We start from the raw sequence: 47,982 nt of genomic DNA on the forward strand, positions 1-47,982 counted from the left end.
TTTGTCTATCTTCTGAAGATGTTTACCTTCTTCCTCACATTTGTAGGCCAGCATACTGGTAAACATGCCCCAGCCATTGTCATGTACGCTTTTACCAAAGTTCAGACATTGTGACATGGCTTTCATATCGACATCTTCAATGCAGATATAGTCATATGTATCCACAAGATGTCGTGATAGCTTATGTAGAAAATCCTTTCTTTGATTAGCTATCTTCTCATATAATTTGTTGACTTTCATTTTTTGTCTGTAGTATCTGTTGGACTGTGGTAATCCTTTTCTGTACATCTTTGACAGCTTTCTCTGCTCTCTGGCAAGCCTTCTTTCCTTCTTTCTGTAGAAGTGTGGATAACTTGGCTCATTGCCAGAGCTATCGACATAAAGTTCCTTCATGGAGAAGTCCAGTCCAACAGATTTGGCTGTATCATTCTTTTCCTGTACTTGGTTTTCATACTCGAAAAGAATGGATACAAAATACTTTCCTGTTGATGTCTGAGATACTGTCACCGACTTAAGTACACCATATGGTTCTCTATGTTTCTTTATTCTGACTATACCAACTTTAGGCAACTTGATATATCTGTCATTGATATCAATATTGTTGCCTACCTTGTTTGTTGTATAGGATTTCCTTGTCTTCTTCTTGCTATGAAAATGAGGAAATCCTGCTTTCTTTTCCTTGAAGAACTTCTGAAATGCACTTTGCAGGTTCAATTGAACATTTGCCAGAGCTAGAGAGTCGACCTCTCTTAGAAAATCATATTTTTTCTTGTACTGTGCTGGTGTGCATTTCAGCATCATCTTTTCTTTATTGTAATAATCTATCTTATCTGAAAGCATCATATTCCAAATAAAACGACAACAGCCAAAAGTTTTCTGAAATAATTGAGCTTGTTCATCCGTAGGATAGATTCTATATTTATAGGCTTTATAGGCTGTTGCCATGTTGTCTCCTCCTGTTTACTGATTATTGATATATTTTCTGATGTTTTCTTCACTTGTTGAACCAATCGTCTCAATGTAGAAGCTATGGTTCCATATTGTTCCATTATATAGCTTCGTAGCAATATCGGGGTGATTCATGAACAGTTTTCTGCCACTGATACCTTTTAGCATTTTAACTATATAGGACGGAGCAAGCTTTGGTGGTGCAGAAACAAACAGATGAACATGATTTCCATCTCCAACAGCACATTCATGAATAATGAACCCTTTATCCTGTGCTGTCTGTTGTAAAATATCTTTCAGTTCCTTGGCTATGTCATCTGTGAGTATGCCCTTTCTATATTTGACACACCAGACAATATGATAATTGATGTTGTAGACGCAAGTTCTTGTTTTTGTATATTTATCTTTCATACATATAGTATATCATATTTACGGATATATTTGTAAAATATCTAAATATATTTGTACAAATAACAAATATACACTTAAACATATAGTCAATTCATCTCGGCACATCGCTACGCTATGAACCGAGAATTCTTGACTGGTTTCTTAAAAATCTTGAAGCACCTTATAAATCAAAATATAAATTATACCCGTTATCCATTGAGTTGCTATAAATTCTTCATTTCCTAGGTTGCAAAGGCTATAAATAAAAATGGACATAAATAATGCAACATAACAAATAGGAATAACTTGCTCACATCGTTCTTTATTATAAAAATTCCATATATCAATCTCTTTTTGGAACTCTTCTTTTGCTGTGTTTTCAATATCATGAATAGCTCTTTCTAAAGGTTTATAATAGAACATATTATAAATAACATTTCTATATTGCTTACAAGTTTTTATTTGATTGCTAACTAATTCCTCATGAGTTAATGGTATATAAAGATGATTTCTTAGCCACTTTATATTAGTAAAAAGAATTATAACTGCATAAATTGTTGTAACGGTTACAGGTGTATATCTCATTAAAATCTCTAATATCAACTGATAATCCATTAAAAACACACTTATCGCAATACCAAAAACTAATATACCCAATAAGGACATCAATATATACATCTTAAAATATGAAAAGAATCCGTGTTTCTTTTTAATCTGTATTCTTTGATTATCCACATAAATATTTGTCGTTTTCTCTTTTCTCATAATTGAACTCCTTTCTTTTTTCTTCTATAATCATCCATCATAGCCTCTGCCATTCTTGCTGCCGGACAGAACATATACATCAAACAATTGATTTCACAGTTTCTATACATCTGTTTACAACTGCTAATCCATTCCATTCTGACATCTCTGCCATCTGATGTTATGGACTTAGCTAACAATTCATTGTCAAATTCCATACCATCGGGAATAACAATCTGATGATTTTCTGTTTCGTTTCTTCTTTTGAATCTTTCAAACATCTTTTCGCGCCTCCTTTTCAATAAAAAAAGACACGCAATGCGTGTCCTGTTTCGTTTAGTATTTACATGAATATTATATCATATATTATTGATATCGTTTTATTTACAGAATTATTTTATCCAATTCTTTTGACTCCTTCATATCTATCACTTGCTAAATACACGATGCTTCCTGATTCGTCAAATTCACCAAAGCTGGCGATAAAAGCATATTGCCCTGTTGGACGCTCAAAATCCCATTCTTCTTCATAAGATGATATATAAAAAACATCGCGTGTATAAAGACCATAATCAGGTATATAATATTTCAAAACATGATAAGGTACATATCCTCTTGAAATGGTTTTTTCTATCCCTCTGATGGCTTCTGAATCTAAATCAACAATCTGACCATCAAAATCAGACATCATAATATTTCCATTATTTATGAATTCGTCTATAACTCTTTGTGAAAGTTGCAATAGTTCCATTCTTTTCTTTGCTTCATTTTTAATTTTGTCCGTCATGAGTGACTTGTCTAACGTGAATGTTTTTTGATGTTCCATTATATTTTCCCTTTCTGTCTATCTATTTTTAGAAATGTACAATTCATCATTATCTAATGAATAATCTGTCTGATAAAGAAGATTTGAGAAGAATTTGACAAGGTATTCATCTGTTTCGCTTATTCCTTTTGTGATGTTTGTATAGTTAGCTCGAACAAGAGCATTTCTGAAATACTTTGAATAATCCTTAAACAACTCATTATTCATATCCTTGAGTCCTAGATACATGATGTATTTTTGAATAAATAGTGCTGTTGTTCTTGTATTTCCTTCTCCAAAAGGATGAACCTGCCAAATGCGAGATGTAAACGTAGCTAAACGTTTGACAATCTGTTCCCTGTTCATCTTCGTATAATTCTGATTTTTTTCTTCGTTAAAGTCATATTTCAATGTATCTTCTATCATCATATAATCGGCGTACATGACTGTATCGCCTTCCAAGATAGGCTCTTTTTTCGTGATATTATAATCCCTAAATTGACCTACATATTTATGTGATATAGAAATATCAACATCACTGAAAAGATATTTATGATACATTTTCAATGTATTGTAATCAAATCTGAATGTAGGACTACTCAACATCTGAACAATTCTTGCTGAAACAATGTCGGCTTCCTGTTCATCCTTATTGATATGACTGTCAGTATGTGAATGGTAATAAGTGTTGATATCCTTATAAACCTCATCATAGCTTTTTTTTCCTTCAACATTTTCCCTAGCCAGCTGAATCATATATTTAGAAGGCTTAATGTTGTCTACATCCTGAAGACCAAAGGCAATATTCCAATATAACTGTCGTGTCTTTCCCTCTTCTGTTTCAGAAATGACCGTATATTTAAATTCGTCGTATTGGTTCACAATATCAACTCCTTTCAAACTCTATCAACATTCTACCATGTTTTGGGTTTGTAACCAATTCTTTTTATAATAATAAACAAGTTTATAAATATGACTATATGAAGTACGATTATCAACAAGTCTTTTAAATTCTCTAAAAAATCCTTGACATTCATAGGATAATTGAATCATATTCTCTGTTAATTGCTTCAATTGTTCATCTGTTTGATAATAGCCTCTTAACCATTCTTTGATTTCAATCACCTGAAGATTGTTTGGAAGATGATTCATTTCATATACTGTTGATAATTCAATATATGCCTGGTGAACTCTTTCCTTTTCTCCATGTGTTAATATGATACCTCTATCATTATCACATAAAATAGCTTCTACTTTTTCCATAATTTCCCCCTTTATAAATGAGAGTTATGATATTCAACGACCATTCCTGTTTGACTGTCATTAAACGTGACAGATGTATAGGGTTTGTTTGTTCTAAGGTTTATTTTTTCTTTTCTTTTCACCTTTTCAAACAACATATCTGCATATTTCAATGCAAGATTTTCCTTATCTGTATGAATCATTTCGACAGATTTATTTGATTCTCTATCATATAAACTTACTGAATATCTCATATTTTTCCTTCTTTCTTTTTTATTTTTCAACTTCATCAATCTGCGATGCTTTCATATCTGCTACATGCAGTAACATTCCTAAAGGATACTGCTGCCAGATGTTGACAATCGAATAATCTCCACCTTTCACTCTGGAATCTGTAAATCCCATGTGAGTATTGATACAGGCAATCTCTTCATCTGTTAATGACATATGCTTCATGATAAGAATGATGGATTTTTCAGAGTGTCCGATTGGGAATTTCTCATCAAATGTATAGCATGGTACTTTTGTCCACACCCCATCAACCTTGACATTTCTTGTATCTTGCTTGTAAAAGTCGGCTTTGCACAAATCATGAAACAATGACACAATGGTTAACGTTTCTTTCTTGTCATCAGGAATCTCTCCATATTCTTCTCTATATTCTCTAATCAATCTGTAATAGACGTTCAAGCTATGCTGACATAATCCCCCAGGTACAGCCAAATGATAACGACTGCTGGCTGGAGCTTCAAAAAAGTCAGTATTTTCAATGTATTTGAGAAGGTTTTCAATCCCTTCTCGTTTAATGTATTTTTTAGCAATTCCAATAAATGTGATTCTGTTTTCAGTTTTCTTCATTAAATCCATTCTATTTATCCTCTCTTTCCTTTACTAAAAATCCCGAAATATTTCCTGCATTATCCACTGTTGTTTCCAATATCTCATATTGATTGAAATTGATATGTTTCAGTGCTTCTGGCAGGGTCGTCATCGGGATGACTTCTTGTGTTCTTTTGTTGCGTGGTGTTTTAGGTGCTATTTTAATGTATTTGTACATATGTCCTCCTGAGTTTTTCTAAGCAAACTCTTCCTCAATCCATTGTTTAAAATCATCTATTAAGTAATAGTGATATAAGCCTTTCCCTTCGCCTACAATGAAATGTGGGAAGGATTTTCTTAGTTTGCGACATTTCTTTTCATATTCATATGTATCAATAACGCAGCAATCTACCAACTCCCTGTAAATCTCATCACAGGCTTTGATACCACTGATAAATGGGTATATTGATGGTGCATTCTGGAATTTTGGTAGATAACTTTCTAACTTATCCTTGGCTTGCTGGTCTAATTCAACAGGTGCCCAAAGGTAGACAGATTGTTCTTTGATTTTGTATGGTGTTTTTATTTTTTCGCTCATATCCATTCCTCCGGTTGAAAGTATTTTTTGAGAATTTGGAGAGTATTAACTAACTCCTTTTCATTCTCATGATGATAATGAATCTCATGAAGATAGTTTTCTACTTGGTTTGGTGTCAGTTTTGTCAATTCTAATAAACGTTCAATCCATTCATCTTTAGAAATAATCTGACTTTCCAATTGTGCAATCTTCTGATTCAGTTCCATAATCGTTTTGTTTTGATTTCTCACTTCATTTTCAAGTTGATTGAGCCAATGACGATACTTCGCTTTTTCTTTGAGATAAGCTTTGTCTTTTGCTGTTAGTTTTCTTTGCATACTACTCCTCCATTACGATTTGATAAATATGAAAACATCCATTGTCTGTTTTGACATTCGATACTGGGATTGGTATTTTCGCATCCTCTATTCTTATTGACTGTTTCATGAGCTGAACTATTTTTGATGGAACTCATCATAATTCTGGATGTATTTCTGTAATCATCATTTCTGTTCATAATTCTTAAATACCTCCTTCAACTTATCCTCTTCTTTTTGCCAGATAGATTGTTTTCTAGCTTCCACTTTCTTTTTTTCAGCATTGAGTTGCTGATGTTTTTTATCGACCAAAGAAAATGAATAATCATTAATTCTTTTAATAATAGAATCAGGCAGAGGGTGATAAATATCCTTACTAGATAATTTCCATTCTTGCCAAAAATCTGAACCGTAGTTTTTACTATCTAGAGTAAAAAAATAAGAATTGACTCTAATGTCATTGATATATGTATCTACATGAAATGAATAACTATATTTTTTATCAAAGTTGCTTAATTCAAATCTAATATGCTCATCTATACGGATATTTGGATTGTAATGCCATGGATTTTCAATAAATTGTTTAGTTTTTCTTTCAAAATCGTACCAGTTTTTAACAGTTAAACTCATTAAAGCTTCTGCCAATAATCCATGATTTAAAAGAACTTCTTTCTTTTTCTTGAAAAGCATGAGTAATCATCTCCTTTCTGTATTCTTTCTATCATCTTTATGACGTTGTTTTCTCTATCAGAATTCTTATATGAAACTCTCCTTCTATAATCTTGGATTTGGTTATTTTGAAAATCTATATGGTTATATTTCATCTTTTCTCCTTACAGTAAGTTGCAGTATTTTACGTCAAATTGTCCGATTTCTTTAATTTCATTAGTGTTATGAATTTTGATAGTTTTTGTAACATATGGAATAAAATGTACAGACAAGCTTTGGTTTCCATATTCTTTATAAAACTCGCCGTATTTTAGAAGCCTTGAAATATTATGCTCATCTTTAAATTCTTGAACATATTTATCTTTAAGGTCTATATAATATTCTTTTCCATCAAATGACTCTGCAAATTCATCAGCAATCTGAAACAAAATTTTTCTTATATCACCTTCAGTTGGATTTTTAAGATATATACAGACTTCATCCATTCTATATCCATGCTCATCCTTTTCTTCTGGAAATGTTTTCAACTTCCAATAGAAATCTCCATCGCTATGTATCTGTAGTAATAACAGAAACAACTTATCTTCTTTTTGCATATAAGCGTCCTCCTTTAGCATGTTGGTAAATGGTTCTTTTCAAATAATTTTTTGATTTCAGTATTGTAAATAGGCATTAGGTTTGGGAAATTCCCTCCATTTTTATACATCTCTGTTAAATACAATAAGGCTGTATCTACATCGCTTTGAGATAATTTGCATCCTTGAATCTTTGTCATTCCATATTCCGGATGTCTTTTTGTTTGTAACTGATTGATAAGATTAACTATTCTATTCATTGTAGTGGTTCCTTTCTTAACTTTTGTTTGATAATTTCAAAACTTCTTTTTCTATCACATATAACACAAGTATGTGAAGGACAGATTTTTTTGTATTTTTCTTTGTTAGCTTCACAAACTTCGATAGGAGTTTGCAAAGCACATTCTATAATTTCTAATGCTTCTTGAATTTCTTGTCTCATCATCATTTTCTCCTTTCTCCAAACAAAAAAGACGTGCATTGCACGTCTCAATTTCGTTTATATTTTACTCTTTCATTATATCATAAATATTGGATACATGCCGAAACAATCTGGCCTTTTGTATTTTTATGGATAAACAATGGATAGCTTCCATCACCATCTCCACTTGAGGATACACAACACTTCTTATCTTTAGTTCCACCCGTTAGTTCAGAACTGTCTGAATGATAAGTTAAACTACATATTTCCTTGTACCATTTCCATTCCTCATCATCTTTTCCTCTTGTTTTTATGAAATAGTCACTATCATAAAATCCTGCTTGTCCCGAATCTACTGAGACAAAATCTATCATTGTTTTAGGTTCTCTTATATATTTTTCATGATAAATATATAATGTTGAAACAAGTCCATCATTATTTTTCTTGATAAAACAATGATAATTACCTGGTAACATATCCTTCAACTTACACATGCACCATGTTTCCATATTGTAGCATGGGTCAGATACAGTACACTCTTTATCTAATTCAATATCTCCAATATACTCTACATTATCTCTTTTTGTTATTTTTTCAATATTGTTCATATATATTTCTCACTACTCCTCATCATCAAAATACCAGAATTCTTTGAGGTATTGGAGAGTTTCTTCTACTGTTGCTTGACCATTATTTCCATCATCAATCTGGTATGAATCATCAATATACTTTGGTTCTGTTCCTAATGGAATTTCGTTAATATGTTCTTTAAAATACTTGATAGCCTCTTTTAATGATGTCGCTTCAATTTTGACTTCATCCCTAACTTCCCATGTAACTGGAATATAATAATCTTTTAACAATTCAAATCCTTTATGACAGAAACCTGTCTTATTAGTAATATAGTCAGAAATTGCATCTTCGTCTTCTTTAATAAACGATGGAATCTCAATCTCTTTTGGAAGTTCCAATAATTCTTTATCTGAGTCAGTGTCCCATTGAATGTTAATTGCTTTCATATGTTTTCCTCCTAATTTACCATCCACAAAAATCCAAGAGCAGCAGCAATTGCTCTTACATATATTTCATCACAGTTGTATAGTCCCCAATCCCAATCTTCATTAGAATCAGTTAACTGCTGGTTATACAATGACTGTGTTTCAGTAATGATGAAGGCCTTATAATCCATAATATGTTCTTTTATGTATTTTTCGATTCTTGGATAGTATTTTTCTTTATTTTTATTTATCAATTCAACAAGCTCTTCACTTATTTCGTTTTCACACATATTACTAAACTTATCTACTAAATCAATATCATCTGATGATAAATTTTCATACCATTTTTTAAAATTGTCCTCATTTTCTACACTCATAGTTTTCCTCCTTCATTTTTGTTAATTTAAACATCCTTTATTAATAATTCATATCTTATGTTCTTCTCCTTTTTCGCTTTCTTTTTTACGTATATCATTGTATAAGTCTTGAACTTTTTTCTTTAACATTTTAATTTCATCTGCTTCTTCTTGATTGTCGTACCAATCATAGCAATATGTATTGATATACTCGTCAGTCAATTGCTCCATCACTTCATTCATGAGCTCTTCCCAGTCTATTAAGAAAGAATGGGACTGATAAACATTATCCTTAATGACATTAACAATGGTTTCGCAGTCTCCAAGCGTTACATATGTGTCGACGCCTTCTCCTTCAAAATATAAAGAAGGGAATGGACCCCACTCATATTCGCCGGTTATTAAGTATTTTCTTTCTTTTGTTAATAGCATGACGAATGTATTCAACAGCATATAGATAGGGTCACATAAATAACTTACAGGAAACTTGATAGTTGTTTGTTCATCACGAATAGTGATATCTAACCAGCCTCCTTTTGACTTTGATAATTCAAATGTATATTGAATCATTGATTTTCACCCTGTTTTTTTAGATTTTGCATTATTCTTTGCATATCACTCAAATGATACTTTCTACAAATTTTTATACTTCCATCACATTCACTATCTTTATGACAAAGCGGGCAACACTCTGGCGAACATTCTATGATTGCTTTTACAGATTCTTGTGATGAAAATATTTTATTGATGATTCGAGTTAAGTTATTTGCATATCTAGCAAGATTATCAAAATCTTGATTATCTGCTACAAAAGAATCATCCTTCAATTCAAGATTACCAACACTATCAATTGCTTTTCTTATATCCTTTATATCCATTATTTTTCCTCCTATTTACTTTCAGTTTGGCCTGTTGTTTCATCCAAAGGAATCACATCAAGTCCTACTTTATGTTTATGGACAACTAAATATTCCTTATTTGTCTTATTATCCTTTATAATTTGATACTCTAGATAATTGTTATCCATTTGTGAAGATACAACACTTAATCTTTCTTGTTTATCTGCACTTTCCTGTGTCTTTTGTGTAGGTTCAGAATCTGATTCTTCATAGCTATAATAGCTATTTTCCATCACATCAGAACTACATCCAGTCAATAATAACGCTACTAAACTTCCTACAATAATCTTTTTCATTTCTTTTATCCTCCTAATAAAAAAGAGATTCCTTAGAACCTCTATATACTTTCAATTTCTACATATCCTCCTATTGTTTGATTATAGTTTGGATTCAATGAATGTATGTATTCATCAACTAGAATTTCATTTTGAACTAGCTCTTTTACTGTCTGTTTTAATTCTTCTTTCCCCTTTCCATATATCATTTGTATATCAAGGTTTTGAACCATATAGTTATGCGCCCCTGAACTATACAAATGAATACCATTGTCTAAGGTTTTGATATGACTTTTTCCATCAATCAAATCGACAACACATGCAATATGAGGAGTTGCAATAAAGATGTTGATAGTTTTTCTTGTATTTTGAGCAATATAGTCTAGTTTTTGTAAAGATAATTCCATACTATTGTTATTCAATATATTAATAATCTTTTTCAATAGACGTTCATCTTCTCCATAGTAGCCTGTTATCCCAACAATCATATCCTTCATTTTAAATACTTTTTGAAAACTATCATCATAAACAATTCCATCTTTTGTATGTCTTGTAAGTCTTGAATCAGAAGCTATAACAGTACACTTTTGATTCTTTATCATAACCATGAAACTTATTTGATTTTCTCCTTTACATTTCTTGACTTCTGTTGAATAAGTATAATTCAAAATATCCCTCCTAGATTTATTCCTGTTTATATTCTATCATAGCCATACTTATCTATTCTCTTTTTCGTATGAAATCTGTTCTAATACAGACGTATCAATATCACTTAGCAAATCAATAAAACTTCTAGAATTATAAAAATCATGATTCTTTCCAAAATCATAGTTTCTAAAATCATAAATTTCCTTTTTTGCCACATTGAATTGTGGAGTATAGAGGATAGAATCTTGAATGTATTGTTTCCATCCATATTCAGCTGAATGTCCTTTAACATAAGGTAAAGCTAACATATACCCCGCTCCACCTGATTTATAAGTTAAAAATGCCAATTCATTATGAGATAATGTGTCAATAAAATCTCTTACTTCATTTTTATCAACTTTTAAACTTTCTATACCTTCCTTATAATAATGATAGTATCCATTTATATCCTGAACAGTATTCTTTGATAAATCAATATCAAATTCTTTAACATAATCTGCACTCTCTTTTGAATAATTGTCCTTGATATAAGCGATAAGAACATCTCCTTGTTTCTAGTAACTAAATTTGCTGTTTTGCTTTGATTCAAATGTTTATTCATTTGTATTCTCCTTTCTCCTTAACAAAAAAGATGTGCAAAAATGCACACCCCATTCGTTTATATGTTACATATATATTATACTATATTATTGTATTATATACATTTTTCATAAAATAAAAAAGAGGCATTGCTGCCCCTATCGTACTACATTTGCGTGAGATTATGATTGTCTACATCTTCATTTGTTTGAACATATGAGTAAGTATGCTTTTGTACATTATATTCATTAATGATTTCTGCCAACCAAAAAATTTTCTACCCCATTTTTCAAAAACCGGTTTAGGGAAAAACATGTTAACTATGGTAAAAAAGGCTTGTAACAAGCATACTACACATAGTACATACCCTATAAAGATTAGGTAGTACATAATCGTCACTCCTTTCAGTGTTTTTCCATCTTTATTATACTAAAATTCGCTTTTTTATTCTAGACTTGTGTCCTCTTGCTTTTGAAGGTTATTCAAGATTCTAGACATATCTTCCAAATGATACTTCTTACAATAATCTACACTTCCATCACATGAACTGCCTTCATAACATAATGGACAGCACTCAGGCGAACACTCCATCATTTCTGCACTGAATATGTGCTTAATAAGCATTTTTAAGCGAGAGTTTTCTTCAACAAGATTTTCATATTTTTTATTTTTTAAAACTTCTTTTTTTCCATTCATTCTTGTATCGCTCCTTTTTAAGAATTATATCATAGTCTTCTCATTTAAATAATCATTAATTTTTAACGATGATATATATCAGTCCTTTCTATCAAAACTGCTCTTTTGAGATTTCAATTTTGAAACGTCCGTTGAGCAAGTTTGCTAGCTTGTGATTGTCATGAACATGAGAACCGTTAACCAATCCGTCAATAGTGAAATAGTATGGATTGCGAATCTTTCCATCAATATTATCTCTCAAAGCATTTGGATATATTGCGATGATATTGAATTTTTCGTATGGTTCTACACCTAGTAAAGCACAAACTTTATCCATTTTATTAGAGGATTCAGATACGATTTCATTATCATCTTCCTCGTCTTCTTCAAGAGCTTCATTATTAGCCCATTCGTCCTGGCAAGGCCAGATTTCCGCCCCTTTAAAACCAATTTCTTCAAAATCTTCATAAGCCCAGCTAGGTAAAGGTCGGTCAGTTGAAGGATAAGATTCTTGAACAATTTCGTCCAATCTTGAAAATAAATCCTCCAACGAATAACCATGTTCAATCATCCATTGTAATTGATATCTTTCATAACCTGTCAATTCTTCCATATTTATCTACTCCTTTTTACTATTTATTTCATTTCTATTAATCAAACAAAATCAAAACCAGTAATCCCAGAAACCACACGTTATATGTTATTCCTAAATGAACTGAAACCAGAAATACAATTGTCTTATACATATATTTCCATAAGTCTTTCGATAATGCTCGCATAATTCCACTCCTTCTATAAATAATTGATTCATATACACTGTGTTTTTTAGGAAATTTTAACCTTCATAAACTTTCAAATTATCTATTGGTACTTCATCCCTATCAAATTTAATCCATTCACAGTCATTTTCTTTTGCTAGTTGCAAACAATTAGATAAATCGCAAGGTATATTCTTAGGTTCTTCTGCATCTACATAAACGAAAAAACCATATTCATTGGTATAGACACTTAATCCATAATATCCTTTGATAGATTCCAAAACAAGAAAATCCCTTGTCACAGGCTTTAAATGAGCCGTTGATAAAGTTAACAATTTAGATATATTCATAATATTCTCCTCCATTTCTAATAATCCTCATGATATATTTCTTGAACACTTGCTTCCTGAAGCTGTTGATACATATCCATAAATAAATCTTGATTGAAATAACTCAGAACAATTGCATCTTCAGATACGTTCGATTCTCTGATTAGTCTTTCCAAACCCTTTTTATCTTCCATATTTACACTATATTGTTGAAGATAGGATTCACCAGGTCCTTCTACAAAACCATAAATCCTCTTTCCAATTCTTACGAGACTGACAACCTCCTCAACTTCATGTCTCATTCCTATAATTTCCATATTCATTTTAAGAATTACCTCCTAATATATAATTATAATCCTCATTATTTGCAAACTTAGAAATTGACTGAAGCTTGGAATCGTTGTTTTCAGCATTGTATTGCTTCATTGCACAATATAATTTTAAGAACATATCTTCCTGAAATGCATCATCTATACATTCTCGACACTTTAGTCTGCATTCTTTTTTTCTCAACTCCCAAACTTCTTTTGCTCGATATATATCAAGTATATAAGAACTATTCACATGATTTTCAGTGAAGACAAAGTATTCTCCTTCATAGAGAACATAATACTGAATTTTCTGACCTGATATCGTCGCGCCTAATAATTTGTTTTTATTTTCTCTATGTAAGAAATTGCTCAAAAATTTTAGCACTATTCATTCATCTCCTTTCAAAAATAAAGAGCATAGCATATGCTATACTCCCTCGTTTATGTTTACAGTATTATTATACTACAAATAGAAAAAGATAGCATGACTGCTATCTAAATTGGTCCATGAGTGAAGTTGTAAAGATTTCATCATCTTCAGACAATTCTACAGATTCACTTGTTTCTTTTGCTTGTGCATCATCTTGAGGTTCAGTTGTTGAGTCTTCTATAGCATCAAGAGCATCACTTTGGCCTTGAGTAATATCATCAATGACACTTTTTGACTCTTCAACTTTTTCTTGTGTTTCTTGAGCCTGTTTTTGGACATCTTTTACAGACTGCGAATGTTCCTCACTTAAGCCTTGAGACATTTTCTCCTCAGTTTTCTTCACATCTTCTTCAATTTTTTTAGATTCAGCTTCAATTTGAGCTTTTTGTTTCTCATAATCTGACTGAGCTTTTTCAAAAGCTTTTTGATTTTCTTTGATTTTTGATTGAGTATCACCTGAACTGCTAGGAACTATTTGCGTAACAGGTTTGTTTACAGGTACTTGCTGAGGCACTAAAGCATTTGCAAAGATAAATGTAATAATAAAACCAATAATAGCAATCACAAGCAGTATGATACCTAAAATTCCACATCTTTTAGCCCACTTCTTTTTGTTATCCTTTTTTGTTTCTTGTGTTTGAGTATTTGTTGTTTCTGCCATAATTTTCTCCCTTCCGATATAGTCTCATCTATATCTCGTCATGGCTTGACGGCCTTTACAAAGGACTTAAGATAGTTGATATTTAAATCAAAAAAAGAGATGCAAAATAGCATCTCTCATCGGTTAAATATACACTATTATTTTATCATATTTTAATAAATATAATTATTCTTTGCTTTTCTTTGCAATCCTTAACATGGCACTTTTGACTTCCATTTCCAATTCCTTGCGATTCTTCTGTAGCATCTCATTGCAATCTCCTTCAACACTCAAAGAATAAACTGGGATATTCTCTTTTTTGAAGGCTGTCTTTGCTTTTTCAATACTTTCCTGTCCAGCTTCATCATCGTCAAAACAAAACACTACATTTTTAACAATGTCTTCTTTCTTCATGATACGAAGTAATTGCTTATATTTCCCTACACCAGGGAGTGCAATCACAGAAGCTTCCGGGCAGACTTCCTTTATGGATAAAGCGTCATATACTCCTTCCGTCACAAAAACAGTTGAATTATCCCCGAATAAATCCTGCAAATTCCATATCTCTACACCACGTCTGACCAGCATAACCTGTATCTCTTTTTTATAGTTATCTTCTTTTCTGTATGAGCTTCTTAGCAGGAGTCTTTCGGGAATGCCTTCTTTGTTTAAAATAGGTATAATGATATCTCTATCTTCATAGCTTTTATGACGATATTTATCTCCAAAATACTTCTTTGTATTTTCCTGATTAATTAAGCTTTGAAAAGTCTTCTGATTATAGATGATTCCATGTTTTTTCATAGTTTCATTGGAGATTCCTCTTAAATCAAAATCAAACCCATGAGTATTCCCATGTAATGTATGAGTAACATATCGGCAATAGCTTTGAAGAAGTTCAACGCCCTCCTTATTCATTTTGACTGGATTTCTTTCTTTAATCTTGATTTCCTCTTGGGTAACCTTCCCTTCAAGGAAATCATTAAGGTAACTCACCTCCCCACATTTATTTAATCTATTGCATCTAATAGGAATACGATGACTGTGGTCCTTATTCCACTTATTGATATCGTCAATGTAGCAAAAGGCTTCTTTTTTGCCACACTTTGGACAATACATAATGAAGTAATCTCCACGATTGCTTGCTCCCATTTGCTTTAAGACATTATTCAAACTCATAATACTTATTCCCTTCATCAAAAAAGGAGATATCTGTCACATCTGTATCTGACTGATTATCCCCATATAAAGTTCTCGTATATCTTTCTGTATCCTGTTCTCTCTTTAAATCAGATAAATATTCTACTGAATACATCATATCACCTCGCTAATTGACGTTCAACTTCTAATTCTCTGATTTTTGCTTTCAGCATGAGATTCTCTTCTTCAATGGTACGAATATAATTATCCTTATATTCTAATTCAATTCTTAACTGTTCTAAGAATTCCTGTTGCTCTTTATTTTCAATGATGAGTTCTTCGTAGATTTGAAGTAACTTCTTTTTTGTCTTTTTTCTATTCATAAGCTAATATCTCCTTTTCTAATTCTTCAATATCATAGATGTTAGTGACATTTCCTTCTTCATCGCTGACACTAAAAAGATATTTCTTAGGTTGCTGTGAAAAAAATAAACTTGTCACATTCTCCATTAATTCCTTTGTTTCTTTTTCCATCTCTGGCGTTATTATGTCTTTATTTTGTTTATTAACAATTTCCTTGTATTGGCTCAGCTGTTGAGAAAGTTCAACTATCTCCTGAGTCTGCTTCTTATATTCCTGTAATATCTTTAAGACTTTTTTCCCTGTATTTGTTTTAAAAAAAGCTATCTTTAATTCATTTTCAGTCATCATTATCATCCTTCCTTACATATGTTCCCAAGTTATTTCATCATCAATGCTCTTCTTTTCATAAGAATAGCATTGAATTCTTTTAGGATTATATTTAAATGGAAAACCGAATGGTCTTTTTTCAATACTTGGTTTTTTATGAATACACATAGACTGGCAATAAAAATGACATTCTTGACATCTAGATGTATGATTTTCTCTCATTGTTTGCCTCCTTTTTTCATTAAAAAAAGACATATCAGTGATATGCCTTCATTCGTATTATATTACATACTTATTCTATCATATTTCTCATCATTTTGATGAAAAGAATTTATTTTTTCTATTTTTACAACTGACTTCAAAGTTGTGTTACAATATAAGAGTCGGTAAGTGGGGCATGTCAATAACATGCCTTTTTCTACGATGTAAACATAGACGTATCGGAGGTGTACACATTGTCAAATACAAGAGAATCATATCAAAAGATTTGGCCTGTATATTTACTTACTATATGTTTTGTGTTTATCTTTACGTTATTATTAAATGCAAAACCTATTTATGCCCTGGAAAATGAAATACCCCAACACTCTCCTGCAACGATTCCAACACAATCAGAAATTATTGAAGAAAATGAAGAGACAGTTTCAATCGATGATATTACAAAATCGTATCAATTATTACAGAACAAATTAAAAACAAATGAAACCAAAAAAGAAAAAGCGATTATTCAATACAAAAAAGAACAGGAAGAGAAAAGAAAAACCAAATTACGAGAAGATGTTTTAGAAAAAGCTATGTCAAGAAGAGGAAAACCTTATGTTTGGGGTGCAACAGGGCCTAATCGATTTGACTGTTCTGGACTCACTCAATGGTCTTATAAGCAAATGGGAATTTCTATTCCTCGTGTTGCAGCAGCTCAAGCTCAAAGTGGGAAAAGAGTCAAACGTTCTGAACTGAAAAAAGGAGACTTAATCTTTTTTAGAACAGATAGTTCTTCGCCTAACAGAATTTCACACGTTGGAATGTATGTAGGTGACGGAAAGTTTGTTCATGCTCCACACTCTGGAGATGTTGTCAGAGTCTCATCATTAAGTGGATATTACTTAACACATTATGCTTGGTCATGTCGATATATCAATTAGATTGCCTATTACGGCAATCTTTTTTTATACTAAAATTTGCTTCGAACAAATATGTGATAAAATAAATATGTAAGCTTACACGATTCTATATGACAGAAAGGAGAATATATGGACTTATCTAAGAAAATAAAGGAAATTAGGAAATTCTCTCAGTTTGGTCTTGTTACCCTGTCGCCACATGCATTGAAAAGAGCAAAAGAAAGAGGAATTGAAATCAATGATATCTATTCAATGCTATGCTCCTCTTCCTCAACTATCTGTCAGTTTCACCATAAATATAAAAATCACATTGGGCCAACTTATGTTATCTGGTCCAAATTACATAAAAAATATTATCATATTGTCGTTGGTGAAGAAAAGAGCGTTTCTGGAGCGCCCATCTTCATAGTATTGACAGTATACGTTCCATCACCTAAGTTCTTTACCAAAAATGGGAGATTTTTAAAACCTCTCAAAGAAAGAATGTCCTAATATAAGACGAAAGGTGCCTTTTAGGCACCTCTTTTTTATCCCAAAAATTCGTTTATCTTATCTTCATCGTCTAAAATGATAATATCTGCACCATCTTCTATTAATTTTCTTGCTTTCGTCTCTTTACTTCCGGCGTTTTCTCCGATAAGAATAGCATAGGTCTTCTTTGACACACTACCCACAACCTTGCCACCTCTCTCCTCAATCATTTTCTGATAATATTGACGAGGATTTTTTAAGGTTCCTGTTATAACAAAAGACTTTCCAGCAAGTTCATTGGTAGATTTTGTTTCTTCCTTTATCTGAATATATTGCATTAAATCTTGAATCATTCTTTTATGATTCTCATCTTCAAGCCATTCCATGATGCTACTTGCTGTAACAGAATTGATGTCATCTATTTCGATAAGACTTTGATAAGATGCTAAAAGGAATTTATCAAGAGTCCCATATGCCCTTGCAAGGTCCTTCGCTGTCTTCTTCCCTACTAACGGAATTCCTAATGCGTATAGAAACTGAGACAGGGTTGGATTTGTCGAGTTCTTGACGGATTTTTGAAGGTTTTGATACTTGCGTGTACCAAACTTATCCAAACTCAATATATCCTTTTCATATCTGTCCAAGCGATAGATATCTGCATAGCTTTGAATATATCCTTTTTCAAGGAATACCTCTAAAATACTGCCTCCAAGCCCGACAATATTCATGCCATCTCTTGATACGAACTGAATCATCTTGCCTAGAATCTGACCGTTACAGTCGGAATTTTGGCAGAATAATTGAGGTCCGTTTTGTACCAATACATGTCCACATACTGGGCATGTTGATGGGATTTTGATAGGATTGTCGGTATTGTGATGATGAATGGCTACAATTCTAGGAATGACATCATTGCTTCTTTCAACAATGATGGTATCACCTTCATGAAGACCATATTCTTTATCAGCAAAATAATATCTATCTTTTTCAAAAGGATACCACTCTCCATCATATTCACAGTCAGAAATATAAAATCCTGCTCTTTCACTATCAATCTTCTTGACTGTGATAGAATCCATTTCACTTGATGTTTTTTCAGGGTGGGTATCAATAAGGACATCTCCAGGCATTATATAATCTATATCGCTAATGGCTTCTTGATAAGGAATATGGACTAATTCACCCCATGTATCATATGATTTGTCACGCCATACAGTTCTTTCCTTGTATAAGGTTGGCAAAGTCTGAATATAATCAGGATTGTTGAGAGTTGCCTTTGTAATTTTTACGCCTCCTAATGATATTTCATCAAAGACAGCGACTGGCACAACCTTTCCTGATTTGCCTACTTGCCATTCAATATCCTTTAATGTTGTTAAAGCATAAAGAGGCTTAAACTTATAGGCAAATGCCCATCTTGGCCCTTTTTCTGTCATCCCTAATTCTTCTCTTTTTTGAATACTATTGACCTTGATGACAAGTCCATCACATACAGCTTGAGGATATCCATCAGCTACAAGGACATTGAACCCATCAACTTCTTGAATCATTCCATTCAGCCTTGATTCAATAACTTCCCTTAATTCCTGCCATGTATCCACAAGATATACTGGAACGCTTCCAAAACCAAGCACTTTCACGTGCTCAACATTTTGAGAATCCTTATCACTGAGTTCTATATTATCATGCTGCCCAATGTCATAGAACATGACTTGAATTCCCTTACCTTTCACATCCTGACTATCTTGACTTCTCATGATGCCTGCTACACCATTTCTTGGATTGGAATAGTCTTTTTGTAAAGATTCCTTAAAGATGTCATAAGGAATGATGGCTTCCCCTCTTACCTCCAATGATGCATTATCACTTAAAGTTTTAGGATAGAGAGTGTCAGTATTTTGAAAGTTTTCAGTAATCAAATCACCTGTATAACCATTCCCTCTTGTCGCAGCATTGACAAAAAATCCGTTTTCGTAATTGATATTACATGTGATGCCATCCAATTTAGGTTCAATAATCACTTCAGTTCCATCTCCACCAACAAACTCATAGAAATCCTTTAAATCTTCCAACTCTCTTGATTTCTGATTAATGGATAATAAAGGAGATTTATGAGTATATTTAGGGAATAAAGTTGTGCTTCCAGCATCCTTCCCAGCCCCAATTCTTCTCGTTGGTGCATCTTCCATATTCTTTAACTCTGGATATTTTTCTTCATACTGTAAATATTCTTCATATAATCTATCATATTCAGCATCAGATATATCTGATTGTCCTAATTCATAGTATTGTCTGTCATATTTAGCTATTAAGTTCTTAATTTCTTGTACTCTTTCTATTTCTTTCATTTGTTTCCTCCTAAAATAAAAAGAGATATGCTTTCACAAACATATCTCTTGTATATATTGACATTTATATTATAGCATATCTATCGAGAATTGAAATCTTCAAGCGATTCAGTAATACTTCATGAATACATATATGTCCACAGTTTATACACATAAATTTGCTATATTACATATATGGCGAGAAAATTCAAAAAAGAAAGGAAGATATTTTTGAAAAAATTAAAAATTATATTTTTGACATTGGCAATTGGATTTTTTATGATTCCAACAGATGTTTCCGCTCATGGGAACTATTTAACTTGGAAAAACGATGCAAAATTAATAAATGGTGTAGGTAGTTATGGAAAACATGTTAGGTACTTTTGGGTTGATTCTTCAGCTTCTGGCCAAACGAGTATGATTAATCAGGTAAGAAATGAATGGGTTAACACATCAAATATCCAGAGAACATCTATCTTAATCAAGAAGATTTCTACTCAAAAAAGTTCAGTATTTGATATCTATAAAAAACAGATATACCCAACATCTACTGGTATCATAGGGCAAAGTTATTTTTATAACAGTTCCAATAAAGACATGGAAACACCTACATACAATTATAAGTGGACAAAAATAGTTCTTAACACTTCTGTGTTCAATAAACAATCTGCTTTCAATCAAAGAGGAACTATAGCTCACGAATTTGGTCATTGTATGGGATTGGCTCATTCTACTGATAAAAATAGAGTGATGACACAACTTGGAAGTGGAAGAAAAGTTGCAAAAGCAAGTAAAGTCGATTTACAGACAATTAATCATTTATATGGATAATGGAGGCATTATATGAAAAAAATTACTATATTAATAGCACTATTTACTTTAAGTTTATCTCTTGTAGGGTGCTCTTTTACAAAAGATAAGAATAGTAATACAGTGATGAATGATAAAAGTGTATCTATAAACAGTTTTAATCCTAAAGATTTTTCAAATAAATTAGAAGTCAAATCAACACTGGATTTTGATAAGATTTATGAAAACATGGAACAGCTTGAACCAGACGCTCCTAATATTGTTTATGGAACAGTTAAGGAAGTCAAAAATTTTGATGAATCAGGAACAGCTATGACTTGTTATAATTTATTGGTTGAGGAATCTTATAAAGGAAACCTCAATGAAAATGATTTAATATCAGTCTTAGCTATAGGTGGATATGTTCGTTTAGATAAATATATTGAAGTATTTGGAGATGGTAAGTTCTCTGATTATTCAACAAATGAAAGACAATCTACTGTCATTGAAGAAAGTCCAATGGATGCACCTATACCTAAAACGGGAGATAAATATTTGGTCTTTTTATCTGAGCCCATCAATAATGAATCACCTTTCCCAGATGGTGCATATAGCGAAATTGGTTCATTTATGGGAAGATATTATGATAACAATAAATTAAGAAGTTCAAAAGAACATTATTTTGCAAGATATACACCTAATGACGAGCCAAATTTCTATGGAAAAAAAGATAAGGCTTATTCTATGTCAGAAGTTAAAGATATTATAAAATAAAAAAATAAAAGAAGTGGTAGATTTAATAAAAAATTCTACCACTTTGTCAACAGTCTAAAATGTGACACAGTTGTGTCACATTTTTTATTTAAGTAAACTACGCGGCATTGAAATACCGGGACTTCCTACCCTATTAAATCGTATGGTCGGACCATAACGTTTTAGAAAGATAATAATCATTGTTTTTCAAACAGGCATTCCAGCATGTATCAATATAGTACCATGCATTTCCTATTTTTACTCTATTCCATGCATGACTTCCCCATTCTCCATGTCCACCATCTGCAATCCCAGCAACATATTGACTTTCAATACCTAATGTCTTGCATGCTATATCAAAAAACTTTGCATATCCATCGCAGACAGCTTTTTTATTTTTGAGAATTCCAATAGGTTCATAGGCATCATCCTGATAGCTATAATCATAATTTGTGTTATCTCTTAAATAGCTGTTTATCTTGTTGACTGCCTGTTCCTCTGTTAAGCCTACGAGTCCTTGATTTTTTACCCATTGTCCAACATCCTTGATAGTCTCATATCGTCCTATAGATGACTCATAAACTCTGACGGCACATCTTGTTGTTTCCTCACCTTCAATTGCTCCTGTCCCCCAGTTATGTCCTGGAATAGGGATATCAAACATATAATCTTCTATCTGATTTAACAGTTGCTTATAATCCACTGATTTTGGAACCTCGAATTGAATATCATAAGACTTATGATTGATATAGCAATCATATAATTCCTGACATAATTGCTTATACTCACTAAATTGAGGAGCTTCTGCTGCATTTCTTATACCTGTAATATCATGAAAGCTGGTTCTTTTACCAGAAGCCTGCTGTGTTGTATTTTGACTTGTATTGCTTTCACTTTTTTTGACTGGAACGACACCCTTGATATGGGATGAACTGCTTGATGAAGATTTTTGCTTAGCCAGTCTTTCCTGTGCTTCTCTAATCTTTTCTTCCTGTTCTTGACAATATTTTGTATATCCTTTATTGTTTTTGTCTTTCATATCAGCCTTATAAGCTTCTTCATATGAAAGAACTTCTATCGTGACGGGCTTTTTCGTTTCGAGACCATTTTTATCTTTAGCAACGATATTGACTGTGTATTTCCCTGCTTTAGATAGATTGTAATCACCATCTATTCTGACCTGGGCTGATTCAGTCATACCTTCAGTTAATTTATCTTCTGCTTTCCAGTATCCCTTTTCCAATAAGTTGTCTTTAGAATCCTTGATTAAAGTGATTTTATCCTTAAAGGATGTAAATTGAGGTTCTTGAGTATCCTTAACTTCTACTTTTACATCTTTTGTTTCTTCTTTATAGGATAACTGAACCTGATAAACCCCATTCAATAATCTCTCCTCATCTAGATTCTTTCCTTTAACTATGACATGGAAATCATTTTCACTAATATTTGAATGAATCTTATCAGGATTAACGTAGAAGTAAATAGAATCCGGTATATCCTGTCCATATTCAATCTGATAATAATCTTTATCAATCTTGTTTAATACTAGATAATAATCATAAAAGAACCACAATGTGGAAAATAACAAGATGCCCATAAAGAATGTTATCAGGATTTTCTTGTAATGACTTTTAATATAACCTCCTAACTTTTTCAATTGACCTTTAACTGTCACCTTCAACACCTCATAAAAAAAAGATGTGCGTTGGCACATCTCCTTCGTTATATTTGACATTTTCATTATAGCACACTTTAGGAAAACATGTGCATTACTCAAAGTTTTTTTATGTTTTGCTTTTCTTGAATATGTTTTTTTGCTTTTTTGAGGAGTAGGTACTCTGATTTTGCCTTCAGTAAACAATCCATACTTTTCCTCTTTCGTGTATTTTGTTAATTGCTTTTGTCTTGCTTTGATTTTCATGTTAAACACCAACTTCCTTCAATATATTAGTAATCAAATCTTCTAACTCATAATATGTCTGCCCATATATTCTCGATTCTTCTAACATTCCTGTTCTTTCCTTGTCAGGCAATGACACGTCCAATTCTTCTAGTTTATTTTCAAAGACCTGAAGAACCATAATAGCAATTTCTCTTTCTTTATCCATTAGTTTTCAAGCTCCTTTTGGCAATGTTTACAAATCATTGTTCCTTCTGGGATTTCTTCGCCACAGCAGACACAGTAATTTGATTCCTCTATATATCTCACATTCTCTTTAATTTCTAATTCCATAATTTCAACCCTCCTTCAATTCATTCAAAAATTGAACAACATATGTAACAGCGTCATAAATACCAACTAATGTAGAGTCACCTATACACCCTGCCTCATCATATGCAAAATCATAAATATGCTCAGCCTGTTTGGTAGTAAATCCTTCTTTCATGATTTCTTCTAGAACTTTTTGTTTCCATGCTTCATATAATTGATTCTTTTGTTTTTTATTTTCTAGAATGATAGCCTTACGATTCTCATTATGTTTTTTTACCTCTTCTCTGTTCCATCTCACGCTTTTATCTGCATCAATAATATAATTCTCTAATAACCTTTCTGGAACTTCTTTCCCTTCAAATTCAATATATTGTTTTGCCAATAATTCTAATTCCTTATTCATAACATTCCTCCTTCTTATAATAATGGTAGATAGGCTTTCTTATTTTTTTCAAAACCATCCTGATAGAATAATCCTTTTGCATAAACGGGATAATCATTCTTTTGCAAATACATGACAATTTCCCTTAATCCACCTTCTACAAAGTAACAATGCGGACAGCCATGATAGCCACTAATTCCAACGAGTTGCCCCACAGTTGTCGGATGACCGCAGTATGGACATTTCACAACAGTCATCATCAAGTCTTTGTTTTCCTGAATGATTTCAGGATTGTTATACATACCTAATCTTTTCATTTTGTTCTCCTTTCCAATAAAAAAAGACACGCTTTGCGTGTCTATAGTTCGTTTATTATCTACAGATATATTTTATCATAATTATATCCTTTTTTATCATTATATAATGTTTTTACCACTCCCTTTCAAACAATTCATCTACTTTTATAGGAGCAACACCATACCACTCAGTAGGTTGTTTTGCATTGTCATACCATGTCAGACCTTTTGAGTTATCATATTCAAAATAAAATTCAGGTTCTTTATTATTTATCTTTGCTAATACTAGCCATTCATCAAAAGAAGTATATGACAATATATCTTCTAATCCCATATTTTTTAGTATTTCATAGAACTTATCAAATTCTTTTTCTGTTTTGATTTCAACAACATTTCTTGTCGCCAAAAAATCAATGATTTTATAATCATAAGCCATTTTTTTCCTCCTTCAAAATAAAAAAGACGCGTCAATGACACGTCCTTCTTCGTATTAATTTACATATTTATTATATCACAATTCAATATAACATTCTACTATGATAATGATTAGTCATTTAGTGTATCCTTTGTAATTGTATATTGATTGTATAGATAATTCAGAGCATCAAGTTCCATATTTGTTATACCAGATTGAATAAAATCTTCCACTTTCACGGCGTATTCATTATAGGAAAAGTGCTCTATTGTATCCATCTTTCTGGAATTCACATATAACTTTTCTTTTTTTACCCTTTCCAGTAACTCATCTTTCGTGAATTTCCTGGACATGATTTCCTGAATCCCTTCCAAACGCTGGTAATATTCCTCTTCATCAGTTTCCTGACCGAACACTATTTTCTTTTGTTTCTTGATTTCAACAATATCATCATAAAGAATCTGAACCTTATCTATTCTTTTGTTGACGTGATAATGTCCAGCAAACCATACTTTAAATTCTACTGTATCCATAATGTTCTGTAAAACTTTATTTAAATGAATATATTTCTTATCATAGCGCTCCATATCAGGTAAAGCTAAAAAGCCTAATTGTATATGTGTTGATGTCGCTACATCATGTGTAATGATATAGTCTACTTGATTATTCACCTTATTCAAGTTTCTCATTGCATTATCGACTTCATTCTGTGTAGGCAACTCCTCCTGCCACCAGCTTTTTCCTTCTATTCTATATTCTACATCATGTGAGAAAGCTCCTCCAAAGCAGAAATATCTTTCATTGTTTAAAGTCATGATTTCTCCACGTTTAATATGATAAAGACTGTCCGTAATTTGATGTGCTCTTGCGCCATGAAAATCAACTTCTGGATATGAATTCAATAAAGGATGGTTTTCATGGTTTCCATCAACATACACTGTTGTCCATGGCTTTTGTGTTATCCATTTTATCCACCATTGGTCACTTTTATCCCCGCTCCAGACAAATCCTGCGTCACCGCAGATAATGACAATATCATCTTTTGTTAACGTATTACCTACTTTGAAGTTTTTTGAGTTTAATTTATGTATGTCATGAGGGCAATGGGTATCTCCGGTTATAAATATTCTCATTTTGTTACCTCCATTCATTTTGTTGTCTTTTATATCTGTCAAAAAAGAACTATTGCTTATCATTTCAGCTCTTTTATCAATTATTGTTGATTGGAACTACTCTATCTTTTTGTATATCTCTTCAATATCCAAACATAAATCCTTCATTAACTGATTGTTTTCCATATGTGGATATAATAATAAAAAGGCATCATATATTTGATTATTATCTAGATATTCATAGACTTGATGAGCATCTTCTATAAATCTATCAATAGTCTTGGCATCTCTCAATACAACAGCTTCATCCTCTTTGAAGTGGGTGATGATGAGAGGGCATTGCCAAGCATGTTGATAGAAGCCTCTGGGTCTGTAGTCAGGGTAGTTGTATTTCTCTATAATTTCATCAAGTATCTTCATATCTTCATCAGAAATCTTCCATTTCCCATGAATAAAGGGATTATTGAAGTTAACAGTATTTCCACCCCCAGGCTTTTCATGATAAGCCAACTGATATCTTAAAATCTGTTGAATGTCATAAGCTCTTTGTGCATTCATAGGAGTATCTGGACCCCAGATGCCTAATGAGCCATTAAAACTAACACCAACTAATTTTGGTATGATGACAGTTCTTAACTTATAACATATATCTCTTAATTCTGTCCCACTTTGAAACATGAATGAATATTCTCTGACTCTGAATATTTCTTCATACTGTCCCATATAGAGACGTGAATAAGTATCTAACTCTCTAATCATTCTATGAATATCCTTTATTTTCAATGTTATCTCTTTCATTTTTGACCTCCTTACCATCTTGTTGCTTTTCCATTTATATATGTATGAATGTCATCTTGAATCTGTACAGAATATACTCTATAAAACAGCCATCTTTGCCAATTCGTCTGCTCTTTCGTTGAATTCTACACCAGTATGAGCCTTCACCTTATAAAACTCTATTTCAATTCCCTGACTATTCATAAACTCTCGATAATACTGAGTATATGGATTCTTGGCCTTGTAACCTCCTGTCACCCACATTTCAATACCTTTATAATCATAATAGATTTTTACAAGTTTATATCCATGTCTTTTTGCATACTTGACAGCTTCCATTGCACCGAGAATCTCACCAGCGACATTACGCATTGTTCTCATGCCATCTTCCTGGCCAGTTCCATATGCTTCAAACAGAACAATTCCATGGTCAATACCGACAATACCAAAACCATATTTCTTATCTGAGATGTTACTTCCATCAACATAAGCAATCAATGTATCTGTTCTTCTTTCAATAGGAATATCCATGACAATAGTCTTCTCTGTTTCGAAGACGTCTTTAGAGATAATAACTGGTTTTTCTTCAGGGCTTGTTTCAATTTGTTTTCTCATACCTACGAATTCTTTTGCATCTTCCAAAGTTTTGAAAGACTTAAATTCAGCTTTTGCATATCCATCGACTTGCTTCTTGCAATCATCCCATGTTGTATAAATACCTGGTTTTCTTCCATTTTTCACAGCATAATATTTCATAATTTTCCTCCTATTCTCTGGCTACAACAGCCATATCAGTATTTGTATAATATTCATACCCATTATTGGAAGCTACATCATATAACTTCTGAAAATTCGTTAAATAGTCCTTTTCCATATTCAGACCATCAATATCACCATTCAAAACCTCGATATCATCCTGCAAATCCTTGACTTTTACATTAATGGTTGCCTCAAGGGAATTGCAATATGTGATTCCTGCTATAAAAACTATTGTCGAGATTATCATAATCCTTTTACAAACCTTATTAAATCTTTTTACTTTCATCTTTTAACCTCCAAAAATATGCTCAATTCCTCTTAACTTCTTTAAAGGTGTTGAAAAATGATAATTGTTATCTTCCTGCATCAGTCTCAGTAAATCATCTGTACTTAATTCAGCTTTTAATGTTTCAATAGGTAAAGATGAACAATCAACATCGTATTGCAATTCCGTGGTTAATACAAGCTGACCAGAAATATGATATTCTCTTTTTAAATAGTTCATCAAAATACTAGACATTTCCTTTTGATATTCCTGAAGAATCTGCTTCCTTTCGGTATCTGTCTGGTAATAGAAAGCTTTTGATTGATAGAATCCTTCACTACTTAACTGAATCATAAATAAACGATTCGCTACATCATTTCCATTTAAAAGATGAAAACGAGAATGTCTATTATTGGAATTTGAGAAGTATTGTCCTAGATTTTCAAGAGATAATTCTACATCCTTCAATAATAATCTTCCTTTAATTTCGTATCTGCATTTTCTCATTTTTTATCACCTCTATAACTGAATATTTGTGGAAGTTTGTATATTGTATTTTTGTAGGATTTTTGATACGACTGACCAATCTCCTCCACCTAAGCCACATCCTATCTTATATGGTGCGATAATAATGTCGTTTGGATAGAGGATTCTTAGGCTTTGAAGGGCTTTGTTCATTGCTTCATAATCGGTCTGTCGAACACCATTTCCATAGTCGTCTTGAGAAAACATATTGACAATGATTTTATCATCTGCTTCATAAATCATGATATGCCCTAACAGTTCCTTTGACGAGGCTGACTGACATATGATTCTATATTGCATATATAACTCTGGGTATCTGTCTGCGACCTGCTTGGCAAATCCTGAACCCATGACACCCTTGCAGTTAACCTGATGGACAATAATTAATTTCTTATCTTTCATTTCAAACATAATTTTCCTCCTTTCTATGCAACAAAAAAGACATGCCTTGGCATGTCCTATTCGTTTATATATTACATTTTCATTTTATCATATTTTAAAGTGTATTTAGAGATTTGGTGTGAATAATATCATGATTAATATCTTCTACAAACAGATTGTGGTCATCCACATAATAATTTGCAAAGATTTTGCGAGGATTATTATGATAGAATTCCTTCATATGAGGAAGATTATCATTGATAGCATCAAATTCTATTCCTAATCTATCACAAAACTCAATAGCATCCTCAAGATGCTTGCCTTCTCTCATAGTATATAAAATAATATAATCACCATTAGCCTTGCATTTTTTGAGAAGATTGATAGTGGATTGAATAGGGGTTCCAATATCTGGATAAGCATTCGTTACAATCGTTCCATCAAAATCAAATGCATAAATTTTCTTCATAAGTATCACCTCAATTCATATACATAAAGTTACTGTTATTCAATGTCATTCTATCTTTAACTTAATAACATTGGTCAGTTAACCAATATAGTTCTATCTTTAACTTAATAACATTGGTCAATTAACTAAACTTTTTCTTATATTGACAAAATTAGTTTAGATATACATATGTTTTGAAAAAAGAGATAGCAATGTATCTCTCTTATGGATTGCAGGACTGACAAGGTGTATATCCATCTTTAATCAGTTCCTCTTTTGATTGATTTGTTTCTTTTTTGTTTCGTTGACTCATCTGACTTACAGAATCACAATCAGGTCGATGAATTTTTTTACTGTTAGTATTGAGAATATAAGTGACTTCTGTATTTCCTGTCTGCCCTTTGTCACTTGTATTTGCTTTGGAAGCAATTGATGTCAGTCCTGTTGCATAGTCAATTTCTATGCCTGGTTTATCAGGACTCACAACGTTAGGCTGAACATTATAGATAAATACACAAAACTCAAGTCCACCACCATTGTCTTCAAGTGATTCAGCTTCCATAATAACACCTTTCGCCACCAGATTATCACCTTCAAAAATAGGCGTTACTCTATAAAGAAGTGTATTGCCTGTATCATAGACATAATCTAATGCCATGTTTTCATAATGCAACATTCCATATTCGTCATCTGCATTGAAAAACCTTGTCCCAGTGATGAGATTTTCTTTGACATTTGTATCAAATAGATTATCAAATAACTTGAACATGGCTAAATGTGAACGATTATAGACATATCCTAATTTTTCAGAAACAATGCCATCATATCTTTTTGTTTGCCATCCAGAAGGTTTAATATCACCAATATCGTCTCTTTCTGTTGTTGCAATAGATGATGGTGAAGCAACAGCCATGACTGGACCACAACGTCCAAGACTATCCAATTCTGGAACAGAATAATAATCATTCCCATAACTTCTTTCCTTATCAGTAAAGTAAGTTTCATTGTTGTTTAATACAAGATTATAATGAGTCCCATCAAAATCTGGAATATCTTCTTTGCTATAAGTTGTTGTCTGCTGTGTTGAATTGTTGATTGGACTATCCTGAGTTGTCGAGCATCCAGTAATGAATAATGACAATACAATGGCCATCAAAATTGTTAATATCTTTTTTCTATTCATAAACATTCTCCTTTTCTATATCATAGCTTATTTGTGCAATGAATGAAATCCATTCTTTTATCTCCTAAAGAAAAAGGGAGAAAATTATTCCCCCTCTATCGTTTAAGATTACACTTATAGTATAACATAATTATTTAAGAGACTTTCCTTTCTTCCAGCTCCCTATCTATCATCATTGTCTTTACCATCACCAATGATGCTGTCTCTGATAATCGACTATTCACCATATCTAGAAACTGAAATGCATTTGCTACATCATATGTCCCTTCTTCTAAATATTCATCTATATTATCCTCAGTTATATCAGTATAGATTTCTAGGATTTCTTCGATATTGAATTCTTTTATCATTTCATCGAATTCCTTGTATTCTTTTTCCAATCCTAAACTTCTGTATCTTATTTTTAGATTCTTTTCAGCATTCTTTAGCTTATCATACAGCATAAACAAGCTCTTTTTCTTCAGGAAGAAATTATCAATCATGCGTTGTGATTCTTCATTTTTTACCATTCTATCTAAAAGCGCTAGACATGTCCATAGCATATAAAAAAGATACAGATAATATATATCTGTATCCACTAGATAGCTCATTATTCATCATTTATTTATGAAAAATTAATGAGCCTTGAAATTATAAATCGGTTTAAGAATTTTATCAACTTTTACTGTATCTTCAATATTGGAAATAATCTCATCAATGGACTTATATGCCATTGGGCTCTCATCAATTGTTGATTGACATACTGAAGAAGAATAAACATTTTTCATAGATTCTTCAAATTCTTCCAATGTAATACTGTCTTTAGCTTTGCTTCTTGACATCAATCTACCTGCTCCATGTGGTCCTGAAAAGTTGTAATCTTGATTGCCTTTTCCGATACCAATGATAGAACCATCTCTCATATTAATAGGAATAAGAATAACTTCATTTTTGCGGGCTGAAATAGCTCCTTTTCTTAGAATTTTGTCTTCATCTATATAATTATGAAGAGTTTCAAATCCTGATGATGAAAACCCTTTGGTTTTGTTATCAAAGCCACAAATAAACAAATGTGGCCCTATTTCATCAATATATGCATTCAAATCTCCATCATCAAACCCGTTATCCTTTACAATGAATTCCAAAATAGATTTTGCAATGTATTGTCTGTTTAGTGAAGCAAATTCTGAACATAGCAATACGTCATGAAGATAATCTTTAGCAAATTCACCTTCAAGATAACATAAATCATGAGGAATTCTCTTTTCTTCTTTATAATTCATTTCAAACTCTTCCAATTTTTTACTTATTTCTTTTTGACGCCCTTCTGCTTTAAGCTTGTTAATAATTTCCTGTCTTGCTTTTTGATGGTCTTGTTTGACATGATTGCAGTATTCATCTGCTATATTTTGATATATTTCTGCAACTTGCTTTCCAAGATTTCTGCTGCCCGTATGAACAATTAAATAATGATTCCCATAATCATCTTTTGAAATCTCAATAAAATGATTTCCACCACCAAGACTCCCTAAACTTCTTTTAAGATATTCTACTTCTTTTAATTCTTTAAAACATCTAAATTTCTCTATATTGAATTCGTGAGGTTTATAAATAGGGTTTTCATTAACATTGAAGCCTGCAGGAACGTTCTCATTGATGAATTTATCTATTCTTTCTAAGTTCAGGTTTAATTGTTCTGGAATTTGAATAGTTAGCATTCCACATGAAATATCTACGCCAACAAGAGAAGGACAAACCTTATCTTTTAGCTGAATTGTTGTTCCTATAGTGCATCCCTTTCCAGCATGGCAGTCTGGCATAATAGCGATTTGACATCCTTCTAGCCATCTTTGATTACATAAATCCATTATCTGACTGATACATTCATTTTCTACAGTTGTACCATATACTTTCGCTGTATTATATTTTCCTTTAATTTCAAACATTTATTTGTCCTCCGATAATTTGATAATTGGTTCTTTTTTCATATTATAAATGGCAGCTTCAACTTCATAAATACCTTTTTCTGTAATCTCTGTTTCTGTTTGCCACAATATTTTGTTTTCACTAAATGCCTGCATAAGCTTTTCATAATTATTGAGCTTCATTTCAATATCAGCCTGTTCAGACATATAGATTTCTTTGATTTCATATTTGAGTCCTGTCAATTTCTCCATCATTTTTGCTGCCTGATTGATATATGACAATGATGTATATATTCTTGCATGATGGATGAACTTACTTTTTTGCTCATGCCCAGCATAGTAAGTATTGTCTTCAAACTTCATAACATATAATTTTTTCATAACATGACTTCTCCTTTTCGACTACATCTCAACTAAGTCTCGACTTATTTGTTTTTACTTATTCTTTTTTCCAAATTAATCCTCTTCTACAGTCAAAACTTCAGTAATTTCTCCATCATATTCATCATAAATTTCTTCATAATCATTATTTAAAATTCTTTGCCTTGCTTCTTCTACAGTTTTGGCTCTCACAGAACCTTTACATGTATTCACTATCTTTCCTGTAAAATTATATGTCTTTTCCATTTCTTATACCTCCAACAATTTCCTTTCATCTTCCGTTAACAAACATTGATTCATCAATAATTCAACTGGATTACGTATACCATTTTCATCAGTGTACCAATCCTGCGTAAGTGTATTGATATTTTGACTAAGTCTTTCCATTTCTCTTTGTTGTTTCTTAGTTTTTCTATTATATGGCAAAATCTTTTCATATTCCTCATTCAATCTTTCAAACAATTCACTGACATCCATAGAAAATACATGATGGCATACAAATCTTTTTCCACTGACAGGGTCATATTGTATTCTGTGCCATCTGTAAAACTCCTTATAATCAGAGTAATAATTTTCTTCCCAATCATAGTCTCCATCATCAATCATTTCAGATTCTCTCAAATAGACTCCAATCTCTGAATCATCATCCATAATTCGATTTTCATAGTCCTCAGAGTGGTGAGAAAGAGGCATGAGAAGTGTATGGAATGTTTTAGGAATCTGATTTTGAAATGATTTCATATCAAAAATATAGAATTCCTGTCTTTGTCCATCATTTTGATAAAAATAAACACCATAATTAATAACTATTTCATTGGGGTTATTCCATTCTCGTATTTCGTCCATAATTAATCTCCTTTTCTATTTACTCTCTTTCAACATGATAAATATAGACATCCAATCCTTCTTCCATAGCTGTCTTAATCATGTTTTCTGTTCCTCTGCTTGGGTTATCCTTATATCTAAAAGCAATCAGGACATCACCGTATTTTGCCATTTCCTGATTTCTTAAAGGGCCTGCACGCTTACCATATTGATTCCAGTCAGCTGGAAATTCCTTCAATGATATTTTTGAAGATTGCTGGCTTAGAGCATAATTTTTTGCAATTCTATCAACACCCTTTGCGCCACCTTCTACAATTTCAATTTCATCTTCATCACTGTATAAGGATAAAACAGCATTTAAGATGTTTCTGACTAAGTCCTCATTTTCATAGTCTCTTGGACCAGCTACAACCACTTTTAACATTTCATTTCCTCCTTCAGTATCCTTCAACACTGAGGCAAATGCCTCATAATTTTTATTTTTTGACTTAGGTACAGCAAAAATAATATCTGTAAAAGAATACTGATACTTCTGAATCGCTCTCAAAAACTCCGATGCAACTAATGTAGGAGATTGCTTGAATACTCCAGCACCCCATGCACCTAGAATCAAGATATCTGCTCCTTCTGTCATGGCAACTTGAAAAAGAAATTCTATTCTCTCTCTAAGGATTTTCTTGTTTTCTTCTTCTGTCACATTTTGGTATTTTGAAGCAGCTCCATAGTTTGGTGCAGCACAAGTTAACACATCAACAAGATAAGGTCCATTGTCATTGAAGAACACAATATCTTCTGTGTATAGTGCACGATGTTCATACATGGCTCTGTTCAAATTCTTTCTATTCCATGCATAATAAGTCTTGTCAAAATGGAGTAGTACATTATAAAGCGTACTGTCATGACATAACGCTTCCTCCTGGGCTAATGAGCCGTTTAAAAACATCCCTCCAGGATTCTTGTAAGAAGCAAAGTTCAAGACCGCAACACGGCTTAATTTGTCTTTGTTTCTGACTTCAAAGATTGCCTGAGATGTCGTCATGTCTTTGAGGTGGATTTGACATGGTTTTGAATAGTGTTTTCTATCTGTTTTTAAGAGTGTATTGGTATTGATATCATAAAGACGTGTATTGTTTACAGAGCATTCGATATCCTCTTTACACTCCTTTTCCATATCTTGATAGTGTTTTAATGCTTTTTTCTTCATTTCTTCTTTCCTATTCCATGGATTGTCATTGAACATGATTTATTCCTCCTCGTATCTTCTATTTTTAATCTCTCTTGCCTTTAAAATAAATTCCTTATAATCCTCATAGCTATCAAATTTGACAATTGAACCATTATAAATATCCATACAATCAAATCCTTTTGTCAATTCATAGTTATTAGAAGTCACTAGAATATATCCATCCAGACCTTTAATATCTTCATGAATCATATGAAATACCTTGTTATATTCTATTTGTTCGTCAATACTCAATCCTGAATCAACTGCATCAAAGGTAATAAAAAAAGGTTTTTTATCTTCTTTTCTTTGACGGACGAAAGCTCCTACCTGAGATAAGATATCAGAAAATCCTTGTGTCAGTTTTTCACCTTCACTCGATGATGTTAACCAAGCAATCTTTTCAAACTGATTTGTATGTAAAAACAACTCCATATTTCGATGAACAGAATTCAACTTTTCTGAATCATATTGTAATAGTTGTATATCATTGTTTTTGCAATATCCCTTGACTATAGAAATGAGCGTACTTTTTCCGTATCCATTACATCCAACAAGGATAGTGACTCCCGGATTCAATGAAATTTCTTCTGTACTATACATTTCAATTCCTTCATCATAATAATCTTTATTTATTTTTAGTTTCATTTTATCTCTCCTCTCAATAAAAAAAGGATATGCTTTGTGCATGTCCCTCTTCGTATAATATTACATTATTATTGTACCATAATACCTTGGTATTTTGATGGAATCATCTCAACTTTTCACTAGTATACAGTCTTTGATGAAATGTCTCGTTTTCTTCACTGTCTCTTACAACAGCATATCCTCCTTCAGGAATCTTAAAACTGCTCTTTAAGAAATCATCATAATCCTTGTCATACATACGTATTTCTGTTTCATTATTGATAATCAATGTCGTATACCATTTTCCTGTATCTTTATAAATATCTACAATCAGTCTCATTTTATCACCTCGTTTATTTCTCCTTTTATTGTATCATTTTTCTATGCTAAATATAAAAAAGATGGGGTGTCTTATTCCCCATCTGTCATATCATATTTATCATTTTTTCAAGAATATGTATATCGGACTTAACGCTTTTTAATTCTTCCAGTAATTGATGTCTCATATCAATGAACTCCTGCATTTTTTGTTTTCTTTCTTTTGTATTCTTTCCAATGTATATATCTTTTTTTTCATTGGAAGAGTATGCATATATATATTCCTTTCCAGAAATAACCTTTATTTTCATCTGCGTAAAAGCATATTGCTCTTTTAATCTTGTTTCAAAAGCATTTTTGGCGCGATTCTTTCTGTCCAGTTCTTCTATAAGAACATCTTTTACATATTGCAAAGACATATATATCACCTTTACCTTTCATATACAAGTTGCCAGAATTTAACTTCTAAAATTAGATTTTTTTGGTAACTTTCATTCTTATATTATACTCGATTATCTAAAAATTTATATATTTGATAAATATTTTAGATAAATTTTATCGCTTCAATCATTGCAATAACAAAAAAAAGCCAGTCTTCTGACTGACTCATTGACGTAGAGAAAAGTGAGTCTTCAGACTGACTACCCAATCATCGTATTATAAAGTTCAATATTTCTTCTGCCATTTTCATATAATGCAACTGCTTGTTCTAATTGAACCATTCTAGCCCATCCATCAAACTTCTTATCAAATTCACTCAAAACATTTAATAGTGCAATCTGTTCTCTCGCATGTTCATATACTTCTTTCCAGTTTTTTGTTTGTTTTGTTGTCATTGTTGCTTCCATTTATTTGTGCTCCTTTCTTTCTTCCAAAAACCTATCCAAATCCTCATAATATCTATTCTCTATTACATACCCATTTTCCAGCTTCGTGATGCTTTGACTGGTAAGTACATCTATCAATCTCTGATAATCCTCTACCTGTCTTTTCATATCCTCATAATCACATCTCTCCATAAGTATGATGTCATCAAGAGGCGTATCATGAATAGACTCAGATGAGGTCTTGAGATAGAATCGATTCCTCAAAAAATCTATTGAAACTTCCAATTCATCTCCCGTTGGTCCCACCAATGTCTGAGTAATGAAATATTGGGTGAAAATAGAGGGTTTGAGGTTTTTTTTGATAATTCTCATCATAATCTTTTCCAATCCTGATGATTTTTTCATAACTTGTCTTTAAATATTGACAAATGAGTGCAAAATAATCAGTTTTAATAAAAGAATTGAATGAGAATTCTAAAATCGAATCATAATTGATGTACAATTTTATCTTTTCTTCTTCAAATTCCATTTCCAAAATGACGTAATCTTCATTATCTGAACATTCTATAAAGAAGTTCCCGCTTTTTATTTTTGAAGATGTCAATCCCAGTTTTTCTATATTTTGCTGACGTGCCAATACGTCAAAGTAAATTTTAAAATATTGATAATCCATTATCATCGCTCCTTCAACTGAAAGTCTTTAAATTGCAAGTTCTAAATCATAGACCTGTAATGAAGCCAAAGCTCTCTCTACATCTTTGTTTTTGTATTCATTTTGAATATCCTGCTTAATTTGATTGATAGCTTCTTCAATTGTCTTATCAAAGACAACTCCTCCCTTATCACTATCAATTCCTACATTAAAATCATAACCAAAAGCTTTCATAATTATCCTTCCTTTCTATAAAACACCTAAACTTTTGACTTGAAATGTTTCAATGTCAGAGCAATACTGACGAACATCTTCAAGAGTTAATTCTTTTCCTCTCATATCTGGAGGCAAGATAAGATTGACTGATGTCACAGTATTCGCATATTTTGCCAATCCTAAAGGCAATACACCAATGACGTCCTTTCCTTCAATCATTTCCTTTGTTGCATGAGCATGTAGTTCATAGCTTCCATTCTCGATGATTCCTTTTTCTAATAAAAAATCTTCAAGAGCAGGATGTCTTGTAATGACAATCTTTTTCATATTTTTCTCTCCTTCCACGACAAAAAAAGGACGTGCAATGCACATCCCTGTCTCGTTTATATTTACAATACTATTTTAACATAAATACATCTCTATGTAATATTTTAGTCATTTCATTGAATCTACTTGCTTTGAGGTAGTTTAATAACAGTTTCATCATCTGTCTTGAATATATGATTTTCTCTGGCATACCTCAACTGATATTCCTTTGATGAAAGATTCTTGACTTCTTCAGATAATTTATCTTTTTCTCTTTGAAGACTATCATGAGCTTCTTGAATACTCTTCATATCCATATTTAATCCATATACACGATACCCTGTCATGGCTATTGAAAGAAGCAAGAATATAGAAATCATTATATAGATAATACCTTTTATTCTGCTCTTTTTTATACTGTTGACCATATTCTCACCTCATTTTACTCAGATGTTTATAATGATAGAAATGATAGAATTTCTTGAATGTTTCGTGGTTCATAATGGATATATGGCATCATGCAACCAACATTTCTTGCAATACACTCAATATGATACTCATTATTTAGTGCCTGAATAAAGGACTGGTAAATGGCTTCTTCTTGAGAATTATGTAAGTGTCCGTATAGATGGATGTTGACGGGAACATTATCTTTTAATCGATGCTGATGATTCCAGAACATGATAGGATAATGAGATAGAATGAGTCTATACTGTTTTCCATTGATGAACTCTTTCACTTCCTTATAAGGTACTATCTCAACAAACTGTTGTGCATATCTGCCATCTTTACATCTATCATGATTACCTAAAATCAGATGCTTTTTTCCTTTCAATGTTGATACAAACTGGATAGCTTCCTCATTTTCTTTCCAGCACATATCTCCTAGTATGTAAACATCATCTGCATTTGTTATTTTCTTATTCCAGTGATATTTGATGTATTCCATCATTTCTTTCATTGTTTCAAAAGGTCGATTATCAAAGTTATTTCCCTCTCCACAGACATTTTTATGCAGAATATGCAAATCTGAAATATAATAGTTCACTTACATCATCTCCTATCTATATAATTGATATTTCTTACTGATTTTATGGGCAATTTCATCTGGAAGTGGACGAAAGCCTATACATGTCAGAACTCTTCCTTGACCCTTTTCATCTGTTTCTTCAGGTTTCAATTCTGTCAAACAGGCATCTTTTATCAAAAAGAAATCTACCCCTTCCTGAAGTCCTAAGTCTTCCGCTATTTTAACGCATTTGAGGAGTTGATAGGTATTCTTAGCTTCACAGATAGTTTTTGTGAAGATGCCACATATCCACTCATCATATAAATCTTCATCAAGGTTCAATATCATTCTATATTTTTGATTCCATTTTGCTTTATCGGCTATTTTCAACATATGCGTGAAAAAAGCCATTGATGCATGAGCCACCTGTGCACTCAGTTTTCCTGATGACATTTTCAAGTCTTTTCTTACTATAATGATTTGTCTCATGTTTTTATTCCTCCTTATAGAAAAAAGAGACACATATCGTGTCTCGTCGTATAATTCATTTCTCTTTTATTTTATCATAATTATCTTCTTTAGCTGATTTTTTTCAATACCAATCAACAACAAAGTATAGATACATTATTTACGCTTTTCTTTTAATGTTTTCAAAATATCTGCTAGATTAGACTCTTTCAACGTATTTGGATATTTTTCATCAAAGTCAATCATAATTGCTTTATTCTGCAATTCCTCTTCACGTATCTTTGTAAAAACTTCCATATATTTTTTATCTTTCATAATATCATAGATAAAATCTCTTGAATCCTCTGGCAGACTTTCCCATGATGAATATAGTTTTTCAACAGCTTTGATAATATCATCTAAAGTTATTGGACTTTTATTTTCTTCATGCTCTCTTAATATGCCGACAATATCTGAAAAATCATTTTTGTATTTTCTCCCACTCTTTAATTTCATGGCAATCAGATACTCAGCATCTACTGTTCTAATTTGTACAACATTTGAAAAGGTTCTATAGTATTTTGATACTTCAATTAATGTATCAGAATATGAAGATGTTTTCATAAAATCAGAATTGAGCCAATTATTTGGCAAATCATATCTATCGCCAACGAGATTAATGGCGTCTTTCATAGCACCAGATGCATGAATAATCGCATCAATGTCTAAAGTAGAATCTCTAAAGCCATAATTAATTAATACAGAGCCTCCACCTATAATGATTATTTCTGCTGGCACTTTTCCATTTCTTTTTCTGAATTCTTTGGCAACTTCTTTTAAATAATCGTCGAGGTTGCTTTTTGTTATATATTGTTTATCTGCGTTATGCGACATTTCTTATTTCACTCTCCACAATATTATACTTTCTATATTCAGGTATAGAATTTTCATAGGCTTCTTGTTTAATGCTTTCATCTTGTTTTAGCAAATACATCGCTATAATACTACTAGGATAGATGACATCTTCTAGCTTATGTTGTCTTATATCATTATATTCCTTGCAAAGTGGAATATTGTTAATTCTAGAAACATAATCCAAAGTTGCTAATAAGTAAAAGCATTCAGGAAACCAATTTCTTTCATAATAGACTCTTATTTGATTACTTTCTAACAACTCTATAACAAAATTTATATCTGTTAATTCCTTTAATTTGTGGCATACATTACTTTTAAATAATTCAAAGCTGCATCTAAGAGAATCATCTAATAAATAGTCGACTGACAAATCCAAAGCTCTCGCAATTTTATACACAGTTTCAGCAGAGCAATTCATAAGTTTTGTTCTCTCATTATAGATATCATTAATAGTTGTATATGGTATATTACATAGCTGTGAAAGTTTATATTGAGACATTCCTTTGGAATTTAGGATACTTTTTAATGACATCACCATCACTCTCCTTTATATATATTATAACGGTATACCGATATAATGTAAATATTTTATCATGTATTTAATTGATATTATTCTCTTTTTGCCTATAAATATTCTTATCTCCCTTCATCAAATCAAGCAAAATTTTATCTTTTTTTACAACGTTCATAAATTATTCCACCGATACAAATCAATGTGACTATAACAAATGCGATGCCAATGACTATTAATGGCCAAGATACAATCCAAAAAGGCCAATGTATTTGTCCTCCTAGTTGCAATGCAGTCAGCAACAATGAAGCTGTTATGACTGATTGGATAGTAATTTCAATGATTTTTGTTAGTGTTTTTGATAATTTTTTCATATTTTATTTCTCCCTTCTCTTTATTGACAAAAAAACATATCTCCAAGATGAGATATGTTCTGTCATCGTTTATATTGACATATATATTGTATCCTATATTTTTTAGTCCTTATTACTACTCATGTTTGGCTTAAATAAAAGACTACATAAAAGTGATAAACCAATAGCCTGCAATAATGTAATTTCTGTTAACCCAAATATTTCAGGCATCAACCAGTTCCATAAAAAATAAACGGGAATTCCTGTTAATAATGCAAAAAATACTAATAAAATAATAATTAATACTGCATATCCCAACTTTTCAACAAACTCATTTAATGTATACATAATTGATTGTCCTCCTTATTTATTCATCAGATTTTATAAAATATTCTTTCCATTTTTCTATGCTGTGACATTCTCCTTGGCAAATTTCTTTTCCTAAATATTCCTTACCTTTATGAAAAGGACATTCTTCCACAAATTCATAACAATCCTTACAGCTCGCCATTTTTACAAGCATTTCACATGCTTTAGTTAATGAATCTTGATAGTCAACGATGTCAACTCTATATTGACTTCTATCCCTATCCAAATACCAAGCTAAAGCTTTTGCGTTTGCTTTATGAAAATGATTAAAAACAGTATTGAGTTCGATTATAGAAATATTATATTGAGCACATCCCTTAGCTATTACTTCAAAATATCCATCATTACTTAAGTTTTGTTTAACATCTAAGAGGTTATGTGCTAAATAATCCTTAAGATTTGTTTCATCAAACACTTTTAAAATACTATAAGTTTTATCATCCATTAGAAATTTACACGCATCTTCTACTAAATCATATGAACATATATAGTTTTCGTTAATCATTACACAATATTTTTTGAAGTCACTTTTACTGTAATCCAAATGGTAACTATCTCTATTCGCTTTTAGCCATTCAATAATAGCATAACCATCTTCGTATTCGTCATCCACATATTCCATTAAATATCTACTATCATAAATGTTTATGCTAATATTCCTCTTAGTTTTATTTTCAAAATCATTGAGCTCTAAGCTAGAAATAAAGAAATAGCATCCTTCATGTATATCCATATATTCCATAGAAAGAATCTCACTCTTAGTCATAAGGCCATAATAATCAATCGAAATTCTTCCTCCATACATATCAGCTAATGTATTTAAAACCTTATCAAAATCATTGCTATACTTCATTACTTTTTTATCTACAACCAAGAAATAACCCATATCTGTATCCTCCTTCTCTTTTTTCCTTATGAACATAACAATGCTATCACAATTGTTATTCCTCCCAGCAATAAACTTATTGGCCAATAATCTCTAAAAAACTGTTGAGAACCATTCACCTCCTGATGAGGTGTTGGACGACCGTAACGTTTACATCTTATCGCATATAAGGGACAATACTCACAATCTTCTACATGTGTATTCTCTCTCATAACTTATTTTGACTCCTCTTCTTCCAAAATCCTTTCAACAATCTTTACAACCCCTTCAACTTTTGGAACATATTTTCTATCCCAACTTGTCAATTTCTTATTCTTTTGACATCTTTGAAGATACTTTTTCATATCTTCTAAAGTGAAACTGCAAGAGCCTGATGCAGCAATCATTATTTCTTTGTAAGCATCTGTCTTATATGCTTTTAAAGTATTTACATTAACATTTCTTCCTCCTGGAAAAGGCTGATAGAAGTCCAATTGACAAAATGGAACATATCCAGGAATAGCATCATATCCAATATGCCAAATCAAGTAATTCTGTGGCCATTTATCCACAACTTCAAATTGATGATGCATATCATCTTCTATATAAATTCTTTTCTCTTCCATGCTTTTCTCCTTTTTGAATTATTTTATATATTTATCTAATAGAGCATCACATATAAATATCGCAAAAAGACCTTGTAATAACGTCATAGCTTCAGTTAAATCAAAAATATAAAAAACTGAGAGTATCATTGCCATTCCTAACGCTTTTTTTTGCAAAATATTGCAATTTCTTTAATTAAGAGTCTCTTATTAGAGATATTCTTTGTGTTTGTTACATCTTTGTTAATCTCGTTCATGCTTTTCTCCTTTTTCTAAATATTCTTTCAACCAATTTCTTATGTCACCAATATAGACATATATATTGCTATGGTAACTACAATGATATTGAGGACATGTTTCAAAAAGCTTATCTGTTAAGAATTTGAACATGTCACTACCACCGAAATAGTCTATGTTAATGAGCAAATGACTTTTATAATACAATATTGGAATAGCTAAATTATCATTATTTTCGACTTTCAACATATCTATAATCTCATTTAATGTATTTACATCTTCCATAGTGTTTTCTCCTTTTCTTATTCCCGCTTTTCTTTTGGAATCATCTGTACAACTCCTTGCAATATTTCAAGCAACAACCATTGTCGATACCCTTCATCATCTTCGAATAATGGTATATGCAATTCAATATGTCCACTATCAGGTGAGATGGATAGATAAGCTTCCTCTCCTAGTGTTTCTTCATCAGCCAAATAATTATCAACTAAATAACACTTCTGACCAAATTGAATGCTGTTGTCTCGCATATAGTCTTTTATGTAATTATGATACATATAAACCTCCTATCATCCAGCCAGACATCTTGCCCAAACCTCACCCAATACTTCACAGGCGTCTTTATCATACAAGACATACTCCTCTTCTGTGGTGAGACTTGCTGTATTAAGATAATCCTTACTTAAAGGAGCAAGATATGCAAGACTCATGCTGGGAATGAATCTCCCTTCAACCTTTTCATAATCTATTTTTGTATCCTTTAAGAAACTAACAGGAATCTCTAAAGCCTCATTTGACATTCCTTCGCAAGAGTAATCCTTGAATTCCTCAATCAGTGATTCATCAATGTCAATAGAGAATAAAAAGAGCTGGGGAGATTGTGAGTGGTTGACTGCTGCTGTTATCTGCGCATTCTGTATAGCCAATTCCTTAATAGTCTCTTCATCACCTTCATCGTCATCCAATGAATAGTAAAAATAGATACAATCATCCATAGAGCAGTCCCATGTATGATTTTGAGGATTAAATCCTTCTTTTAAGATGTTTTGACCAAATTCATAACTTGTTCCATGATAAATACGCATAATTTCACTCCTTTTTCTTTTATTTATCGTTTAGTTGTTCCATTGCCAATTTAAAAGCAAGCATATACAAGTCAAGAATTCCTGTTGATTCTTTTCCTGCATTAGAAGCAACTTCCCATACATCATATGCATCATAAAATCCTTTAGACAATTCATCATATCCCTTACTTCCGATACCTGTTTCTTCACTAAAATCAATTAAAATATCATCAATGACATCATCAATAGTTTCAAAATCATATCTATCAAGCATAAGTTTTTCTTCTATTTCATATTCTTCTATTAGTTCTTTCAAATCGTTTCTTGCTTTATATTCATCATAATAAAATATATCCCTTGATAAACAATTAATTTTCCCTCTAAAATATCCAACATCATTAACAAAATCACTGAACTTTTCAAAAGTCATATTATTGTGATTTGTAGCAATCAATTCGCCTAAATCACCAGATATATGCAATTTACAATAATCCTCTTCAAACATAAATCTAATTCTATAATGTGAACTACTAGGATTTTTAAAGTCTAATATCTTAATATTTCCATAATCAAAAAATTCTGCTTTATGATTTGTAAAGTGTTTCTTTTGTTTTTCTAAATCAATCATATTCTTATACTTCCTTTCTTGCGTTTAATTGTTACTGTACTCCTGCTAAAAGCTGATATAATTCGATTGAATTATCACCTTTTGCATGTTTTTTTAATGCTTCTTCAATGATGACTACTCGAGTCATGATGGTAATTGTGTTTCCAAAGATAATTTCCATCTGTTTAAGTGCTTTTAACTCCTCTTTTGCGTTATTGACTGCTTGATTCCAGTCTAAAGTGATGATTTCTTGTGTACATTCCATAGTTTATCCTTCCTTTCTCCAACAAAAAAAGACATGCCTGTTGCATGTCTCTTTGCTCGTTTATATTGTACATATATATTTTATCATATTTTGAGATGATGGATAGGATTTTAGGGTCAAAAAAGTATTACTACATATGTATATATGATTAGATATTCATATGTGGTGTTAAGAAGCTATTATATATGAGTAATATAAAGGTATAGTGAACAGAATGTATAGTATATATATACTTTAATTATTGTATTACTAAACTTTAGAGGTAAAAAAAAGTATAAAAAAAGACATATCTAATATAAGATAAGTCATATTATAGCTATTATTATACTTATTTTAGGATACAATCCTCCTTAAAACCTTTAATTTGTTTTGGATATGTTTTTTTATTTGACCCCTGGAAGTGGATGCTATACCCCCTACAGATTAGACACTAAAAAAATAGTGCTTCTGTAGGAGGTATATAGTTGACAGACCCGTATAGCCTCAACCAGTGGTGTTACCGCGTGAATTAAACACAACATATATTTCCTGCTCATCTGAGCTAACGTCTAACAGTCGATTGGCCTACGTTATAGAAATATATCCCTCTTGAACTCTTACCTGTCACCAGATAATAAAAGCATTATGCTCGTTTCTCGTTCATGAAACTTATTGACTGTATCCATCCGTGGGATATTCTTTTGCATCATTAGGAGTTCCCACTTCTCCTTCAGCCTTAGCACTACACACACCACAGCGTAGGTAACCGGCGTAGACATTTTTGCTCTCTCGAACAGTCGGCTCTACACACCGCTCAACGGTTTTCCTTTTTTCGAGTAAAACCTAACAAAAACTCTATTCCTCCTTGTTTTCTTAGAATCATGAAAAGTGGTTTTAAAAACGTATCCATGAGGTTTACCAATTCACCAGTCGCAGTCTCTTACTCCCCAACATCACTTTTCAGCTTATTTGAGGCTTATGGAAATAGGAAGGGTCGGAAAATAGATATTCAATTGTCCGTTATCATAGATTGATGCCTCTATCATAAGGTTACTGTTTCTTTTTTGAATAATCTACCCTCCGGCCACATTGCCATTATATATTAGAAACAAAAAATGACTTCTCACGAAGCCAAGAAAGTACAAGAAATATAAGTTATAGAATTGTGTACTCTCCTTTCTTCTTTGTCTATATTATATCATATTTTCCTAAATTAGGCAACAAATCATTTCGTTTTATCCAAAATAAAAAGGGTCCTTAGACCCTCTGCTACTATATTACATAGCTTCGTGGAATGTACGAGAAATAACATCATCTTGTTGTTCTTTTGTTAATTTAACAAAGTTAACAGCATATCCAGAAACACGAATAGTTAATTGTGGATATTTTTCAGGATGTTTTTGAGCATCAATTAATGTATCTCTGTTTAAAACATTAACATTTAAATGATGTCCTCCTTTTGAAGCATATGCATCTAACATTCCAACTAAATTTTCAACTTGTTGTTCACTTGCAAGCATATTAAGCACCTCCATAGATTTTACTATTGTAGTATATCATATACTACAAAGAAAGAAGATTGATATGCTCATCAATCTTCTCGTATAGCTTTCTCAGTTTCAATATCTTCCAAAATCCTTTCCACAATCTTTTCAGCTACTTTCTCAGGTTCTTGGTCTCCATCTATAGTTTCTCTAAACTTCTTACCATCAACATCAGTAAAATAAAGAGCATCGTAACTCTTCTGAATTTCCCTATGGAATGAGATATCCATCTCATCGAACTTGTTGGTATTTCGATGGTTCTTGGCGATTCTTTCAAGTCCAACTGACACATCAGAGAGCTGAAGATAAAAGGTTTTAGAAAGTTCTGGTGGGAATATAAATCCAAACAAATCCTTCATAACTTCTTCAACCCACTCTCCTTTTGCTATTGAATATCTATATCCTTGATAGACAAGCGTACTATCCACATATCTATCACAAAGCACGATATAGCCTTTTTCAAGATAAGGTTTGATAGATTTTTGATAGTTTTCATTTCTTATAGATAACATCAACAATAATTCCGTCGTTTTATCTATATCGCTATATTGGGGATTGAAGATAATATTTCTGATATCTTCACAGACTTCAAGCCCTCCCGGTTCACGGATGATGACGGATGGTATGTTGAGGATGTCTAGGTGTTGTTTAACAAGCTGGATAGCTGTACTTTTCCCACATCCTTCTGTTCCTTCTAATGCGTAAATTCTTCCTTTCATTTGTTTACCTCCTAACAAAAAAGACGTGGACTTACCCACATCTCAATTCGTATATTTATCTATTACTATTTTATCATATTTCATCCTACTTATACCTAATTAATATGGTAATAGTTTTATCGTATGATATAATGAGGATAATAAAAAACTTGAGGTCACAAATTGTGACCTCAAAGGGACAGATATATAATATTTGAAAGGATTGAGTATATGTCAAAAACAGAACAAACAGCATTGATGCAGGCAGATGAACAAGCACGGATTATGGGAATAGAGTTCTCTCAATCTGATATAAAAAACTTAATATATGTTGTTCGCAATCAGCAAGTAATGTTGGATAGTGATTTAGCTATGTTGTATCATGTAGAAACTAAAGTTTTTAACCAAGCTGTAAAAAGAAATATAGCTCGTTTTCCAGATAATTTTAGATTTCAAATAAGTAAAGACGAGTATGATGCTTTGAGGTCACAATTTGTGACCTCAAAAGAGAACGATACTCATGGCAACAAAAAAGGTGGTAGAAGATACTTGCCGTATGTTTTTACAGAACAAGGAATTGCAATGCTGTCAGCAGTTTTAAGAAGTGATGTTGCTATTCAAGTAAGTATCAATATTATGAATGCTTTTGTAGAGATGAGGCGTTTTATTGCTAACAATGCTCTACTCTTTGAGCGTATTAGCAATGTGGAATTAAAGCAGTTGGAATACCAGAAGCAGACGGACGAGAAGTTAGAGCAGATATTTGAATACATATCTGAACACGA

At 31.9% G+C, this 47,982-nt stretch carries 88 protein-coding genes; 5 read left to right on the forward strand and 83 right to left on the reverse strand.

Translation table 11 applies throughout. The annotated features are described in order from the left end of the window. From B5E87_RS09320 to B5E87_RS09500, 37 genes are all read right to left on the reverse strand, one after another. A partial coding sequence (locus tag B5E87_RS09320; protein WP_087244738.1) for an RNA-guided endonuclease TnpB family protein occupies nt 1-945 on the reverse strand: 945 nt, incomplete at its 3' end. A gap of 15 nt (nt 946-960) precedes the next feature. Next, complete coding sequence (tnpA, locus tag B5E87_RS09325) at nt 961-1,359, reverse strand: IS200/IS605 family transposase (protein ID WP_087244658.1); 399 nt, start codon at nt 1,357-1,359, stop codon at nt 961-963. 141 nt (nt 1,360-1,500) lie between these two features. After that, nucleotides 1,501-2,103: a hypothetical protein gene (locus B5E87_RS09330; protein ID WP_087244659.1), complete on the reverse strand. Its 603-nt coding sequence runs from the start codon at nt 2,101-2,103 to the stop codon at nt 1,501-1,503. Further along, nucleotides 2,100-2,363: a hypothetical protein gene (locus B5E87_RS09335; protein WP_087244660.1), complete on the reverse strand. Its 264-nt coding sequence runs from the start codon at nt 2,361-2,363 to the stop codon at nt 2,100-2,102. Before B5E87_RS09335 ends, B5E87_RS09330 begins: the two co-directional genes overlap by 4 nt. Before the next feature lie 116 nt (nt 2,364-2,479). Beyond that, nucleotides 2,480-2,908, reverse strand: coding sequence for a hypothetical protein (locus B5E87_RS09340; RefSeq protein WP_087244661.1), 429 nt, complete (start codon nt 2,906-2,908; stop codon nt 2,480-2,482). An 18-nt stretch (nt 2,909-2,926) separates the two neighbouring features. After that, nucleotides 2,927-3,769: a Fic family protein gene (locus B5E87_RS09345; protein WP_087244662.1), complete on the reverse strand. Its 843-nt coding sequence runs from the start codon at nt 3,767-3,769 to the stop codon at nt 2,927-2,929. A gap of 24 nt (nt 3,770-3,793) precedes the next feature. Further along, on the reverse strand, nt 3,794-4,150 hold the full coding sequence (locus B5E87_RS09350) for a hypothetical protein (protein ID WP_087244663.1): 357 nt from the start codon (nt 4,148-4,150) through the stop codon (nt 3,794-3,796). Nucleotides 4,151-4,161: 11 nt separating this feature from the next. Then, a complete protein-coding gene (locus B5E87_RS09355; protein WP_087244664.1) occupies nt 4,162-4,383 on the reverse strand; it encodes a hypothetical protein in 222 nt (73 codons plus the stop codon). 19 nt (nt 4,384-4,402) lie between these two features. Then, nucleotides 4,403-4,996, reverse strand: coding sequence for a hypothetical protein (locus B5E87_RS09360; RefSeq protein ID WP_087244665.1), 594 nt, complete (start codon nt 4,994-4,996; stop codon nt 4,403-4,405). A gap of 1 nt (nt 4,997) precedes the next feature. Then, complete coding sequence (locus B5E87_RS09365) at nt 4,998-5,186, reverse strand: hypothetical protein (RefSeq protein WP_087244666.1); 189 nt, start codon at nt 5,184-5,186, stop codon at nt 4,998-5,000. An 18-nt stretch (nt 5,187-5,204) separates the two neighbouring features. Further along, nucleotides 5,205-5,546: a hypothetical protein gene (locus B5E87_RS09370; protein WP_087244667.1), complete on the reverse strand. Its 342-nt coding sequence runs from the start codon at nt 5,544-5,546 to the stop codon at nt 5,205-5,207. Next, a complete protein-coding gene (locus tag B5E87_RS09375) occupies nt 5,543-5,863 on the reverse strand; it encodes a hypothetical protein (RefSeq protein ID WP_087244668.1) in 321 nt (106 codons plus the stop codon). The genes B5E87_RS09370 and B5E87_RS09375 overlap by 4 nt, the downstream gene beginning before the upstream one ends. Further along, entirely contained in the window at nt 5,848-6,042 is a 195-nt protein-coding gene (locus tag B5E87_RS09380) for a hypothetical protein (protein WP_087244669.1), read from the reverse strand. Before B5E87_RS09380 ends, B5E87_RS09375 begins: the two co-directional genes overlap by 16 nt. Beyond that, nucleotides 6,029-6,532 carry a hypothetical protein gene (locus B5E87_RS09385; protein ID WP_087244670.1) on the reverse strand — a complete coding sequence of 168 codons (504 nt, stop codon included), beginning with the start codon at nt 6,530-6,532 and terminating at the stop codon, nt 6,029-6,031. Before B5E87_RS09385 ends, B5E87_RS09380 begins: the two co-directional genes overlap by 14 nt. Nucleotides 6,533-6,675: 143 nt before the next feature. After that, nucleotides 6,676-7,107 (reverse strand): hypothetical protein, encoded by a 432-nt coding sequence (locus B5E87_RS09390; RefSeq protein ID WP_087244671.1) that lies wholly within the window; start codon nt 7,105-7,107, stop codon nt 6,676-6,678. A 14-nt stretch (nt 7,108-7,121) separates the two neighbouring features. After that, on the reverse strand, nt 7,122-7,346 hold the full coding sequence (locus B5E87_RS09395) for a hypothetical protein (RefSeq protein ID WP_087244672.1): 225 nt from the start codon (nt 7,344-7,346) through the stop codon (nt 7,122-7,124). Further along, nucleotides 7,343-7,528, reverse strand: coding sequence for a hypothetical protein (locus tag B5E87_RS09400; RefSeq protein WP_087244673.1), 186 nt, complete (start codon nt 7,526-7,528; stop codon nt 7,343-7,345). Before B5E87_RS09400 ends, B5E87_RS09395 begins: the two co-directional genes overlap by 4 nt. Nucleotides 7,529-7,608: 80 nt before the next feature. Further along, nucleotides 7,609-8,115 carry a DUF4241 domain-containing protein gene (locus B5E87_RS09405; RefSeq protein WP_087244674.1) on the reverse strand — a complete coding sequence of 169 codons (507 nt, stop codon included), beginning with the start codon at nt 8,113-8,115 and terminating at the stop codon, nt 7,609-7,611. A 12-nt stretch (nt 8,116-8,127) separates the two neighbouring features. Next, nucleotides 8,128-8,526 (reverse strand): hypothetical protein, encoded by a 399-nt coding sequence (locus B5E87_RS09410; protein ID WP_087244675.1) that lies wholly within the window; start codon nt 8,524-8,526, stop codon nt 8,128-8,130. Nucleotides 8,527-8,537: 11 nt separating this feature from the next. Then, complete coding sequence (locus tag B5E87_RS09415) at nt 8,538-8,882, reverse strand: hypothetical protein (protein ID WP_087244676.1); 345 nt, start codon at nt 8,880-8,882, stop codon at nt 8,538-8,540. A 48-nt stretch (nt 8,883-8,930) separates the two neighbouring features. After that, entirely contained in the window at nt 8,931-9,431 is a 501-nt protein-coding gene (locus B5E87_RS09420; RefSeq protein ID WP_087244677.1) for a hypothetical protein, read from the reverse strand. Beyond that, the gene (locus B5E87_RS09425) at nt 9,428-9,739 is read right to left on the reverse strand and encodes a hypothetical protein (protein ID WP_087244678.1); all 312 of its coding nucleotides are present in this window, start codon (nt 9,737-9,739) and stop codon (nt 9,428-9,430) included. Before B5E87_RS09425 ends, B5E87_RS09420 begins: the two co-directional genes overlap by 4 nt. An 11-nt stretch (nt 9,740-9,750) precedes the next feature. Then, nucleotides 9,751-10,056, reverse strand: a complete 306-nt coding sequence (locus B5E87_RS09430; protein ID WP_087244679.1) for a putative periplasmic lipoprotein — start codon at nt 10,054-10,056, stop codon at nt 9,751-9,753. Between the two features lie 41 nt (nt 10,057-10,097). After that, nucleotides 10,098-10,703: a hypothetical protein gene (locus B5E87_RS09435; RefSeq protein WP_087244680.1), complete on the reverse strand. Its 606-nt coding sequence runs from the start codon at nt 10,701-10,703 to the stop codon at nt 10,098-10,100. A 48-nt stretch (nt 10,704-10,751) separates the two neighbouring features. After that, nucleotides 10,752-10,991 carry a hypothetical protein gene (locus tag B5E87_RS09440; RefSeq protein ID WP_087244681.1) on the reverse strand — a complete coding sequence of 80 codons (240 nt, stop codon included), beginning with the start codon at nt 10,989-10,991 and terminating at the stop codon, nt 10,752-10,754. A 134-nt stretch (nt 10,992-11,125) separates the two neighbouring features. Beyond that, complete coding sequence (locus tag B5E87_RS15060; RefSeq protein ID WP_158095589.1) at nt 11,126-11,284, reverse strand: hypothetical protein; 159 nt, start codon at nt 11,282-11,284, stop codon at nt 11,126-11,128. Nucleotides 11,285-11,706: 422 nt separating this feature from the next. After that, a complete protein-coding gene (locus tag B5E87_RS09450) occupies nt 11,707-11,958 on the reverse strand; it encodes a hypothetical protein (RefSeq protein WP_087244683.1) in 252 nt (83 codons plus the stop codon). Between the two features lie 91 nt (nt 11,959-12,049). Beyond that, nucleotides 12,050-12,550: a hypothetical protein gene (locus tag B5E87_RS15425; RefSeq protein WP_241147158.1), complete on the reverse strand. Its 501-nt coding sequence runs from the start codon at nt 12,548-12,550 to the stop codon at nt 12,050-12,052. Between the two features lie 222 nt (nt 12,551-12,772). Next, nucleotides 12,773-13,045: a DUF5983 family protein gene (locus B5E87_RS09465; RefSeq protein ID WP_087244684.1), complete on the reverse strand. Its 273-nt coding sequence runs from the start codon at nt 13,043-13,045 to the stop codon at nt 12,773-12,775. 17 nt (nt 13,046-13,062) lie between these two features. Then, nucleotides 13,063-13,347, reverse strand: coding sequence for a hypothetical protein (locus B5E87_RS09470; protein ID WP_087244685.1), 285 nt, complete (start codon nt 13,345-13,347; stop codon nt 13,063-13,065). Between the two features lies 1 nt (nt 13,348). Beyond that, on the reverse strand, nt 13,349-13,720 hold the full coding sequence (locus B5E87_RS09475) for a hypothetical protein (RefSeq protein ID WP_087244686.1): 372 nt from the start codon (nt 13,718-13,720) through the stop codon (nt 13,349-13,351). Between the two features lie 106 nt (nt 13,721-13,826). Beyond that, nucleotides 13,827-14,426 carry a hypothetical protein gene (locus B5E87_RS09480; protein ID WP_087244687.1) on the reverse strand — a complete coding sequence of 200 codons (600 nt, stop codon included), beginning with the start codon at nt 14,424-14,426 and terminating at the stop codon, nt 13,827-13,829. 165 nt (nt 14,427-14,591) lie between these two features. Then, on the reverse strand, nt 14,592-15,584 hold the full coding sequence (locus B5E87_RS09485) for a toprim domain-containing protein (protein ID WP_087244688.1): 993 nt from the start codon (nt 15,582-15,584) through the stop codon (nt 14,592-14,594). Then, the gene (locus tag B5E87_RS15065; protein WP_158095590.1) at nt 15,571-15,720 is read right to left on the reverse strand and encodes a hypothetical protein; all 150 of its coding nucleotides are present in this window, start codon (nt 15,718-15,720) and stop codon (nt 15,571-15,573) included. The genes B5E87_RS09485 and B5E87_RS15065 overlap by 14 nt, the downstream gene beginning before the upstream one ends. 4 nt (nt 15,721-15,724) lie before the next feature. Then, on the reverse strand, nt 15,725-15,928 hold the full coding sequence (locus B5E87_RS09490; RefSeq protein ID WP_087244689.1) for a hypothetical protein: 204 nt from the start codon (nt 15,926-15,928) through the stop codon (nt 15,725-15,727). Next, nucleotides 15,921-16,256, reverse strand: coding sequence for a hypothetical protein (locus B5E87_RS09495; protein WP_087244690.1), 336 nt, complete (start codon nt 16,254-16,256; stop codon nt 15,921-15,923). Before B5E87_RS09495 ends, B5E87_RS09490 begins: the two co-directional genes overlap by 8 nt. Before the next feature lie 12 nt (nt 16,257-16,268). Then, nucleotides 16,269-16,457 carry a hypothetical protein gene (locus tag B5E87_RS09500; RefSeq protein WP_087244691.1) on the reverse strand — a complete coding sequence of 63 codons (189 nt, stop codon included), beginning with the start codon at nt 16,455-16,457 and terminating at the stop codon, nt 16,269-16,271. Between the two features lie 233 nt (nt 16,458-16,690). Here B5E87_RS09500 and B5E87_RS15430 point away from each other — a divergent pair, with 233 nt between their 5' ends. Both B5E87_RS15430 and B5E87_RS09510 read left to right on the forward strand, forming a co-directional pair. Next, nucleotides 16,691-17,377: a C40 family peptidase gene (locus tag B5E87_RS15430; protein ID WP_241147159.1), complete on the forward strand. Its 687-nt coding sequence runs from the start codon at nt 16,691-16,693 to the stop codon at nt 17,375-17,377. A gap of 108 nt (nt 17,378-17,485) precedes the next feature. Further along, nucleotides 17,486-17,848 carry a DUF4258 domain-containing protein gene (locus tag B5E87_RS09510; protein WP_087244692.1) on the forward strand — a complete coding sequence of 121 codons (363 nt, stop codon included), beginning with the start codon at nt 17,486-17,488 and terminating at the stop codon, nt 17,846-17,848. Between the two features lie 35 nt (nt 17,849-17,883). On the opposite strand, the gene B5E87_RS09515 is transcribed toward B5E87_RS09510, so the two are convergent. After that, entirely contained in the window at nt 17,884-20,175 is a 2,292-nt protein-coding gene (locus B5E87_RS09515) for a helix-hairpin-helix domain-containing protein (RefSeq protein ID WP_087244693.1), read from the reverse strand. A 210-nt stretch (nt 20,176-20,385) separates the two neighbouring features. Between B5E87_RS09515 and B5E87_RS09520 the strand changes: the two genes are divergently transcribed. Both B5E87_RS09520 and B5E87_RS09525 read left to right on the forward strand, forming a co-directional pair. Next, a complete protein-coding gene (locus B5E87_RS09520) occupies nt 20,386-20,985 on the forward strand; it encodes a matrixin family metalloprotease (RefSeq protein WP_158095591.1) in 600 nt (199 codons plus the stop codon). 12 nt (nt 20,986-20,997) lie between these two features. Further along, complete coding sequence (locus tag B5E87_RS09525; protein ID WP_087244695.1) at nt 20,998-21,717, forward strand: hypothetical protein; 720 nt, start codon at nt 20,998-21,000, stop codon at nt 21,715-21,717. A gap of 133 nt (nt 21,718-21,850) precedes the next feature. Here the strand turns inward: B5E87_RS09525 and B5E87_RS09530 are convergent, their stop codons facing one another. The 45 genes from B5E87_RS09530 to tmk form a co-directional block, all read right to left on the reverse strand. After that, nucleotides 21,851-23,380, reverse strand: a complete 1,530-nt coding sequence (locus tag B5E87_RS09530) for a transglutaminase domain-containing protein (RefSeq protein WP_158095592.1) — start codon at nt 23,378-23,380, stop codon at nt 21,851-21,853. A gap of 238 nt (nt 23,381-23,618) precedes the next feature. After that, on the reverse strand, nt 23,619-23,804 hold the full coding sequence (locus B5E87_RS09535; RefSeq protein ID WP_087244697.1) for a hypothetical protein: 186 nt from the start codon (nt 23,802-23,804) through the stop codon (nt 23,619-23,621). Then, nucleotides 23,804-23,929 carry a hypothetical protein gene (locus tag B5E87_RS15585; RefSeq protein ID WP_275112313.1) on the reverse strand — a complete coding sequence of 42 codons (126 nt, stop codon included), beginning with the start codon at nt 23,927-23,929 and terminating at the stop codon, nt 23,804-23,806. The genes B5E87_RS09535 and B5E87_RS15585 overlap by 1 nt, the downstream gene beginning before the upstream one ends. A gap of 4 nt (nt 23,930-23,933) precedes the next feature. After that, complete coding sequence (locus B5E87_RS09540; protein ID WP_087244698.1) at nt 23,934-24,311, reverse strand: hypothetical protein; 378 nt, start codon at nt 24,309-24,311, stop codon at nt 23,934-23,936. A 14-nt stretch (nt 24,312-24,325) separates the two neighbouring features. Next, nucleotides 24,326-24,607 carry a hypothetical protein gene (locus B5E87_RS09545; RefSeq protein ID WP_087244699.1) on the reverse strand — a complete coding sequence of 94 codons (282 nt, stop codon included), beginning with the start codon at nt 24,605-24,607 and terminating at the stop codon, nt 24,326-24,328. Between the two features lie 112 nt (nt 24,608-24,719). Beyond that, complete coding sequence (locus B5E87_RS09550; RefSeq protein ID WP_087244700.1) at nt 24,720-25,022, reverse strand: hypothetical protein; 303 nt, start codon at nt 25,020-25,022, stop codon at nt 24,720-24,722. A 110-nt stretch (nt 25,023-25,132) separates the two neighbouring features. After that, nucleotides 25,133-26,134, reverse strand: a complete 1,002-nt coding sequence (locus B5E87_RS09555) for a metallophosphoesterase (RefSeq protein ID WP_087244701.1) — start codon at nt 26,132-26,134, stop codon at nt 25,133-25,135. 96 nt (nt 26,135-26,230) lie between these two features. After that, nucleotides 26,231-26,911, reverse strand: coding sequence for a hypothetical protein (locus B5E87_RS09560; protein WP_087244702.1), 681 nt, complete (start codon nt 26,909-26,911; stop codon nt 26,231-26,233). A gap of 78 nt (nt 26,912-26,989) precedes the next feature. Beyond that, nucleotides 26,990-27,646 (reverse strand): ribonuclease H1 domain-containing protein, encoded by a 657-nt coding sequence (locus tag B5E87_RS09565; protein WP_241147160.1) that lies wholly within the window; start codon nt 27,644-27,646, stop codon nt 26,990-26,992. A 10-nt stretch (nt 27,647-27,656) separates the two neighbouring features. Further along, complete coding sequence (locus B5E87_RS09570) at nt 27,657-27,935, reverse strand: hypothetical protein (RefSeq protein ID WP_087244704.1); 279 nt, start codon at nt 27,933-27,935, stop codon at nt 27,657-27,659. A 3-nt stretch (nt 27,936-27,938) separates the two neighbouring features. After that, the gene (locus B5E87_RS09575) at nt 27,939-28,421 is read right to left on the reverse strand and encodes a hypothetical protein (protein WP_087244705.1); all 483 of its coding nucleotides are present in this window, start codon (nt 28,419-28,421) and stop codon (nt 27,939-27,941) included. 12 nt (nt 28,422-28,433) lie between these two features. Continuing rightward, nucleotides 28,434-28,850, reverse strand: coding sequence for a macro domain-containing protein (locus B5E87_RS09580; RefSeq protein WP_087244706.1), 417 nt, complete (start codon nt 28,848-28,850; stop codon nt 28,434-28,436). A gap of 85 nt (nt 28,851-28,935) precedes the next feature. Continuing rightward, entirely contained in the window at nt 28,936-29,289 is a 354-nt protein-coding gene (locus B5E87_RS09585; RefSeq protein WP_206399286.1) for an HAD family hydrolase, read from the reverse strand. Between the two features lie 202 nt (nt 29,290-29,491). Then, on the reverse strand, nt 29,492-30,451 hold the full coding sequence (locus B5E87_RS09590) for a DNA/RNA non-specific endonuclease (protein WP_158095593.1): 960 nt from the start codon (nt 30,449-30,451) through the stop codon (nt 29,492-29,494). 134 nt (nt 30,452-30,585) lie between these two features. Then, complete coding sequence (locus B5E87_RS09595) at nt 30,586-30,993, reverse strand: hypothetical protein (RefSeq protein WP_158095594.1); 408 nt, start codon at nt 30,991-30,993, stop codon at nt 30,586-30,588. A gap of 72 nt (nt 30,994-31,065) precedes the next feature. Continuing rightward, nucleotides 31,066-32,376 (reverse strand): RtcB family protein, encoded by a 1,311-nt coding sequence (locus B5E87_RS09600; protein WP_087244709.1) that lies wholly within the window; start codon nt 32,374-32,376, stop codon nt 31,066-31,068. After that, complete coding sequence (locus B5E87_RS09605) at nt 32,377-32,736, reverse strand: hypothetical protein (protein WP_087244710.1); 360 nt, start codon at nt 32,734-32,736, stop codon at nt 32,377-32,379. A 75-nt stretch (nt 32,737-32,811) separates the two neighbouring features. Beyond that, a complete protein-coding gene (locus tag B5E87_RS15070; protein ID WP_158095595.1) occupies nt 32,812-32,982 on the reverse strand; it encodes a hypothetical protein in 171 nt (56 codons plus the stop codon). Between the two features lie 3 nt (nt 32,983-32,985). Beyond that, nucleotides 32,986-33,582: a hypothetical protein gene (locus tag B5E87_RS09610; RefSeq protein WP_087244711.1), complete on the reverse strand. Its 597-nt coding sequence runs from the start codon at nt 33,580-33,582 to the stop codon at nt 32,986-32,988. Nucleotides 33,583-33,601: 19 nt separating this feature from the next. Continuing rightward, nucleotides 33,602-34,801 carry a TIGR02452 family protein gene (locus B5E87_RS09615; protein WP_087244712.1) on the reverse strand — a complete coding sequence of 400 codons (1,200 nt, stop codon included), beginning with the start codon at nt 34,799-34,801 and terminating at the stop codon, nt 33,602-33,604. 3 nt (nt 34,802-34,804) lie between these two features. Beyond that, the gene (locus B5E87_RS09620) at nt 34,805-35,431 is read right to left on the reverse strand and encodes a hypothetical protein (protein ID WP_087244713.1); all 627 of its coding nucleotides are present in this window, start codon (nt 35,429-35,431) and stop codon (nt 34,805-34,807) included. 103 nt (nt 35,432-35,534) lie between these two features. Next, the gene (locus B5E87_RS09625; protein WP_087244714.1) at nt 35,535-35,750 is read right to left on the reverse strand and encodes a hypothetical protein; all 216 of its coding nucleotides are present in this window, start codon (nt 35,748-35,750) and stop codon (nt 35,535-35,537) included. Between the two features lie 85 nt (nt 35,751-35,835). Beyond that, the gene (locus tag B5E87_RS09630; RefSeq protein WP_087244715.1) at nt 35,836-36,147 is read right to left on the reverse strand and encodes a hypothetical protein; all 312 of its coding nucleotides are present in this window, start codon (nt 36,145-36,147) and stop codon (nt 35,836-35,838) included. A gap of 222 nt (nt 36,148-36,369) precedes the next feature. Further along, on the reverse strand, nt 36,370-36,576 hold the full coding sequence (locus tag B5E87_RS09635) for a hypothetical protein (protein WP_087244716.1): 207 nt from the start codon (nt 36,574-36,576) through the stop codon (nt 36,370-36,372). Beyond that, a complete protein-coding gene (locus tag B5E87_RS09640) occupies nt 36,577-36,840 on the reverse strand; it encodes a hypothetical protein (RefSeq protein ID WP_087244717.1) in 264 nt (87 codons plus the stop codon). A gap of 1 nt (nt 36,841) precedes the next feature. Next, nucleotides 36,842-37,228 (reverse strand): hypothetical protein, encoded by a 387-nt coding sequence (locus B5E87_RS09645; RefSeq protein WP_087244718.1) that lies wholly within the window; start codon nt 37,226-37,228, stop codon nt 36,842-36,844. A gap of 27 nt (nt 37,229-37,255) precedes the next feature. Further along, on the reverse strand, nt 37,256-37,441 hold the full coding sequence (locus B5E87_RS09650) for a hypothetical protein (protein ID WP_087244719.1): 186 nt from the start codon (nt 37,439-37,441) through the stop codon (nt 37,256-37,258). A 15-nt stretch (nt 37,442-37,456) separates the two neighbouring features. Continuing rightward, nucleotides 37,457-37,750 carry a CRISPR-associated protein Csx16 gene (locus B5E87_RS09655; protein WP_087244720.1) on the reverse strand — a complete coding sequence of 98 codons (294 nt, stop codon included), beginning with the start codon at nt 37,748-37,750 and terminating at the stop codon, nt 37,457-37,459. Nucleotides 37,751-37,872: 122 nt separating this feature from the next. Then, a complete protein-coding gene (locus B5E87_RS09660) occupies nt 37,873-38,157 on the reverse strand; it encodes a septum formation initiator family protein (protein WP_087244721.1) in 285 nt (94 codons plus the stop codon). A 26-nt stretch (nt 38,158-38,183) separates the two neighbouring features. Further along, on the reverse strand, nt 38,184-38,777 hold the full coding sequence (locus B5E87_RS09665) for a metallophosphoesterase (RefSeq protein ID WP_087244722.1): 594 nt from the start codon (nt 38,775-38,777) through the stop codon (nt 38,184-38,186). Between the two features lie 12 nt (nt 38,778-38,789). Then, on the reverse strand, nt 38,790-39,227 hold the full coding sequence (locus tag B5E87_RS09670; protein WP_087244723.1) for an aminoacyl-tRNA hydrolase: 438 nt from the start codon (nt 39,225-39,227) through the stop codon (nt 38,790-38,792). Nucleotides 39,228-39,362: 135 nt separating this feature from the next. Beyond that, nucleotides 39,363-40,079: a DUF6036 family nucleotidyltransferase gene (locus B5E87_RS09675; RefSeq protein WP_087244724.1), complete on the reverse strand. Its 717-nt coding sequence runs from the start codon at nt 40,077-40,079 to the stop codon at nt 39,363-39,365. Beyond that, a complete protein-coding gene (locus tag B5E87_RS09680) occupies nt 40,069-40,638 on the reverse strand; it encodes a helix-turn-helix domain-containing protein (protein WP_087244725.1) in 570 nt (189 codons plus the stop codon). Before B5E87_RS09680 ends, B5E87_RS09675 begins: the two co-directional genes overlap by 11 nt. A 128-nt stretch (nt 40,639-40,766) precedes the next feature. Further along, nucleotides 40,767-40,985: a hypothetical protein gene (locus tag B5E87_RS09685; RefSeq protein WP_087244726.1), complete on the reverse strand. Its 219-nt coding sequence runs from the start codon at nt 40,983-40,985 to the stop codon at nt 40,767-40,769. Nucleotides 40,986-41,087: 102 nt separating this feature from the next. Further along, nucleotides 41,088-41,312 carry a hypothetical protein gene (locus B5E87_RS09690; RefSeq protein ID WP_087244727.1) on the reverse strand — a complete coding sequence of 75 codons (225 nt, stop codon included), beginning with the start codon at nt 41,310-41,312 and terminating at the stop codon, nt 41,088-41,090. A 19-nt stretch (nt 41,313-41,331) separates the two neighbouring features. After that, nucleotides 41,332-42,219: a hypothetical protein gene (locus B5E87_RS09695; protein ID WP_143746897.1), complete on the reverse strand. Its 888-nt coding sequence runs from the start codon at nt 42,217-42,219 to the stop codon at nt 41,332-41,334. A 26-nt stretch (nt 42,220-42,245) separates the two neighbouring features. After that, nucleotides 42,246-42,431, reverse strand: a complete 186-nt coding sequence (locus B5E87_RS09700; RefSeq protein WP_087244729.1) for a hypothetical protein — start codon at nt 42,429-42,431, stop codon at nt 42,246-42,248. Nucleotides 42,432-42,434: 3 nt separating this feature from the next. Beyond that, nucleotides 42,435-42,824, reverse strand: coding sequence for a hypothetical protein (locus B5E87_RS09705; protein ID WP_087244730.1), 390 nt, complete (start codon nt 42,822-42,824; stop codon nt 42,435-42,437). A 222-nt stretch (nt 42,825-43,046) separates the two neighbouring features. Beyond that, nucleotides 43,047-43,325, reverse strand: coding sequence for a hypothetical protein (locus B5E87_RS09710; protein ID WP_087244731.1), 279 nt, complete (start codon nt 43,323-43,325; stop codon nt 43,047-43,049). Between the two features lie 17 nt (nt 43,326-43,342). Beyond that, nucleotides 43,343-43,597, reverse strand: coding sequence for a hypothetical protein (locus B5E87_RS09715; protein WP_087244732.1), 255 nt, complete (start codon nt 43,595-43,597; stop codon nt 43,343-43,345). A 12-nt stretch (nt 43,598-43,609) separates the two neighbouring features. Beyond that, the gene (locus tag B5E87_RS09720; RefSeq protein WP_241147161.1) at nt 43,610-44,125 is read right to left on the reverse strand and encodes a hypothetical protein; all 516 of its coding nucleotides are present in this window, start codon (nt 44,123-44,125) and stop codon (nt 43,610-43,612) included. Between the two features lie 19 nt (nt 44,126-44,144). Next, nucleotides 44,145-44,732, reverse strand: a complete 588-nt coding sequence (locus B5E87_RS09725) for a hypothetical protein (protein ID WP_087244734.1) — start codon at nt 44,730-44,732, stop codon at nt 44,145-44,147. Between the two features lie 31 nt (nt 44,733-44,763). Beyond that, nucleotides 44,764-44,976 (reverse strand): hypothetical protein, encoded by a 213-nt coding sequence (locus B5E87_RS09730; protein ID WP_087244735.1) that lies wholly within the window; start codon nt 44,974-44,976, stop codon nt 44,764-44,766. Between the two features lie 1,256 nt (nt 44,977-46,232). Then, nucleotides 46,233-46,475: an autonomous glycyl radical cofactor GrcA3 gene (grcA3, locus tag B5E87_RS09735; protein WP_087244736.1), complete on the reverse strand. Its 243-nt coding sequence runs from the start codon at nt 46,473-46,475 to the stop codon at nt 46,233-46,235. Between the two features lie 71 nt (nt 46,476-46,546). Then, on the reverse strand, nt 46,547-47,218 hold the full coding sequence (gene tmk, locus B5E87_RS09740) for a dTMP kinase (RefSeq protein ID WP_087244737.1): 672 nt from the start codon (nt 47,216-47,218) through the stop codon (nt 46,547-46,549). 210 nt (nt 47,219-47,428) lie between these two features. Between tmk and B5E87_RS09745 the strand changes: the two genes are divergently transcribed. Continuing rightward, the coding region (locus B5E87_RS09745) for an ORF6N domain-containing protein (protein WP_143746898.1) at nt 47,429-47,982 on the forward strand (554 nt) is incomplete at its 3' end.

The sequence above is a fragment of the Massilimicrobiota sp. An142 genome (genome assembly GCF_002160725.1).
In the GTDB taxonomy this organism is placed as follows: Bacteria; Bacillota_I; Bacilli_A; order Erysipelotrichales; family Coprobacillaceae; genus Allocoprobacillus; species Allocoprobacillus merdigallinarum.

Coding starts and splice junctions, on each gene's coding strand:
- B5E87_RS09470 (WP_087244685.1), bottom strand. CDS start 13,347: ATGAATATGGAAATTATAGGAATGAGACATGAAGTTGAGGAGGTTGTC.
- B5E87_RS09395 (WP_087244672.1), bottom strand. CDS start 7,346: ATGAATAGAATAGTTAATCTTATCAATCAGTTACAAACAAAAAGACAT.
- B5E87_RS09545 (WP_087244699.1), bottom strand. CDS start 24,607: ATGAAAAGATTAGGTATGTATAACAATCCTGAAATCATTCAGGAAAAC.
- B5E87_RS09695 (WP_143746897.1), bottom strand. CDS start 42,219: ATGGGTTATTTCTTGGTTGTAGATAAAAAAGTAATGAAGTATAGCAAT.
- B5E87_RS09485 (WP_087244688.1), bottom strand. CDS start 15,584: ATGAGTTTGAATAATGTCTTAAAGCAAATGGGAGCAAGCAATCGTGGA.
- B5E87_RS09585 (WP_206399286.1), bottom strand. CDS start 29,289: ATGAAGAAAATTTATGCATTTGATTTTGATGGAACGATTGTAACGAAT.
- B5E87_RS09685 (WP_087244726.1), bottom strand. CDS start 40,985: ATGAAAAAATTATCAAAAACACTAACAAAAATCATTGAAATTACTATC.
- B5E87_RS09655 (WP_087244720.1), bottom strand. CDS start 37,750: ATGAAAAAGATTGTCATTACAAGACATCCTGCTCTTGAAGATTTTTTA.
- B5E87_RS09365 (WP_087244666.1), bottom strand. CDS start 5,186: ATGTACAAATACATTAAAATAGCACCTAAAACACCACGCAACAAAAGA.
- grcA3 (WP_087244736.1), bottom strand. CDS start 46,475: ATGCTTGCAAGTGAACAACAAGTTGAAAATTTAGTTGGAATGTTAGAT.
- B5E87_RS09555 (WP_087244701.1), bottom strand. CDS start 26,134: ATGAGAATATTTATAACCGGAGATACCCATTGCCCTCATGACATACAT.
- B5E87_RS09730 (WP_087244735.1), bottom strand. CDS start 44,976: ATGGAATGTACACAAGAAATCATCACTTTAGACTGGAATCAAGCAGTC.
- B5E87_RS09390 (WP_087244671.1), bottom strand. CDS start 7,107: ATGCAAAAAGAAGATAAGTTGTTTCTGTTATTACTACAGATACATAGC.
- B5E87_RS09675 (WP_087244724.1), bottom strand. CDS start 40,079: ATGTCGCATAACGCAGATAAACAATATATAACAAAAAGCAACCTCGAC.
- B5E87_RS09525 (WP_087244695.1), top strand. CDS start 20,998: ATGAAAAAAATTACTATATTAATAGCACTATTTACTTTAAGTTTATCT.
- B5E87_RS09565 (WP_241147160.1), bottom strand. CDS start 27,646: ATGAAATATTATGCTGTGAAAAATGGAAGAAAACCAGGTATTTATACA.
- B5E87_RS09630 (WP_087244715.1), bottom strand. CDS start 36,147: ATGTCTTTGCAATATGTAAAAGATGTTCTTATAGAAGAACTGGACAGA.
- B5E87_RS09405 (WP_087244674.1), bottom strand. CDS start 8,115: ATGAACAATATTGAAAAAATAACAAAAAGAGATAATGTAGAGTATATT.
- B5E87_RS09385 (WP_087244670.1), bottom strand. CDS start 6,532: ATGCTTTTCAAGAAAAAGAAAGAAGTTCTTTTAAATCATGGATTATTG.
- B5E87_RS09510 (WP_087244692.1), top strand. CDS start 17,486: ATGGACTTATCTAAGAAAATAAAGGAAATTAGGAAATTCTCTCAGTTT.
- B5E87_RS15425 (WP_241147158.1), bottom strand. CDS start 12,550: ATGGAAGAATTGACAGGTTATGAAAGATATCAATTACAATGGATGATT.
- B5E87_RS09620 (WP_087244713.1), bottom strand. CDS start 35,431: ATGAAACTAAAAATAAATAAAGATTATTATGATGAAGGAATTGAAATG.
- B5E87_RS09465 (WP_087244684.1), bottom strand. CDS start 13,045: ATGAATATATCTAAATTGTTAACTTTATCAACGGCTCATTTAAAGCCT.
- B5E87_RS09370 (WP_087244667.1), bottom strand. CDS start 5,546: ATGAGCGAAAAAATAAAAACACCATACAAAATCAAAGAACAATCTGTC.
- B5E87_RS09360 (WP_087244665.1), bottom strand. CDS start 4,996: ATGGATTTAATGAAGAAAACTGAAAACAGAATCACATTTATTGGAATT.
- B5E87_RS09500 (WP_087244691.1), bottom strand. CDS start 16,457: ATGAGAGAAAATCATACATCTAGATGTCAAGAATGTCATTTTTATTGC.
- B5E87_RS09570 (WP_087244704.1), bottom strand. CDS start 27,935: ATGAAAGTAAAAAGATTTAATAAGGTTTGTAAAAGGATTATGATAATC.
- B5E87_RS15585 (WP_275112313.1), bottom strand. CDS start 23,929: ATGGAATTAGAAATTAAAGAGAATGTGAGATATATAGAGGAATCAAAT.
- B5E87_RS09495 (WP_087244690.1), bottom strand. CDS start 16,256: ATGATGACTGAAAATGAATTAAAGATAGCTTTTTTTAAAACAAATACA.
- B5E87_RS09625 (WP_087244714.1), bottom strand. CDS start 35,750: ATGAGACTGATTGTAGATATTTATAAAGATACAGGAAAATGGTATACG.
- B5E87_RS09440 (WP_087244681.1), bottom strand. CDS start 10,991: ATGTTAGCTTTACCTTATGTTAAAGGACATTCAGCTGAATATGGATGG.
- B5E87_RS09425 (WP_087244678.1), bottom strand. CDS start 9,739: ATGGATATAAAGGATATAAGAAAAGCAATTGATAGTGTTGGTAATCTT.
- B5E87_RS09420 (WP_087244677.1), bottom strand. CDS start 9,431: ATGATTCAATATACATTTGAATTATCAAAGTCAAAAGGAGGCTGGTTA.
- B5E87_RS09575 (WP_087244705.1), bottom strand. CDS start 28,421: ATGAGAAAATGCAGATACGAAATTAAAGGAAGATTATTATTGAAGGAT.
- B5E87_RS09380 (WP_087244669.1), bottom strand. CDS start 6,042: ATGAACAGAAATGATGATTACAGAAATACATCCAGAATTATGATGAGT.
- B5E87_RS09355 (WP_087244664.1), bottom strand. CDS start 4,383: ATGAGATATTCAGTAAGTTTATATGATAGAGAATCAAATAAATCTGTC.
- B5E87_RS15060 (WP_158095589.1), bottom strand. CDS start 11,284: ATGAATAAACATTTGAATCAAAGCAAAACAGCAAATTTAGTTACTAGA.
- B5E87_RS09560 (WP_087244702.1), bottom strand. CDS start 26,911: ATGAAAGAGATAACATTGAAAATAAAGGATATTCATAGAATGATTAGA.
- B5E87_RS09350 (WP_087244663.1), bottom strand. CDS start 4,150: ATGGAAAAAGTAGAAGCTATTTTATGTGATAATGATAGAGGTATCATA.
- B5E87_RS09595 (WP_158095594.1), bottom strand. CDS start 30,993: ATGCTATGGACATGTCTAGCGCTTTTAGATAGAATGGTAAAAAATGAA.
- B5E87_RS09480 (WP_087244687.1), bottom strand. CDS start 14,426: ATGGCAGAAACAACAAATACTCAAACACAAGAAACAAAAAAGGATAAC.
- B5E87_RS09615 (WP_087244712.1), bottom strand. CDS start 34,801: ATGTTCAATGACAATCCATGGAATAGGAAAGAAGAAATGAAGAAAAAA.
- B5E87_RS09715 (WP_087244732.1), bottom strand. CDS start 43,597: ATGTATCATAATTACATAAAAGACTATATGCGAGACAACAGCATTCAA.
- B5E87_RS09540 (WP_087244698.1), bottom strand. CDS start 24,311: ATGAATAAGGAATTAGAATTATTGGCAAAACAATATATTGAATTTGAA.
- tmk (WP_087244737.1), bottom strand. CDS start 47,218: ATGAAAGGAAGAATTTACGCATTAGAAGGAACAGAAGGATGTGGGAAA.
- B5E87_RS09680 (WP_087244725.1), bottom strand. CDS start 40,638: ATGGTGATGTCATTAAAAAGTATCCTAAATTCCAAAGGAATGTCTCAA.
- B5E87_RS09535 (WP_087244697.1), bottom strand. CDS start 23,804: ATGGATAAAGAAAGAGAAATTGCTATTATGGTTCTTCAGGTCTTTGAA.
- B5E87_RS09705 (WP_087244730.1), bottom strand. CDS start 42,824: ATGGAAGAGAAAAGAATTTATATAGAAGATGATATGCATCATCAATTT.
- B5E87_RS09720 (WP_241147161.1), bottom strand. CDS start 44,125: ATGCGTATTTATCATGGAACAAGTTATGAATTTGGTCAAAACATCTTA.
- B5E87_RS09450 (WP_087244683.1), bottom strand. CDS start 11,958: ATGAATGGAAAAAAAGAAGTTTTAAAAAATAAAAAATATGAAAATCTT.
- B5E87_RS09410 (WP_087244675.1), bottom strand. CDS start 8,526: ATGAAAGCAATTAACATTCAATGGGACACTGACTCAGATAAAGAATTA.
- B5E87_RS09670 (WP_087244723.1), bottom strand. CDS start 39,227: ATGAGACAAATCATTATAGTAAGAAAAGACTTGAAAATGTCATCAGGA.
- B5E87_RS09600 (WP_087244709.1), bottom strand. CDS start 32,376: ATGTTTGAAATTAAAGGAAAATATAATACAGCGAAAGTATATGGTACA.
- B5E87_RS09610 (WP_087244711.1), bottom strand. CDS start 33,582: ATGGACGAAATACGAGAATGGAATAACCCCAATGAAATAGTTATTAAT.
- B5E87_RS09725 (WP_087244734.1), bottom strand. CDS start 44,732: ATGATTGATTTAGAAAAACAAAAGAAACACTTTACAAATCATAAAGCA.
- B5E87_RS09645 (WP_087244718.1), bottom strand. CDS start 37,228: ATGGATTATCAATATTTTAAAATTTACTTTGACGTATTGGCACGTCAG.
- B5E87_RS09490 (WP_087244689.1), bottom strand. CDS start 15,928: ATGAATAGAAAAAAGACAAAAAAGAAGTTACTTCAAATCTACGAAGAA.
- B5E87_RS09375 (WP_087244668.1), bottom strand. CDS start 5,863: ATGCAAAGAAAACTAACAGCAAAAGACAAAGCTTATCTCAAAGAAAAA.
- B5E87_RS09400 (WP_087244673.1), bottom strand. CDS start 7,528: ATGAGACAAGAAATTCAAGAAGCATTAGAAATTATAGAATGTGCTTTG.
- B5E87_RS09430 (WP_087244679.1), bottom strand. CDS start 10,056: ATGAAAAAGATTATTGTAGGAAGTTTAGTAGCGTTATTATTGACTGGA.
- tnpA (WP_087244658.1), bottom strand. CDS start 1,359: ATGAAAGATAAATATACAAAAACAAGAACTTGCGTCTACAACATCAAT.
- B5E87_RS09335 (WP_087244660.1), bottom strand. CDS start 2,363: ATGTTTGAAAGATTCAAAAGAAGAAACGAAACAGAAAATCATCAGATT.
- B5E87_RS09580 (WP_087244706.1), bottom strand. CDS start 28,850: ATGTTTGAAATGAAAGATAAGAAATTAATTATTGTCCATCAGGTTAAC.
- B5E87_RS09700 (WP_087244729.1), bottom strand. CDS start 42,431: ATGAGAGAGAATACACATGTAGAAGATTGTGAGTATTGTCCCTTATAT.
- B5E87_RS09690 (WP_087244727.1), bottom strand. CDS start 41,312: ATGTATACATTAAATGAGTTTGTTGAAAAGTTGGGATATGCAGTATTA.
- B5E87_RS09330 (WP_087244659.1), bottom strand. CDS start 2,103: ATGAGAAAAGAGAAAACGACAAATATTTATGTGGATAATCAAAGAATA.
- B5E87_RS09590 (WP_158095593.1), bottom strand. CDS start 30,451: ATGAATAGAAAAAAGATATTAACAATTTTGATGGCCATTGTATTGTCA.
- B5E87_RS09605 (WP_087244710.1), bottom strand. CDS start 32,736: ATGAAAAAATTATATGTTATGAAGTTTGAAGACAATACTTACTATGCT.
- B5E87_RS09660 (WP_087244721.1), bottom strand. CDS start 38,157: ATGGTCAACAGTATAAAAAAGAGCAGAATAAAAGGTATTATCTATATA.
- B5E87_RS09635 (WP_087244716.1), bottom strand. CDS start 36,576: ATGGAAGCAACAATGACAACAAAACAAACAAAAAACTGGAAAGAAGTA.
- B5E87_RS09710 (WP_087244731.1), bottom strand. CDS start 43,325: ATGGAAGATGTAAATACATTAAATGAGATTATAGATATGTTGAAAGTC.
- B5E87_RS09340 (WP_087244661.1), bottom strand. CDS start 2,908: ATGGAACATCAAAAAACATTCACGTTAGACAAGTCACTCATGACGGAC.
- B5E87_RS09415 (WP_087244676.1), bottom strand. CDS start 8,882: ATGAGTGTAGAAAATGAGGACAATTTTAAAAAATGGTATGAAAATTTA.
- B5E87_RS09515 (WP_087244693.1), bottom strand. CDS start 20,175: ATGAAAGAAATAGAAAGAGTACAAGAAATTAAGAACTTAATAGCTAAA.
- B5E87_RS15070 (WP_158095595.1), bottom strand. CDS start 32,982: ATGGAAAAGACATATAATTTTACAGGAAAGATAGTGAATACATGTAAA.
- B5E87_RS09550 (WP_087244700.1), bottom strand. CDS start 25,022: ATGGCTTATGATTATAAAATCATTGATTTTTTGGCGACAAGAAATGTT.
- B5E87_RS15065 (WP_158095590.1), bottom strand. CDS start 15,720: ATGTATTCAGTAGAATATTTATCTGATTTAAAGAGAGAACAGGATACA.
- B5E87_RS09650 (WP_087244719.1), bottom strand. CDS start 37,441: ATGAAAGCTTTTGGTTATGATTTTAATGTAGGAATTGATAGTGATAAG.